General features: G+C 69.4%; 48 protein-coding genes and 6 pseudogenes (2 of these 54 cut by a window edge). 27 read left to right on the forward strand and 27 right to left on the reverse strand.

Features of this window, described 5'->3' with window-relative positions; translation table 11 throughout:
- From tesB to ABTX18_RS04820, 3 genes are all read right to left on the reverse strand, one after another.
- Positions 1–19 carry the start of an acyl-CoA thioesterase II gene (gene tesB, locus ABTX18_RS04810; protein ID WP_352121314.1) on the reverse strand. The gene continues 872 nt to the left of window position 1, outside the view, so 19 of the gene's 891 nt are visible here — the first part of the coding sequence; its start codon is at positions 17–19; its stop codon lies beyond the left edge, outside the window.
- 33 nt (positions 20–52) lie between these two features.
- Positions 53–1,210, reverse strand: a complete 1,158-nt coding sequence (locus tag ABTX18_RS04815; protein ID WP_352121315.1) for an acyl-CoA dehydrogenase family protein — start codon at positions 1,208–1,210, stop codon at positions 53–55.
- Between the two features lie 160 nt (positions 1,211–1,370).
- Positions 1,371–2,132, reverse strand: a complete 762-nt coding sequence (locus ABTX18_RS04820; RefSeq protein ID WP_352121316.1) for a TetR/AcrR family transcriptional regulator — start codon at positions 2,130–2,132, stop codon at positions 1,371–1,373.
- Positions 2,133–2,266: 134 nt separating this feature from the next.
- Between ABTX18_RS04820 and ABTX18_RS35820 the strand changes: the two are divergent.
- From ABTX18_RS35820 to ABTX18_RS04830, 3 genes and pseudogenes are all read left to right on the forward strand, one after another.
- Positions 2,267–2,374, forward strand: a pseudogene (locus ABTX18_RS35820) (NADPH-dependent FMN reductase); the annotation flags it as partial.
- Positions 2,350–2,862 carry an NADPH-dependent FMN reductase gene (locus ABTX18_RS04825; RefSeq protein ID WP_503061093.1) on the forward strand — a complete coding sequence of 171 codons (513 nt, stop codon included), beginning with the start codon at positions 2,350–2,352 and terminating at the stop codon, positions 2,860–2,862. The pseudogene ABTX18_RS35820 and the gene ABTX18_RS04825, both read left to right, overlap by 25 nt.
- Positions 2,863–2,877: 15 nt before the next feature.
- Positions 2,878–4,398 (forward strand): MDR family MFS transporter, encoded by a 1,521-nt coding sequence (locus ABTX18_RS04830; protein WP_352121317.1) that lies wholly within the window; start codon positions 2,878–2,880, stop codon positions 4,396–4,398.
- Positions 4,399–4,443: 45 nt separating this feature from the next.
- Here the strand turns inward: ABTX18_RS04830 and ABTX18_RS04835 are convergent, their stop codons facing one another.
- The 5 genes and pseudogenes from ABTX18_RS04835 to ABTX18_RS04855 form a co-directional block, all read right to left on the reverse strand.
- Positions 4,444–5,403 (reverse strand): SDR family NAD(P)-dependent oxidoreductase, encoded by a 960-nt coding sequence (locus ABTX18_RS04835; protein WP_352121318.1) that lies wholly within the window; start codon positions 5,401–5,403, stop codon positions 4,444–4,446.
- Between the two features lie 29 nt (positions 5,404–5,432).
- Positions 5,433–5,885, reverse strand: coding sequence for a hypothetical protein (locus ABTX18_RS04840; RefSeq protein WP_352121319.1), 453 nt, complete (start codon positions 5,883–5,885; stop codon positions 5,433–5,435).
- A 33-nt stretch (positions 5,886–5,918) separates the two neighbouring features.
- A pseudogene (locus ABTX18_RS04845) lies at positions 5,919–6,580 on the reverse strand (immunity 49 family protein).
- Positions 6,581–6,951: 371 nt separating this feature from the next.
- Positions 6,952–7,098: pseudogene (locus ABTX18_RS04850) on the reverse strand (EsaB/YukD family protein); the annotation flags it as partial.
- Positions 7,099–7,236: 138 nt separating this feature from the next.
- Positions 7,237–7,551: a hypothetical protein gene (locus tag ABTX18_RS04855; RefSeq protein ID WP_352121320.1), complete on the reverse strand. Its 315-nt coding sequence runs from the start codon at positions 7,549–7,551 to the stop codon at positions 7,237–7,239.
- Positions 7,552–7,729: 178 nt separating this feature from the next.
- Between ABTX18_RS04855 and ABTX18_RS04860 the strand changes: the two genes are divergently transcribed.
- On the forward strand, positions 7,730–9,418 hold the full coding sequence (locus ABTX18_RS04860; RefSeq protein ID WP_352121321.1) for a thiamine pyrophosphate-binding protein: 1,689 nt from the start codon (positions 7,730–7,732) through the stop codon (positions 9,416–9,418).
- A 42-nt stretch (positions 9,419–9,460) separates the two neighbouring features.
- Here ABTX18_RS04860 and ABTX18_RS04865 read toward each other — a convergent pair whose 3' ends face one another.
- Positions 9,461–9,820: a hypothetical protein gene (locus ABTX18_RS04865; protein WP_352121322.1), complete on the reverse strand. Its 360-nt coding sequence runs from the start codon at positions 9,818–9,820 to the stop codon at positions 9,461–9,463.
- Positions 9,821–10,028: 208 nt separating this feature from the next.
- Between ABTX18_RS04865 and ABTX18_RS04870 the strand changes: the two genes are divergently transcribed.
- The 4 genes from ABTX18_RS04870 (at position 10,029) to ABTX18_RS04885 (ending at position 17,085) form a co-directional block, all read left to right on the forward strand.
- Positions 10,029–11,030, forward strand: coding sequence for a serine hydrolase (locus tag ABTX18_RS04870; protein WP_352121323.1), 1,002 nt, complete (start codon positions 10,029–10,031; stop codon positions 11,028–11,030).
- Positions 11,031–11,200: 170 nt separating this feature from the next.
- The gene (locus ABTX18_RS04875) at positions 11,201–14,941 is read left to right on the forward strand and encodes an ABC transporter ATP-binding protein (protein WP_352121324.1); all 3,741 of its coding nucleotides are present in this window, start codon (positions 11,201–11,203) and stop codon (positions 14,939–14,941) included.
- 139 nt (positions 14,942–15,080) lie between these two features.
- On the forward strand, positions 15,081–15,497 hold the full coding sequence (locus ABTX18_RS04880) for a hypothetical protein (protein WP_352121325.1): 417 nt from the start codon (positions 15,081–15,083) through the stop codon (positions 15,495–15,497).
- Between the two features lie 100 nt (positions 15,498–15,597).
- Positions 15,598–17,085, forward strand: coding sequence for a S28 family serine protease (locus tag ABTX18_RS04885; protein WP_352121326.1), 1,488 nt, complete (start codon positions 15,598–15,600; stop codon positions 17,083–17,085).
- Between the two features lie 52 nt (positions 17,086–17,137).
- On the opposite strand, the gene ABTX18_RS04890 is transcribed toward ABTX18_RS04885, so the two are convergent.
- Both ABTX18_RS04890 and ABTX18_RS04895 read right to left on the reverse strand, forming a co-directional pair.
- Positions 17,138–18,988 carry a glycoside hydrolase family 3 protein gene (locus ABTX18_RS04890; RefSeq protein ID WP_352121327.1) on the reverse strand — a complete coding sequence of 617 codons (1,851 nt, stop codon included), beginning with the start codon at positions 18,986–18,988 and terminating at the stop codon, positions 17,138–17,140.
- A 160-nt stretch (positions 18,989–19,148) separates the two neighbouring features.
- A complete protein-coding gene (locus tag ABTX18_RS04895) occupies positions 19,149–20,057 on the reverse strand; it encodes a LysR family transcriptional regulator (protein ID WP_352121328.1) in 909 nt (302 codons plus the stop codon).
- 111 nt (positions 20,058–20,168) lie between these two features.
- Between ABTX18_RS04895 and ABTX18_RS04900 the strand changes: the two genes are divergently transcribed.
- A complete protein-coding gene (locus ABTX18_RS04900) occupies positions 20,169–21,068 on the forward strand; it encodes an EamA family transporter (RefSeq protein ID WP_352121329.1) in 900 nt (299 codons plus the stop codon).
- On the opposite strand, the gene ABTX18_RS04905 is transcribed toward ABTX18_RS04900, so the two are convergent.
- The 3 genes from ABTX18_RS04905 to ABTX18_RS04915 form a co-directional block, all read right to left on the reverse strand.
- On the reverse strand, positions 21,065–21,853 hold the full coding sequence (locus tag ABTX18_RS04905) for a sugar phosphate isomerase/epimerase family protein (protein ID WP_352121330.1): 789 nt from the start codon (positions 21,851–21,853) through the stop codon (positions 21,065–21,067). The genes ABTX18_RS04900 and ABTX18_RS04905 overlap by 4 nt on opposite strands.
- A 115-nt stretch (positions 21,854–21,968) precedes the next feature.
- On the reverse strand, positions 21,969–22,541 hold the full coding sequence (locus tag ABTX18_RS04910; protein WP_352121331.1) for a Uma2 family endonuclease: 573 nt from the start codon (positions 22,539–22,541) through the stop codon (positions 21,969–21,971).
- 82 nt (positions 22,542–22,623) lie between these two features.
- A complete protein-coding gene (locus tag ABTX18_RS04915; RefSeq protein ID WP_352121332.1) occupies positions 22,624–23,688 on the reverse strand; it encodes a LacI family DNA-binding transcriptional regulator in 1,065 nt (354 codons plus the stop codon).
- A 384-nt stretch (positions 23,689–24,072) separates the two neighbouring features.
- Here ABTX18_RS04915 and ABTX18_RS04920 point away from each other — a divergent pair, with 384 nt between their 5' ends.
- From ABTX18_RS04920 to ABTX18_RS04935, 4 genes are all read left to right on the forward strand, one after another.
- On the forward strand, positions 24,073–25,224 hold the full coding sequence (locus ABTX18_RS04920; protein WP_352121333.1) for a Gfo/Idh/MocA family protein: 1,152 nt from the start codon (positions 24,073–24,075) through the stop codon (positions 25,222–25,224).
- A 78-nt stretch (positions 25,225–25,302) separates the two neighbouring features.
- Positions 25,303–26,448, forward strand: a complete 1,146-nt coding sequence (locus tag ABTX18_RS04925; RefSeq protein WP_352121334.1) for a dihydrodipicolinate synthase family protein — start codon at positions 25,303–25,305, stop codon at positions 26,446–26,448.
- Positions 26,445–27,272: a sugar phosphate isomerase/epimerase family protein gene (locus ABTX18_RS04930; protein ID WP_352121335.1), complete on the forward strand. Its 828-nt coding sequence runs from the start codon at positions 26,445–26,447 to the stop codon at positions 27,270–27,272. Before ABTX18_RS04925 ends, ABTX18_RS04930 begins: the two co-directional genes overlap by 4 nt.
- Positions 27,273–27,618: 346 nt before the next feature.
- Positions 27,619–27,984 carry a cupin domain-containing protein gene (locus ABTX18_RS04935; RefSeq protein ID WP_352121336.1) on the forward strand — a complete coding sequence of 122 codons (366 nt, stop codon included), beginning with the start codon at positions 27,619–27,621 and terminating at the stop codon, positions 27,982–27,984.
- Positions 27,985–28,249: 265 nt separating this feature from the next.
- On the opposite strand, the gene ABTX18_RS04940 is transcribed toward ABTX18_RS04935, so the two are convergent.
- Entirely contained in the window at positions 28,250–28,567 is a 318-nt protein-coding gene (locus tag ABTX18_RS04940) for a putative quinol monooxygenase (protein WP_352121337.1), read from the reverse strand.
- A gap of 231 nt (positions 28,568–28,798) precedes the next feature.
- On the opposite strand from ABTX18_RS04940, the gene recD2 reads away from it, so the two are divergent.
- Positions 28,799–31,129 carry an SF1B family DNA helicase RecD2 gene (recD2, locus tag ABTX18_RS04945; protein WP_352121338.1) on the forward strand — a complete coding sequence of 777 codons (2,331 nt, stop codon included), beginning with the start codon at positions 28,799–28,801 and terminating at the stop codon, positions 31,127–31,129.
- A gap of 129 nt (positions 31,130–31,258) precedes the next feature.
- Positions 31,259–32,557: a citrate synthase gene (locus tag ABTX18_RS04950; RefSeq protein ID WP_136325360.1), complete on the forward strand. Its 1,299-nt coding sequence runs from the start codon at positions 31,259–31,261 to the stop codon at positions 32,555–32,557.
- Between the two features lie 591 nt (positions 32,558–33,148).
- Here the strand turns inward: ABTX18_RS04950 and ABTX18_RS04955 are convergent.
- The 4 genes from ABTX18_RS04955 to ABTX18_RS04970 all read right to left on the reverse strand — a co-directional run bounded on the left by ABTX18_RS04955 (position 33,149) and on the right by ABTX18_RS04970 (position 36,913).
- Entirely contained in the window at positions 33,149–35,485 is a 2,337-nt protein-coding gene (locus ABTX18_RS04955; RefSeq protein ID WP_352121339.1) for a heavy metal translocating P-type ATPase, read from the reverse strand.
- A 104-nt stretch (positions 35,486–35,589) separates the two neighbouring features.
- A complete protein-coding gene (locus tag ABTX18_RS04960; protein ID WP_352121340.1) occupies positions 35,590–35,898 on the reverse strand; it encodes a heavy-metal-associated domain-containing protein in 309 nt (102 codons plus the stop codon).
- 156 nt (positions 35,899–36,054) lie between these two features.
- Positions 36,055–36,252 (reverse strand): helix-turn-helix transcriptional regulator, encoded by a 198-nt coding sequence (locus ABTX18_RS04965; RefSeq protein ID WP_136325357.1) that lies wholly within the window; start codon positions 36,250–36,252, stop codon positions 36,055–36,057.
- 301 nt (positions 36,253–36,553) lie between these two features.
- A complete protein-coding gene (locus tag ABTX18_RS04970; RefSeq protein WP_352121341.1) occupies positions 36,554–36,913 on the reverse strand; it encodes a peptidoglycan-binding domain-containing protein in 360 nt (119 codons plus the stop codon).
- Between the two features lie 26 nt (positions 36,914–36,939).
- Here ABTX18_RS04970 and ABTX18_RS04975 point away from each other — a divergent pair.
- Positions 36,940–37,304: pseudogene (locus ABTX18_RS04975) on the forward strand (5-deoxy-glucuronate isomerase); the annotation flags it as partial.
- Between the two features lie 217 nt (positions 37,305–37,521).
- On the forward strand, positions 37,522–39,021 hold the full coding sequence (locus tag ABTX18_RS04980) for a CoA-acylating methylmalonate-semialdehyde dehydrogenase (protein WP_352121342.1): 1,500 nt from the start codon (positions 37,522–37,524) through the stop codon (positions 39,019–39,021).
- A 70-nt stretch (positions 39,022–39,091) separates the two neighbouring features.
- Here the strand turns inward: ABTX18_RS04980 and ABTX18_RS04985 are convergent, their stop codons facing one another.
- A complete protein-coding gene (locus ABTX18_RS04985; protein ID WP_352121343.1) occupies positions 39,092–39,808 on the reverse strand; it encodes a VC0807 family protein in 717 nt (238 codons plus the stop codon).
- Between the two features lie 182 nt (positions 39,809–39,990).
- Here ABTX18_RS04985 and ABTX18_RS04990 point away from each other — a divergent pair.
- Positions 39,991–40,573, forward strand: a pseudogene (locus tag ABTX18_RS04990) (DUF4291 domain-containing protein).
- 51 nt (positions 40,574–40,624) lie between these two features.
- On the opposite strand, the gene ABTX18_RS04995 reads toward ABTX18_RS04990, so the two are convergent.
- Positions 40,625–41,077, reverse strand: a complete 453-nt coding sequence (locus ABTX18_RS04995; RefSeq protein ID WP_352121344.1) for a MarR family winged helix-turn-helix transcriptional regulator — start codon at positions 41,075–41,077, stop codon at positions 40,625–40,627.
- Between the two features lie 79 nt (positions 41,078–41,156).
- Here ABTX18_RS04995 and ABTX18_RS05000 point away from each other — a divergent pair, with 79 nt between their 5' ends.
- The gene (locus ABTX18_RS05000) at positions 41,157–42,056 is read left to right on the forward strand and encodes an alpha/beta hydrolase (protein WP_352121345.1); all 900 of its coding nucleotides are present in this window, start codon (positions 41,157–41,159) and stop codon (positions 42,054–42,056) included.
- Between the two features lie 300 nt (positions 42,057–42,356).
- Here ABTX18_RS05000 and ABTX18_RS05005 read toward each other — a convergent pair whose 3' ends face one another.
- The gene (locus tag ABTX18_RS05005) at positions 42,357–42,824 is read right to left on the reverse strand and encodes a hypothetical protein (RefSeq protein ID WP_352121346.1); all 468 of its coding nucleotides are present in this window, start codon (positions 42,822–42,824) and stop codon (positions 42,357–42,359) included.
- A 919-nt stretch (positions 42,825–43,743) separates the two neighbouring features.
- Entirely contained in the window at positions 43,744–44,175 is a 432-nt protein-coding gene (locus tag ABTX18_RS05010) for a GNAT family N-acetyltransferase (protein ID WP_352121347.1), read from the reverse strand.
- A gap of 147 nt (positions 44,176–44,322) precedes the next feature.
- On the opposite strand from ABTX18_RS05010, the gene ABTX18_RS05015 reads away from it, so the two are divergent.
- From ABTX18_RS05015 to ABTX18_RS05030, 4 genes are all read left to right on the forward strand, one after another.
- Positions 44,323–46,983: an alpha/beta fold hydrolase gene (locus ABTX18_RS05015; RefSeq protein WP_352121348.1), complete on the forward strand. Its 2,661-nt coding sequence runs from the start codon at positions 44,323–44,325 to the stop codon at positions 46,981–46,983.
- On the forward strand, positions 46,980–47,861 hold the full coding sequence (locus ABTX18_RS05020) for an ABC transporter permease (protein ID WP_352121349.1): 882 nt from the start codon (positions 46,980–46,982) through the stop codon (positions 47,859–47,861). Before ABTX18_RS05015 ends, ABTX18_RS05020 begins: the two co-directional genes overlap by 4 nt.
- Before the next feature lie 132 nt (positions 47,862–47,993).
- Entirely contained in the window at positions 47,994–49,586 is a 1,593-nt protein-coding gene (locus ABTX18_RS05025; RefSeq protein ID WP_352121350.1) for a vWA domain-containing protein, read from the forward strand.
- Positions 49,587–49,672: 86 nt separating this feature from the next.
- Complete coding sequence (locus tag ABTX18_RS05030) at positions 49,673–50,119, forward strand: anthrone oxygenase family protein (protein ID WP_352121351.1); 447 nt, start codon at positions 49,673–49,675, stop codon at positions 50,117–50,119.
- Positions 50,120–50,138: 19 nt separating this feature from the next.
- On the opposite strand, the gene ABTX18_RS05035 is transcribed toward ABTX18_RS05030, so the two are convergent.
- The gene (locus ABTX18_RS05035; protein ID WP_352121352.1) at positions 50,139–50,453 is read right to left on the reverse strand and encodes an L-rhamnose mutarotase; all 315 of its coding nucleotides are present in this window, start codon (positions 50,451–50,453) and stop codon (positions 50,139–50,141) included.
- A 138-nt stretch (positions 50,454–50,591) separates the two neighbouring features.
- Complete coding sequence (locus tag ABTX18_RS05040; RefSeq protein WP_352121353.1) at positions 50,592–50,720, reverse strand: hypothetical protein; 129 nt, start codon at positions 50,718–50,720, stop codon at positions 50,592–50,594.
- Between the two features lie 742 nt (positions 50,721–51,462).
- Here ABTX18_RS05040 and ABTX18_RS05045 point away from each other — a divergent pair.
- The 3 genes from ABTX18_RS05045 to ABTX18_RS05055 all read left to right on the forward strand — a co-directional run bounded on the left by ABTX18_RS05045 (position 51,463) and on the right by ABTX18_RS05055 (position 56,480).
- Entirely contained in the window at positions 51,463–55,299 is a 3,837-nt protein-coding gene (locus ABTX18_RS05045) for an NACHT domain-containing protein (RefSeq protein ID WP_352121354.1), read from the forward strand.
- A 154-nt stretch (positions 55,300–55,453) separates the two neighbouring features.
- Positions 55,454–55,924 (forward strand): GntR family transcriptional regulator, encoded by a 471-nt coding sequence (locus tag ABTX18_RS05050; protein WP_503061094.1) that lies wholly within the window; start codon positions 55,454–55,456, stop codon positions 55,922–55,924.
- Positions 55,911–56,480 carry an HD domain-containing protein gene (locus ABTX18_RS05055; protein ID WP_352121355.1) on the forward strand — a complete coding sequence of 190 codons (570 nt, stop codon included), beginning with the start codon at positions 55,911–55,913 and terminating at the stop codon, positions 56,478–56,480. Before ABTX18_RS05050 ends, ABTX18_RS05055 begins: the two co-directional genes overlap by 14 nt.
- Here the strand turns inward: ABTX18_RS05055 and ABTX18_RS05060 are convergent.
- Both ABTX18_RS05060 and ABTX18_RS05065 read right to left on the reverse strand, forming a co-directional pair.
- Positions 56,468–56,941 carry an NUDIX hydrolase gene (locus tag ABTX18_RS05060; protein WP_352121356.1) on the reverse strand — a complete coding sequence of 158 codons (474 nt, stop codon included), beginning with the start codon at positions 56,939–56,941 and terminating at the stop codon, positions 56,468–56,470. The two genes, ABTX18_RS05055 and ABTX18_RS05060, sit on opposite strands and share 13 nt — an antisense overlap.
- Positions 56,938–57,048: pseudogene (locus tag ABTX18_RS05065) on the reverse strand (XRE family transcriptional regulator); the annotation flags it as partial. The pseudogene ABTX18_RS05065 and the gene ABTX18_RS05060, both read right to left, overlap by 4 nt.
- 271 nt (positions 57,049–57,319) lie before the next feature.
- Here ABTX18_RS05065 and ABTX18_RS05070 point away from each other — a divergent pair.
- Positions 57,320–57,423 carry the 5' portion of a hypothetical protein gene (locus ABTX18_RS05070; RefSeq protein ID WP_352121357.1) on the forward strand. It continues 133 nt past the right edge of the window, so only the first 104 of its 237 coding nucleotides appear in the window; its start codon is at positions 57,320–57,322; its stop codon lies off the right edge, out of view.

Genomic DNA, 57,423 nt, shown 5'->3' on the forward strand with positions numbered 1-57,423 from the left:
CGTCCGGTACTGAGCTCATGGAAGGAAACGTAGTCGCTCTGGTGGGTCGCTCTTACAGACCCATGGACTTCGCGATGATCGACTTCATGACCTCGCTGGTGCCGCCGTAGATGCGGTTGACCCGGTTGTCCGCGTACAGGCGGGCGATCGGGTACTCGTTCATGAAGCCGTAGCCACCGTGCAGCTGGAGGCAGCGGTCGATCACGCGGTGCGCGACCTCGGTGCAGAACAGCTTCGCGGAGGCGGCCTCGGCGGCGGTCAGCTCACCGGCGTCCAGGGCGTCCAGCGCGCGGTCGGCGACGGCCTGGGCCGCGTCCACCTCGGCCTGGCAGGCGGCCAGCTCGAACTTGGTGTTCTGGAACGAGGCGACGGTTTTGCCGAAGACCGTGCGGTCCTGCACGTACTCCTTGGCGAACCGGACGGCGGCCGCGGCCTGCGCGTAGGCGCCGAAGGCGATGCCCCAGCGCTCGGAGGCCAGGTTGGTGCCGAGGTAGCCGAAGCCCTTGTTCTCCTCGCCGAGCAGGTCCTCGACGGGGACCTTCACGTCGACGAACGCCAGCTCGGCGGTGTCGGAGACGCGCAGGCCGAGCTTGTCGAGCTTGCGGCCGATGGAGTAGCCCGCGGACTTGGTGTCGACGGCGAACAGGGAGATGCCGAAGCGGCGGTCGTCCTCGCGCGGGGCGGAGGTGCGGGCGCAGACGATCACACGGTCGGCGTGCACGCCACCGGTGATGAAGGTCTTGGAGCCGTTGAGGACGTAGTGCGTGCCGTCCTCGGAGAGCTTGGCGGTGGTCTTCATGCCCGCGACGTCGGAACCGGTGCCCGGCTCGGTCATCGCGAGGGCCCACATCTCCTCGCCGGTGGTGAACTTCGGCAGCCAGCGCTTCTTCTGCTCGTCGGTGGCGAGCATCTTGATGTACGGCAGGCCGAGCAGCGTGTGCACGCCGGAGCCGCCGAAGGAGACGCCCGCGCGCGCGGTCTCCTCGTAGATGACCGCTTCGTACTTGTGCGAGTCGATGCCCGCGCCGTCGTACTCCTCGTCCACCGTGATGCCGAAGACGCCCAGCTCGCCGAGCTTCAGGTAGAAGTCGCGCGGAGCCTGACCGGCCGCGAACCAGTCGTCGTACACGGGCACGACCTCGGCCGCGATGAAGGCGCGGATGGTCTCCCGGAACGCCTCGTGGTCCTCGTTGAATACGGTACGGCGCACGGGGTGCCTCCCTGGTCGGCTGCGCTCGGCATGGCTAAGCGCTTGCTCAGCCTTGGTTAAAAGTTACCCGGCGGTCACCGGAGCTGTCCAGGGTGATGCTGAGCACGCCGGAGGCGGGGCGCGGGGCGTGGGTCGCTGTGACCGTGGGCCGCCGGCCGCCTCAGATGGCGAACCGGGCGGCGATCCCGTCGAGCACGCAGTCGAGACCCGTCTCGAACGCCCAGGTCGCGTCGTCCTTGCGGGTCGCCCGCAGCCCGTAGCGCTGGTACGTGGGATAGCGGCCGGTTTTCATCAGGTACATCATCTGCGGGGCCAGGCCCAGCCGTGTCTCGTCGCCGGACGACCAGCCGGCGGACTGCGTCCACTCCCGCACCGCCACCTCCGACTGCACCGAGCCGTGGGCGAAGGCGCTGACCGTGCGGAACGCGACCATCATCGAGTCCTCGTCGAGGCCCAGTCCGTCGAGCGCCGCCAGCTGCCGTTCGGCGATGGCCAGCCGGCCGGGCGTGAGGACGAAGAGATGGGTGGGCAACTGCCCCACCCACGGGTGCCGCAGCATCATGTCCCGCGTCAGCAGCCCGAAGGCGCGCAGCACCTCGCGCCATCCGGTCACCTCGTCGGGGATCCGCATCTCGGCGGTCACCCGCTCGGCCATCAGCGCCCACAGGTCGTCCTTGCCGGTGACATGGCGGTAGGCGGCCATGGGGGCGACGCCGAGCTCCGTCGCGAGCCTGCGCATGGTGACGGCGGCGAACCCCTCCGCGTCGGCGATCTCCACGGCGACGGTCCCGATCCGGTCCAGGGTCAGCGAGGTGCGGGGTGCGGCCGCCGGCTGTTCGAGGCGCTGCCAGAGGGACGGATCGGGCCCCGCGCCGGCGCCCTTGCCGCTGTCCTTCTTCGTGTCCTTCTTCTGGCCGGCCACGGGCGGCCTCCTCTCGGTGGGGCCGCCAGCGTACATCGTATGCGTCAGTAGACAACGTACACATGAATGGATACGTTGTACGCAGCGAAATACGTCGTACACCTCGACCGCTTCCAGGTTTCCAGGGGGAACCCATGCCCAGCACCCGCCCGCAGCTCCGCGTCGCCGTCCTCGTCGGCAGCACCCGCGAGGGCCGCTTCGCGCCCGTCGTCACCCAGTGGCTGAAGGGCCACCTCTCCCAGCGCGACGACATGGCGACGGACGTCGTCGACCTCGCCGAGACCCCGTTGCCCACCGTCTTCCCGCGTTCGGGCAGCCGCCGGCGCCGGGCACGGAGGAGGCCCTCGCCCTGGTCTCACCGCGCCTCGCCGCCGCCGACGCGTTCGTCTTCGTCACACCGGAGTACAACCACAGCTTTCCCGCGTCCCTGAAGAACGCCATCGACTGGCACAACGAGCAGTGGCACGCCAAGCCCGTCGCCTTCGTCTCCTACGGCGGCCTCTCCGGCGGGCTGCGCGCCGTGGAACAGCTCCGGGTCGTGATGGCCGAGCTGAACGCCACGACGATCCGCAACACGGTCAGTTTCCACAACGCCTACGGCCTGTTCGGTCCGAACGGCGCCGTGGACGACCCCCAGGTCGACACGGCCGCCAAGGCCCTGCTGGACCAGCTCGCCTGGTGGGCGCACGCACTGCGGGACGCCAGGGCCTCTGCCCCGTACGCCGCCTGAGGGGCGAGGGCAGCCATGAGCCAGTACACGAAGGACACGAACGACCGACCGGAGCCCGAGGCCGCCCCGCCGCCGCCACCCGTGGACAAGGACGGCGGCCCGTCGAAGCTCGTCCTGTTCGGCCTCCTGCTGGGCCTGATGCTCGGCCTGCTCGACGGCACGATCGTCGGCACCGCCCTGCCCACGATCGTCGGTGACCTGGGCGGCCTCGACCACCTGTCCTGGGTGGTGACCGCCTACCTGCTCACCGCCTCGCTCTCCACCCCCCTCTGGGGCAAGCTCGGCGACCTGTACGGACGCAAGGGCAGCTTCATCTGGTCGGTCTCGGTGTTCCTCGCCGGATCCGTACTCTCCGGACTCGCCCAGGACATGGGGCAGCTCATCGCCTTCCGCGCCGTCCAGGGCCTCGGCGCGGGCGGCCTCATGGTCGGCGCCATCTCCCTCATCGGCGTCATGCTGCCGCCCTCCCAGGCGGGCCGCTCCCAGGCGATGATCGGGGCCATGATGCCGGTCGCGCTGGTCGGCGGGCCGCTGCTCGGCGGCTTCCTCACCGACCAGCTGAACTGGCGCTGGGTCTTCTACGTCAACGTCCCCATCGGCGCGCTCGCCCTGCTCGTCGTCGGGCTGCGCCTGCGCCTGCGCACCGAACGGATCACGGCACGGATCGACTACGCGGGCGCCGGCCTGCTGTGCACCGCGATCCTGGCCCTCACCCTGCTGGGCAGCTGGGGCGGTACGCGGTACTCCTGGTCGTCGCCGCAGCTCATCGGCCTCGCGGCGACGGGCGCCCTCGCCCTGGTCTGGTTCGCCCGGGTCGAGCGGCGCGCCGCCGAACCGATCATCCCGCCCCGCCTGTTCGCCGACCGCAACTTCACGCTCGCCCAGATCCTCACGTTCCTGGTGGGCGCCGCGATGCTCGGGGCGTCGGCTTATCTGCCGCTGTACATGCAGTTCGTACGAGGCGCGTCCTCGACGGCCAGCGGCATGCTGCTGCTCCCGCTGATGGCGGGGATGTTCGGCGCCCAACTCCTGGTCGGCAAGCTCCTCGCGGGCGGCGGGCGCTACCGCCCGTACCCGATCATCGGCGGCGCGCTGACGGCCGCGGGCGCGCTCGTCCTGCTGACGGTGGAAACCGACACCCCCACGGCGGTGACCTCCGCCCTGACCCTCGTACTCGGCGTGGGCATGGGCCTGTTGATGCAGAGCACGCTGCTCGTGACGATCAACAGCGCGACGCCCCGCGACATGGGCGCCGCGACGGGAACCGCCACCCTGGTCCGTACGATCGGCAGCTCGCTCGGCATCGCGGTGCTCGGCGCCGTCTACACGAGCCGCCTCCACTCGGCCGGCATGCCGGAGGGCGGTACGGCCTGGACCCCGGAGGCGGTACGGGGGATGCCGGAGGGGGTCCGGGAGGCGGTACGGACAGCGGTCACCGAGGGCCTGCACGGGGTGCTGGCGGGGGCGGCGGTGTTGGGGGTGGTGATCTTCCTGGCGGCGTGGCTGATGCGGGAGGTGCCGTTGCGGAAGGAGTGAGGGGGGCGGGCGTCAGCAGACCGGGGCGGGGCCGGCGGGCCGGTCTCAGCGGGCCTTGGCGAAGGCGTCTACGCCCGTGAGGCCGGCTGACAGCTCCCACAGCCGGGCGGCCTGCTCCGGGTCGGTCGCGTGTGCGTGAACGCCACCTTCCGTGCCTTCGGCGGCCGGCTCGGCGATGTCGCAGTCCTCGCAGTACACCCCACCCATGCCCGCTAGTTGGGGGGATGCCGCAGCCCAGACCTGCGTCGCGGCGCCCTGGCCGGGGGTCTTGAAGGTGGGGTCGGTCGGGGTGCCGTTCTCGTCGATCCAGCCCGCGTCGACCATGTCCGCCTTCGCGAGGTGGCGTTGCAGCGGAGTGAGGATGCTGCCCGGGTGCACGGCGAACGCCCGGACTCCGGCGTCGCGGCCGAGTGCGTCGAGGTGCGCGGCGAACAGCACGTTCGCCGCCTTGGCCTGCCCGTACGCCGCCCATCGGTCGTAGCCACGCTCGAAGTGGATGTCGTCCCAGCGCATGCCCATGCCGTGCGCGCCGGAGGACACGGCGACGATTCGCGCGCCACCACGGGCGATGGCCGGCCAGAGATGGTTGATCAGCGCATAGTGGCCGAGGTGGTTGGTGGCGAACTGCGCCTCCCACCCCGGGCCGACCCGCGTCTCGGGGCAGGCCATGATCCCGGCGTTGTTGATCACGATGTCGATGTCGCGCCCCGAGGCCAGGAATCGCTCGGCGAACCCGCGGACGCTGCCGAGGTCGGACAGGTCCAGGTCGTCGACCTCTACGCCGGCGATCCCCTCGACGGCCTCCTGAGCGACCGCCCGCCGCCGGGCGGCCACGATGACCCGTGCCCCGGCGGCCCCCAGCGCCCGGGTCGCCTCCAGGCCGAGCCCCGAGTAGCCGCCGGTGACGATCGCGGTGCTGCCGGACAGGTCGATCCCGCTGAGGACGTCGTCCGCGGTGCTCCGGGCGCCGAAGCCCGAGCCGATCTTGTGCTGAGGTGTTGTCATGCGGGGCACGGTAGGCGTTGAACCGCGCTCTAACGCAAGACCGGTTGGCGGCGAACACCCGGGCCGGTTGGTGCCTCGGCACTGCCGGTCAAGCGGTGAGGGTTCCTGCCTTCACGGCTTCGACGAACGAGGACCAGTCGGCGAGGGGATGAGGAGGGCGGGGCCTCAGTGGCCTGGAGGGTGCGGTCCTTGTGTGCGATGCGGCACTGGACGTGGTCCTCGGCCGTGGTCGTGGAGGCGAACATGGCGGAGGCGATCTGCATCGAGTTCACCCAGGCGGCCCATGTGGGGAGGAACGATCCCTGCGGGTCCAGTAGACAGCGCCCCTTGGCCAGCAGGAGCGAGGTGTCGAATGCCTCGCCCAGCCCGGCGGAGTCTGCCTCCAGACTGTCGATCCACCCGTCGCCGCTCTCCTGGAGGACAGCGAGGTCCGCCTCCGCTTTCTCCGTAGGAAATGGGTGGCGGAAAACGTTGCTGATCACTGCCATATCCTCGGAAGATTGGGCAGGGACGGGTCAGACGGGAAATGCTCCGACCCAGCTGCGCTGGAGGAGGTGCTGGGGGAGATATTCGGTTTCGACGTCGATGGGGAAGTCGCCGTCGTAGGCGAGGCATGCGATGGTCAGGGGGCCGATGGCCCAGAGGCCCTCGATGCTTTCCTCGCGGTCTTCGTCTTTTGTCCAGTAGGTTTTGTGGAGTTCAAGTGCTTCTACGAGAGCGGTGTTGAAGCCGTCGTGGTCGTGTTTGACGAAGTGGTAGAAAAGGTTGATCGGCGGGTACGAGATGGCTGGCGCAACCAGTACGCCTGCAGTGTGGCTACCCACTGATAGAGGTATTCATCGTGCTGCGCACCGGAGGCACGAAGCACGTCCATCGGCACCTCGCACAGTTCCGTTATCCGCTCCTGGTCGCGGCAGATGACGGCGAAGCAGAACGCATCGATCCATGCTGGTGCGTTGATAAAGCCCTTGGGGCCGGTGGTGGGCAGTGTGCGCATCTCGTGATGGATGCGGCACTCGACGGTGCCCCCGGAATTACTCGCGGTCCGGAAGATCGCCGATCCGACCTGCATGGCGTTGACCACGGCTTCCCAGGTTTCGATGCCTGAGCTTGTCGGGTCGACTGTCGAGCGGGCCTCAACGCATGTCCGTACGGAGTTCCACAGCGCGTCGAGCATGTGCGGCGACTGTTCGAGAGAGTTGATTGCCTCAATCGTTTTCCGTGATCGGTTCCGTGCATACCTCTCGTCATCGGGCCCGGGCTCGCCATGGCGGGAGATGATCACAGTCACGAAATCTCCCTGATGTCGAACTTCTGTGTGGAATAGCCAGTATACGTACCCGCGTTGTCTTGCCCTCTGACGACGATGTAATCGACCCGGCCGTCATCCAGTGCCATCTTCAGGTCATCAGCGAAGAGTCACGTGGACACAAGGCTGGGGGAACGTATTGTCAATGGAGCGCGCTACTCCCAGGGGTCCCGAACATACTTCCTTGACATTCTCAGAAGCATGGAACGCAGAGGTCAGAATCCCCAGCGAAGAAACTTCAACGGCCGCGCCGCGGCCCGGTCGTCCAGCAACTGCAGGATGTCCGGCAGGAGTTGCCCGACAGGAGTGTCGGAGGGCAGCACGATGTCGGCCCGGCGCCGCTCGCCGACCAGGGTGACCCGGCTCATTTCCGCCCGGGAAGTCATTGATGTACTCACCACTTACGAAAACCTATCATCGCGATTTCCCGGAATTTCGGGCCAATTGGGCGAAGCGCACCGTGCGTTCCTGAGAAGGCCGCTCCGGTGAATCACGCCGAATCCCGGCGCACACGAAAGCGGTGCCTACGGCTGTGCCGGCTCCGTGGAACCGCCCGGAGCCGAGGTGGCCGGTGACGGAGTCGGCTGTCCGTACCGCTGCGCCTGCCGCTGCTGTTTGTCCTGCTCGGCCTTCTGCTTGTCCAGGGTGTGCTGGAGGAACGACCACCCCACGCACCCCGCGCACAGCACCGCCGTGATCGCGATCCCCGCGAACACCTTCCCGAGGCGTTCGTCCGCCGTCCGCCGCGCACGCTGGGCCCCGAACAGGAGCGCGTCCCGCATCCTGCGCCGGCGCACCCCCACCGATTCCAGTAGTTGACTGTCGTAATCCCGTGCCATGCGGCCCCCCTTTGCCACTGCAACATATGTCGTGTGCCGATGAGCGGGACACATCAGGGTGGGCGGACAGGACTCCGCACGGGCGGCGCCGCGCCCGGCCCGGGTGCCGGCGGGAGGCGGGGGATCCGGCACACTCGGAGCAGCAGAGCGACAGTGACGGAACCAGAAGAAGGCAGAAGTGAGCCACGACCACCACGACGAGCGGCCCGAGCTCACCCCCGCCCAGATCGCCGCCGCCCTGGACCCCCCGCCCGGACGCATCGGCGGCGACCTCGTCATCGAGACCCTCCAGGGCCTCGGCGCGACCACCGTCTTCGGGCTGCCCGGGCAGCACGCCCTGGGCATGTTCGACGCGCTCCGCCGCTCCTCCCTCAGCTACGTCGGCCTGCGCGTCGAGAACAACGCGGGCTTCGCCGCCGACGCCTACGGGCGCATCACCGGCGAGGTCGCCCCGCTGCTCCTGTCCACCGGGCCCGGCGCGCTCACCTCGCTCGCCGCGCTCCAGGAGTCGGCGGCCGCCTCCGCGCCCGTCCTGGCGATCTCCAGCCAGGTCCCGGCCGCCGGGCTGGGCGGCGGCAGGCACGGCTATCTGCACGAACTCCGCGACCAGCAGGCGTCGTTCCGCGACATCGTGAAGTCCGTGCACACCGTCCGTACCGCCTCACAGATCCCCTCCGCGATCGCCGCCGCCTGGGAGTCCGCGCTCACGGCCCCGCACGGCCCGGTCTGGATCGAGATCCCCGAGGACGTGCTCAGCGCCCCCACGACGCTGCCCGTCGTCACGGCGATGGACGCCACCCCGCGCGAGGTGCACGCCCGCCCCGAGCTGATCGCCGTCGCGGCCCGTCTGCTGTCCCACGCGGAGCGTCCGGCGGTCATCGCGGGCGGCGGAGTCGTACGGTCCGACGCGTCCGGCAAGCTGCGCGCCCTCGCCGAGAAGCTCGCCGCCCCGGTCGTCACCACGTACGGCGGCAAGGGTGCCTTCCCGTGGGAGCACCCGCTCTCGCTCCAGTCCTGGATGGAGGACCGGCACACGACGGACTTCCTGGAGGACGCCGACGTCCTGCTCGTCGTCGGCTCCGGCCTCGGTGAACTCTCCTCGAACTACTACACGTTCGCGCCCCGGGGCCGCATCGTGCAGATCGACGCCGACGCCGGGAAGCTGGAGGCCAACCACCCGGCCCTCGGCATCCACGCCGATGCCCGCGACGCCCTGTCCGACCTGCTGGAAGCGGTCACCCCGCGCCAGGACCCGGCCGCCGCCGAACGCGTCACCGCGGTGCTCGGCCGGGTACGGGAGCGGATCGCCGCCCAGGAACTCACCCTGGAACAGGACGCCTTGGCCGCGATCAGGACGGCCCTGCCCGACACCGCACCCAGCTTCTGGGACATGACGATCCTCGCCTACTGGGCCTGGGCCGCCTTCGACGCCCGCCGCCCCAACACCATGCATTCGGCCCAGGGGGCCGGCGGCCTCGGCTACGCTTTCCCGGCGGCCATCGGGGCGGCCGCCGCCGACCCGACGAAACCGGTCCTCGCGGTCTCCGGCGACGGCGGCGCGATGTACTCCCTCGCGGAACTCGCCACCGCCCGCCAGTACAACCTCCCGGTCACCTGGCTGATCGTCGACGACGGCGGCTACGGCATCCTGCGCACGTACATGAACGACGCCTTCGGCGAGAGCGGCGACGCCACGGAACTGTCCCGCCCCGACTTCGTCGCCCTCGCCGAGTCCTTCGGCGTCCCAGCGGTCCGTACGAGCCCCACGGCGCTCGCCGACGACCTGGCCCGGTCCCTCGCGCGGCCCGGCCCCTGTGTCGTCGTACTCCCGGCAGTCCTGCGGATGTTCGAGCCGACGCACCTGTAAAGCCCCGCCCGCGGCGGCGAAGGCCCCGGGCACTGCCGTGCCTCAGTGCGCCGCGGCCTCCAGCGCCTTCACCTGCGCATGCCACCCCTGCGAGAAGTCGTCCTGCTGCGCGAAGCCCAGGCTTCCGGGCAACTCCTTGGACTCCGGGAGCAGTTCGGGTATCGACCGAAAGATGGCCGCTGCCTCCGTCCCTTTGCGCCGGCTCCGTGCGTGCATGAGGTAGGTCACCGCCCGGTCCAGATGGCCCTTCAACGTGCCCCGGGGATTCTGTGACGCCTTCGACCGCTCGCCCGGCCTGTCCAGCGAGGCCTTCGCACTCGGGGACCCGAGCCGCTCCAGCGCCGCCAACGCCGCGTACAACTGCCCACAACGGTAGGCATCCGTGGGCTGACCGTCCGACATGGACCCTCCTCATTCAACCGGCGAAGGCCATCCCTACCCGGCCCGGCCGGGCGGTGAACGCCGGACAACCGGCGCGCGGACGCGTGCCCCTGCGGCTGCCGGACTCCCGGACGCCTGCCCCGTACAACTTTCCGCCCCGTCACGAGTCAACTCTGTGGGCACGCCGGGGGGCGTGCCCACAGAACCCAGGGGACGGAAACCCATACACATGAAGACACCCCACATATCCCGGCGCGTCCGCGGCGCACTCTGTGCCGCGCTCGCCGTCGGCGTGCTCGCACCCGTGACGCTCGCGGCGACACCCGCCGCGGCCGCCACACCGACGGCGAGCTGCACCTCCGGCAGGGCCGGACTCGCCGCCAAGCTGGCGAAGGACATCACCGCCGCGCTCAAGGGGCGCAAGTCGACCACCGCGGTGGCGCTGTACGACCGGACCACGAAGACCACGTGCACGCTCCGGGCCACATCGAAGTACGACTCCGCCAGCGTCGTGAAGGCGACCGTGCTGGCCACGCTGCTCTGGGACAACGCCAAGCGGGGCCGCAACCTCACCCAGCGCGAGATCGACCTCAGCACCGCGATGATCACCAAGTCCGACAACGACGCGACCAGCGCCCTGTGGAAGCAGCTCGGCGTCACCAAGGTCAACGGCTTCCTCAAGGCGGCCGGGATGACGCACACCGTGCCCGGCTCCGGCGGCTACTGGGGGCTGACGCAGATCACCGCCCAGGACGAGCAGCGGCTGCTGACGCTGCTCACCGCGAAGAACTCCGTACTCACCGACAGCGCCCGCTCCTACGAGCTCGGGCTGATGCGCAAGGTCGTCTCCGGACAGCGCTGGGGCACGCCCGCCGGGGCTCCGGCGGGCGTCACCGTGCAGGTCAAGAACGGCTGGCTGCAGCGCGCCACCCACGGCTGGCGGGTCCACAGCATCGGCGCCTTCACGGGCAAGGGCCGCAACTACGTGCTCACCGTGCTCACCCAGGACAACAACACGATGACGGACGGCGTCAACACCATCCAGGCCGTCGCCCGGGTCGTGCACCAGGACCTGAACCTGCCCCCGGAGAAGCCGCGCGTCCTGCACGGGTGGCCCATCCGCGTCCTGCACCGGGCCGAGGTCCCCACCCCGGCCACCCTCCTCCAGGAGGCCATCCCGCCGGTCCCGGAGGCTCCGTCCGGCCGGATGCTCACCGTGACCCCGAAGTAGCGGGACAGCCCTTAGGGCCTTTCGTTTGGATCATGCCGGGCTCGCGGGGTCCGGCCTGATCCAAACGAAAGGCCCTACGACAAAGGTCCCGTATTTGTTGCAGCGGGATGAAATCCGCAGCCCACCGCGTTGGTTCCTTCCGGTAGAGCAGGACGATCGGGAGGCACCGCGTGTCGGACGCAGGGGAGCAGAAGAGCGGCGCCGAGCCGCGCGGCTGGGCGCGGAGGCTGTGCGGTTACGCCTGGCGCTACCGGCGCAACGTGCTGCTGGCGCTCGGTTCGTCGCTCGCCGGAATGGCGGTGATGGCCCTCGTCCCGCTGATCACCAAGGTGATCATCGACGACGTGGTCGTCGGCCACACCCGGTCCCTCGCCGTCTGGACGAGCCTGATGATCCTCGCGGCCGTCCTCGTGTACGTCTCCACCTACATCCGCCGCTACTACGGCGGCCGGCTCGCCCTCGATGTCCAGCACGACCTGCGCACCGAGATGTACGGGACGATCACCCGGCTCGACGGCAGACGCCAGGACGAACTCTCCACCGGACAGGTCGTCGGCCGCGCCACCAGCGACCTCCAGCTGATCCAGGGCCTGCTCTTCATGCTCCCGATGACCATCGGGAACATCCTGCTCTTCCTCATCTCCCTCGTGATCATGGCGTGGCTCTCGCCGCTGCTGACCCTCGTGGCCGTCGCAGTCGCCCCCGCCCTCTGGTTCATCGCCCGCCGCTCCCGCACCCGCCTCTTCCCGGCCACCTGGTACGCCCAGTCGCAGGCCGCGGCCGTCGCCGGAGTCGTCGACGGGGCCGTCTCCGGCGTCCGTGTCGTCAAGGGCTTCGGACAGGAGGACCAGGAGACCGGCAAGCTGCGCGAGGTCGGGCGCAGGCTCTTCGCCGGCCGGCTGCGCACCATCCGGCTGAACTCCCGCTACACCCCCGCGCTCCAGGCCGTCCCCGCCCTCGGCCAGGTCGCGATGCTCGCCCTCGGCGGCTGGCTCGCCACCCGCGGCGAGATCACGCTCGGTACCTTCGTCGCGTTCTCCACCTACCTCGCCCAGCTCGTCGGCCCGGTCCGGATGCTCGCCATGGTCCTCACCGTCGGCCAGCAGGCCCGCGCCGGTGTGGAGCGCGTACTGGAGCTGATCGACACCGAACCGTCCCTCCAGGACGGCACCAAGGAGCTTCCCGCCGACGCCCCCGCCAGCGTCGAGTTCGAGGACGTGCGCTTCGGCTATGACGAGTCGCGCCCCGTCCTCGACGGCTTCTCGCTGACCATCGAACCCGGCGAGACCGTCGCCGTCGTCGGCGCGTCCGGCAGCGGGAAGTCCACCGTCTCGCTGCTGCTGCCCCGGTTCTACGACGTGTCGCACGGCGCCGTCCTCGTCGGCGGACACGACGTGCGCGAACTGACCCTCGACTCGCTGCGGGCCGCCATCGGACTCGTACCGGAGGACAGCTTCCTGTTCTCCGACACCATCCGCGCCAACATCGCCTACGGCCTCCCCGACGCCACCGACGAACAGATCCGACAGGCCGCCCGCTCCGCCCAGGCCGACCGCTTCATCGCCGAGCTGCCCGACGGCTACGACACCACGGTCGGCGAGCACGGCCTCACCCTCTCCGGCGGCCAGCGCCAGCGCGTCGCCCTCGCCCGCGCCATCCTCACCGACCCCCGGCTGCTCCTCCTCGACGACGCCACCTCCGCCGTCGACGCCCGCGTCGAGCACGAGATCCACGACGCCCTGCGCCACGTGATGGCCGGCCGCACGACCCTGCTCATCGCCCACCGCCGCTCGACCCTGAACCTCGCCGACCGGATCGCCGTCCTGGAACACGGCCGGCTCGCCGACATCGGCACCCACGAGGAGCTGGAGCGCCGCTCCGCGCTCTACCGCCGGCTGCTCACCGACCCGGACGAGCTGGGCGGCACCTCGCCCGGCCACCTGGCCAAGGCGGCCGCTGCCGACCCCGTCGACGACCGCGCGCTCCAGGAGGAGATCGACGCCGAGTTCGACGCCGAGCGTGGCATCACGCCCGAGCTGTGGGTCCGCAAGGAGGAGGCGCGCGAGACCGACGCGGCCGGCACCCCCGCCACCCCCGAGCTCCTCGCCCAGGTCGAGGCCCTGCCCCCGGCGACCGACACCCCGGACATCGACGAGGCCCGCGCCGTGCGCGCCGAGGAGTCCTACGGGCTCCGCCGGCTGCTGCGCGGCTTCGGGCTTCCGCTGCTGGTCAGCCTGGCGCTGGTGGCCGTGGACGCGGGGGCGGGCCTCCTTCTGCCCGTGCTGATCAGGAACGGCATCGACGACGGTGTCACCCAGCTGGCCCTCGGCGCCGTCTGGGCGGCCTCCGCCTTCGGCCTCGTCGTCGTCCTCGTGCAGTGGGCGGCCCAGATCGGCGAGACCCGGATGACGGGCCGCACAGGCGAGCGGGTCCTCTACTCACTGCGGCTGAAGATCTTCGCCCAGCTCCAGCGCCTCGGCCTGGACTACTACGAGCGCGAACTGACCGGCCGGATCATGACCCGGATGACGACCGACGTGGACGCCCTGTCCACGTTCCTCCAGACCGGCCTGGTCACGGCCTTCGTCTCCGTCGTCACCTTCCTCGGCATCATGGTCGCGCTGCTGGTCCTCGACGTGGAGCTGGCCCTGGTCGTCTTCGCGACGCTGCCGGTGCTCGTCGTGGGGACGTTCTTCTTCCGCCGCAAGAGCGTCAAGGCGTACGAACTGGCCCGTGAGCGCATCAGCGTCGTCAACGCCGACCTCCAGGAGTCCGTCTCCGGCCTCCGCATCGTGCAGGCCTTCCGCCGCGAGCGGGACGGCGCCGACCGGTTCGCCGCACGCAGCGACCACTACCGCGAGGCCCGGGTCCGCGGCCAGTGGCTGATCTCGGTGTACTTCCCGTTCGTGCAGCTGCTGTCGTCGGTGGCCGTGGCGGCCGTGCTGATCGTCGGCGCGGGCCGCGTCGACAACGGCACGCTCACCACGGGCGCGCTGGTCGCCTACCTGCTCTACATCGACCTGTTCTTCGCCCCCGTGCAGCAGCTCTCGCAGGTCTTCGACGGCTACCAGCAGGCCACCGTCTCCCTCGGCCGCATCCAGGAACTTCTCCAGGAACCGACGTCCACCGCCGACCGGGAGCGACCACTGGACGTGCCGTCGCTGCGCGGCGACATCGCGTTCGAGGACGTGTCCTTCGCGTACGGGGACGAGGAGGCGGCCCTCACCGGCATCGACCTGCGCATCCCGGCCGGGCAGACCGTCGCGTTCGTCGGCGAGACCGGCGCGGGCAAGTCCACCCTCGTCAAGCTCGTCGCCCGCTTCTACGACCCGACGGGCGGCCGGGTCACGGCGGACGGCACCGATCTGCGCGCGCTGGACATGACCGCGTACCGGCACCGGCTCGGAGTCGTACCGCAGGAGGCGTACCTCTTCGCGGGCACCGTGCGGGACGCCATCGCGTACGGGCGGCCGGAGGCCACCGACGCCGAGGTGGAGGCCGCGGCCCGGGCGGTCGGCGCGCACGACATGATCGCCACCCTGGAAGGCGGCTACCTCCACGAGGTCGCCGAACGCGGCCGCAACCTCTCGGGCGGCCAGCGCCAGCTGATCGCGCTCGCCCGCGCCGAGCTCGTCGACCCCGACATCCTGCTGCTCGACGAGGCCACCGCGTCCCTGGACCTCGCCAGCGAGGCCCTGGTCAACCAGGCGACCGATCGCCTCGCGGGCCGCCGCACCACCCTCGTCGTCGCCCACCGCCTCACCACCGCCGCCCGCGCGGACCGGGTGGTGGTGATGGACCACGGCCGGGTCGTCGAGGACGGCACCCATGACGAACTCCTCGCCCGGGACGGGCACTACGCCGTGCTGTGGCGCACCTTCATAGGGGAGGACGAGCCGGCGGGGGTGTGAGCCGGTTTCGCTACTCACTCGCGGATGCCGCGCCGGGTGCAACCTCCGGACGGCTTCCGCGCGTCGTACGCAGATACGCGTGTACGCGTACAGGTGTCGGATAGAGGCACGTGCGTTCGATGAGGCGATGGGGCTGCCGGTGACCAGAGGGACCGATAGAGACGGTTGGCGTACGCGGCGCGGGATCGCGTCCCGCCTGCTCGCCCTTGCTCTGACGACCGCCCTCGGGCTCGTCGTAGGCGGCATCGAGGCGAGCAGTGCCGACGCCGCCTCGGTGTGCGCCGGACGTCCCGCGAAGACGGTCCCGTTCTCGGGCGGGGAGCTGCGCGTCTACCGCACCCGCGACTACGCGTGTGCCACCGTTGTCGCGGCCAAGCCCGGCAAGCGGCGCCGGATGTCCGTACAGATACAGCCCCGCGGCGGCCGGCCCGTCGTCGACAGCGGCTCCTTCACCCGGCAGGCCGGACCGGTGACCGTCCACGCGCTGAACCGCTGCGTGCGGGCCTCGGGCACGATCGCCGGGAAGACCGTCACCACCGGCTGGATCCTGTGCTGACCGGGTGACGCGAGCGCACGCCCGGGCAACAGGGGCTGGTGGTACGGGTATCGCCCCGCTAGGTTCACGACGTCTGCAGTGAATCAAGGGGAGGGTGTGTATGCGTAAGGCGCTCAGAGGTTTCCTGTCGCTCGCGGTGCTCATCGGCACAGTCAGTGCGACGGGTGCTTCGGCCGGGGCGGCCACCGCCGCAGAACCGGCCGCGTTCCGTTCCGCCGTCAGTGACAGCGTCAGTGACAGCGGCACCAGTACGGACATCAAGGACCGCATCCTGGCCATCCCGGGAATGAGTCTCATCCAGGAGAAGCCGTACGCGGGATACCGCTACTTCATCCTCAACTACACCCAGCCGGTCGACCACCGGCACCCGTCCAAGGGGACCTTCCAGCAGCGCATCACCCTGCTGCACAAGGACACGTCCCGCCCGACGGTCTTCTTCACCAGCGGCTACAACGTCTCCACCAACCCCAGCCGCTCCGAGCCGACCCGGATCATCGACGGCAACCAGGTCTCGCTGGAGTACCGGTTCTTCACCCCGTCGCGCCCGTCGCCCGAGGACTGGTCCAAGCTCGATATCTGGCAGGCCGCCAGTGACCAGCACCGGGTCTTCACCGCGCTGAAGCGGATCTACTCCAAGAACTGGCTGACCACCGGCGGTTCCAAGGGCGGCATGACCGCCACGTACTTCGAGCGCTTCTACCCGAAGGACATGGACGGCGTCGTCGCCTACGTCGCGCCCAACGACGTGGTCAACAAGGAGGACTCGGCCTACGACCGGTTCTTCGCCAACGTGGGCACCAAGGAGTGCCGCGACCGGCTGGAGGGCGTGCAGCGCGAGGCGTTGGTCCGCCGGGAGCCGCTGGAGAAGAAGTACGAGCAGTACGCCGCCGACAACGGCTACACCTTCACCACCGTCGGCACCCTGGACAAGGCCTACGAGGCCGTGGTCATGGACTACGTCTGGGCGTACTGGCAGTACAGCCTGCTCGCCGACTGCGACTCCATCCCGGCCGACGCGAAGACCGCCCCCGACCAGGCGATCTGGGACTCGATCGACTCGATCTCCGGCTTCTCCGCCTACGCCGACCAGGGCCTGGCGAACTACACGCCGTACTACTACCAGGCAGGCACCCAGCTCGGCTCGCCCGACATCAAGCAGCCCTGGCTCGGCGGGCTCAGCCGCTACGGCTACCAGCCGCCGCGCAACTTCGTCCCCAGCTCCATCCCGATGACGTTCCAGCCCTCGGCGATGCGTGACGTCGACACCTGGGTGAAGCACCACGCCCGTCACATGCTGTACGTGTACGGGGAGAACGACCCGTGGGGCGCCGAGCGCTTCCGCCTCGGCGCGGGCGCCCGTGACAGCTACGTCTTCACGGTGGCCGGCGGCAACCACGGCTCCAACGTGGCCGGCCTGGCCCCGGCGGAGAACGCCACCGCCACCGCCGCCATCCTGCGCTGGGCGGGCGTCGCCCCGGCCGCCGTCCAGGCGGACCCGTCGAAGGCCAAGCCCCTCGCCAAGTTCGACGCACGGCTCGACAAGAAGGACCTGACGACCGAGCACCGCCTCGGCACCAGGCGCCCGTAACGCGTGACTGACCCGCGCCGGCGGAAGCCGGCGCGGGTCACCGTGTCACCGTCTAGTAACTCAGCCCGTAACCGACCGGGTACAGCTCCTGCGTGGGGTCGTCCGCGCGCTGCACCGGCACCGGGAGCCTGCCCTCCGGCGCGGCCTGGCCCGCGATCACCCGGGCGGCCGCCCGCAGTTCGACGTCGGTCCACGAGTACGAGGCCAGGCTCGCCGCGTAACCGGTCCCGGCCAGCCGGGCGATGTCGTACGGGTTGCGGATCGCGATCGTGATCACCGGGACGCCCGTCGCCGCCAGTTCGCTCACCAGCGTCCGTTGCGCACTGGTCGCCGAGACGTTGTACGTCCCCACGATCACCGCGTCCTTGCCCTGCGCGGCCGCCACCGCCGCGTCGATGCCCGCCCGGGTCGGAGCCGTACCGGTGGACAGGGCCGTGGCCGTGTACCCCAGCTCGTTGAACGCCTGGGCCAGCGTGGTCGTCGGCGGCCCCGTCGTACCGGACGGAGAGGCCGGGTCGGCCCCCACCACCAGCAGGTTCTTGTGCGAACGGCGTGACAGCGGCAGCAGCGCGCCGGTGTTGGCCAGCAGCGTGGTGGTGTGCTCGGCGATCCGGTCGGCGGCGGCGAGGTGCGAGCGGGTGCCGACGGTACGGTCCACACCCCGGTGACTGACGAACGGGTCGTCGAACAGCCCCAGCTTGGTCTTCAGCCGCAGAATGCGCAGGATCGATTCATCGAGGCGGGCCTCACTGACCTCGCCGCTCTTGACGGCCGCCAGCAGCGCGTTCCAGGACACCTCCAGGCTCGGCGGGTTGAGCAGCTGGTCGACGCCCGCCTGCAGCGCCAGCACCGGCACCCGCTCGTCGCCGTACTTCGTCCGCACGCCCTCCATGCCGAGCGAGTCGGTGACCACGACGCCGTCGTAGCCGAGCTCCTCGCGCAGGATGCCGGTGAGGATCGGCCTGGACAGGGTCGCCGGGTCCTCGGCCGGGTCGAGCGCGGGCACCACGATGTGCGCCGTCATGATCGAGTCGATGCCCGCGGCGATGGCGGCCTTGAACGGCGGGGCGTCCAGCTCGGCCCACTGCTCGCGGGTGTGGCCGATGACCGGCAGACCGGTGTGGCTGTCGGTGCTGGTGTCGCCGTGGCCGGGGAAGTGCTTGGCCGTGGAGGCGATCCCGGCGCTCTGATACCCCTTCACCTGCGCCGCGACCATTCCGGCGACCGACTGCGGGTCGGAGCCGAAGGAGCGGACGCCGATCACCGGGTTGGCCGGATTGACGTTGACGTCCGCGTCGGGCGCGTAGTTCTGCCGGATGCCGATCGCGGCCAGCTCGGCGCCCGCGATCTGCCCGGCCCGCCGCGCGTCGGACCGCGAACCCCCCGCGCCCAGCGCCATCGCACCCGGCATCAGCGTGGCGGGCTCGCCGACCCGGCAGACGATGCCGTGCTCCTGGTCGGTGGAGATGAGGAGCGGCACGGAGTTGGGCCCGGCGAGCCCGGCCCGCTGGATGCCGTTGGAGAGATCGGCGATCTGGTGCGGGTCACGGGTGTTGTGCGCCCACGCGAAGTAGATGATGCCGCCCACGTGGTACTTGGCGATCATCTCGGCGGCGGTGCGCACCCCGATCTCGGCGAGGTTGGCGTCGATGTCCGCCTGGTCGGGCTCGGTCGCGGAGTGCCCGTACACCCGCATGACGAAGAGCTGGCCGACCTTCTCCTCCAGGCTCATCCGGGAGATGAGCCGCTTCAGCCGCTGGGTGGCGGCGGCGGAGGTGTGGCTGCTGGGCGCGGACTTCTGGGCGGCGACGGCGCCGGGGGCGCCTGCCATGCCCGCAGCCGCCGCGACAGCGGTGGCCGCGGTGACGGTGAGGAGGGTGCGTCTGGAGGTGCGGTCGTGCACGTGAGCTCCTTCGGCCGTACTCGGTGACGAGGGGGTGGTGAAAGAAACTTCCAAGGATCACGGATATCCAGAAAATAACTTCCGGTCAAGGGTGCGGACCGTTTTCAGCGCGTCCCGGGGTGTTGGGGGACGTCCGCTCCCGGCCCGGGCCGGCCCACGCCTACCGCAGTCCCACGCCCACCCCATGCGCCTGGAGCGCCGAGACGGCCGCCGTGATCGCCGGTCGGCGGGTCGCCTCCGTACGCCACAGTGCGTACAGCCGCCGCACCGGTACGGGATCGATCCGCACCGCCACCACGCCGTCCGGCAGCGGCCCGCGCCCCAGCCGGGGAATCATCGCCACCCCGAGTCCGGCGGCGAGCAGGGCGAGTTGGGTGTGGTTCTCCTCGGCCTGGTGGCGGATGTCGGGCTCGTACCCCGCCGTGCGCAGCGTCCGTACGAGCCAGTCGTGGCAGACCGTCCCCGGCGGCTGGCAGATCCACCGCTCCCTCGCCAGCTCCTCGCGCCGCACCCCGTCCCGGCCCGCCAGCCGGTGGCCCGTAGGTACCAGCAGATCGCACCGGTCGTCCCCGATCACCGCCTGCGCCACGCCCTCCGGGGCGGGCAGCGGGGCGATGTCCCAGTCGTGCGCGACGGCCAGGTCGATCACGCCCTTGGCCACCAGGTCCACCGAGAGGTGCGGGTCGACCTCGGTCAGCCGGACGTCCAGCGCGGGGTGCTCGCGGTCCAGTTCCGCCAGCACCCCGGGCAGCAGCCCGCGCGCCGCCGAGGCGAACGCACCGATCGACAGCCGCCCCGTCGGCAGCCCCCGGCGCTCCTCCAGCGAGGTCTCGGCGCGCTCGACGATCGCGAGCAACTCCTGTGCGGTGGCCGCCAGATGGACGGCCTCCTCCGTCAGGGCGATACCGCGGCCACGACGCTCCAGCAGCGTCGTCCGCGTCTCCCGCTCCAGCTTGGTGATCTGCTGCGAGACCGCCGACGGGGTGTAGCCGAGCGCGGCCGCAGCCCCCGCGACGGAACCGTGGACGGAGATGGCGTGCAGGGCGCGCAGCCGGGCGAGATCAAGCACCGGGGCCTCCGAGGGCACATTGATTCACGAGCGATTCGTTAGCGACGCTCAATTCCACCATGAAGGAATCCGCGCTGGTGCTACACGGTCCGCGCGCGCGATCCTCGGTGCATGCGTCCCCTCCACATCGCCCTGGCGGTCCTCGTGGCCGCCCTCTGGGGTGTCAATTTCGTCGTCATCGAAGTCGGGCTCGACCACTTCCCGCCGCTCCTCTTCTCGGCCCTGCGCTTCCTGGTCGCGGCGCTGCCCGCGGTGTTCTTCGTCGGCAGGCCGAAGGTCGCGTGGAAGTGGATCCTGGGCGTGGGGCTGGCCCTGGGTGTGGCCAAGTTCGGCCTGCTCTTCATCGGGATGGACCGGGGGATGGGCGCCGGGCTCTCCTCCCTGGTTCTTCAGGTACAGGCGGTGTTCACTGCCCTCTTCGCCGCGCTCGTGTTGGGTGAACGGCCGGGAAAGGCCAAGCTGTTGGGGATGGCGGTGGCGCTCGCCGGCATCGGGGTGGCCGCCGTCGACGAGGGGGCGAGCGGGCCCGTGCTCGCCTTCGTGCTGGTGATCGCGGCGGCGGCCTGCTGGGGCGTGTCGAACGTCCTGACCCGCAGGGCCGCCCCTCCCGACTCCCTCAACTTCATGGTGTGGGTCTCCACTGTGCCCGTGCTGCCACTCTTCGGGCTCTCCCTGCTCTTCGAGGGCTGGGACGGCGACCGGGACGCGCTCGCCGCGCTGGACTGGAGCGCCGCCGGAATCATCGTCTACGTCGCCTGGGTCGTCACGGTCTTCGGCTTCGGGGCCTGGGGCTTCCTGCTCAGCCGCTACCAGGCCTCGTCCGTGGCCCCGTTCACCCTGCTCGTGCCGGTGTTCGGGATGTCGTCGGCCGCGCTGCTGCTCGGCGAGTCGGTGAGCCCGTTGCGGTGGTGCGCGGCGGCGCTGCTGGTGGGCGGGGTGGCGCTGACCTCGCTCGCGGGGGCGCGGCGGCCCCGGGCGGCAGCCCCGGAGCCCGCCCCCGTCCCCGTCTAGCCCTTCGGCGCGCCCAGCCGCAACAGATGCTCGCGCCCCGCGGCGAGCATCCCCGGCAGCTCCGCCGCCTGCGGGTACCACCGCTTCTCGTACTCCCAGCAGACCCAGGTGTCCGGGTCCAGCGTGTCCAGGCACGCCCGCAGCGGCAGCACCCCCGCGCCCAGGGCCACCGGGGTGGTGTCCTCGGTCGAGGCGATGTCCTTCACCTGTACGTATCCCAGGTGCGGGGCCAGCACCGCATGGCTCGCCACCGGCTCCTCGCCCGCCAGCCACGTGTGCATGACGTCCCACAGCGCGCCGATGCTCCCGTGCCCCACCGTGCCGGCGACCCGGGCCACGTCGGCCCCCGCGCGGTGCGAGTCGTGGGTCTCCAGCAGGACGCGTACGCCCAGGTCGGCGGCGTACGGAGCGACGGCCGCCAGGCGGCGCGCGGCGGTCGCGTCCGCGGTGGCGGGGTCCTGGTCGCCGCCGCCGGGGAACACCCGGACGTGGGGCGCGCCCAGGCCCCGGGCCAGCTCGATCAGGACGGCGAGCTCGTCCAGCACGGGCTGGTCGTCCCCCTCGGCGGCCACCCGTGCGTAACCGGCCACGGTGAGGATCTCAACCCCGCCCCGCTTGAACTCATCGGCCACGGCGTCCCGTTCGGGCTTCGACAGCCCGGGGTGCACCGGCTCCTCGGGGTGGGCGCGCAGTTCCACCCCCTGATAGCCGTGCTCGGCGGCCAGCCGGATGACCTCGGCCATCGGCAGCCCCGGAACCCCGAGGGTGGAGAAAGCGAGCTTCACGTGCGTGTCCCTTCCGTCGGTACGTCCCTGCCTCTGCACCGTACGGACCGGGGTGTGGCCGGTACATCGTCGGCTCAGGGCACCCGTCACTCGTACCCGGGCTCCAGGAAGGGAATCAGCGAGGGGATCCGGTGACCGGGAACCCGTCTGTCGTGACGACGATGTCGCGGCCTTCGAGGGGCAGGACGAGGTCCTGGCCGAAAGGCACCTCGTCGTCGTCGCGGTAGGTGCCGGTGCGGGTCGGGTGCCGGTACACGGTGCAGGTGCCGGCCGACGGATCGATGATCACATATACGGGGATGCCGCACTCGGCGTACATACGGAACTTCTTGCTGAAGTCGTTGTCCTGGGTGCTCTTGGACACGACCTCCAGCACCGCCTCGAGGCTGTGCCACTCGAACCGGCCGCGACTGTTGCGCTCGGAGCCCGGAGCGATGATGGCGAGATCGGGTGCGTAGCCGTACAGGCTGGAGGGGAAATCGATCATCACGTCCGACAGGATGTCGCCGTGCTCGGCGAGCTGCCGCTCGATCTGGGGGGCCGCCTTGAGGATGACCTTCCACCGGCTCTCACCCTGCGGCGTCATGATGATCTTCCCGTCCGTGATCTCGACGCGATAGCCGCGGGGCAGGTGGACGCCGTCCAGCGCATCCCAAGCGCTCGCCGTGTCCATCAGTGTGCTCGTCATGCGGTCCTCCCGAATGCCGGTATTGACACGATATCGCGCGCGCCCACGCCGGGGCCGCTTACTCCCGTCCGTACGGCCCGACTCACCCCCGGGGCGCGGCCGTGGATCCCCGCACCATCAGCTCCGCCGCGATCGTCGCGATGCCGCCCGGCGGCGGGGCCTCCTTGCCCGTCGCCAGCCGGCCCGCCCGGGCGCCCGCCGCGACGAGCGGCAGCCGTACGGTCGTCAGGGCCGGGACCACGTCCACGGAGAACGGCAGGTCATCGAAGCCCGCCACCGAGACGTCCTCGGGGATGCGCAGACCGCGGTCGCGGATCGCCGCCGCCGCGCCCAGGGCCACCGTGTCGTTCGCCGCGACGACGGCGGTGATCTCCGGGTCGCGGCGCAGGAGTTCGACCGTGGCGTCGTAGCCGGAACGCCGGTCGTACGAGCCGTGCACCGTCAGCCGCTCCTCGTCGCCCACGAGCCCCACGGCCTTCATCGCGTCGCGGTGCCCCTCCAGCCGGTGGCGGGTCGTGGTCCGCTCCACCGGACCCGCGACATAGCCGATGGTGCGGTGGCCCAGCGAGAGCAGGTGCTCGGTGAGGCGCCGGCCGCCGCCGCGGTTGTCGAAGGCCAGCGCGGCCAGCACGGAGGCGTTGTCGGGCAGCGGGGGCCGCCCGCACAGCACCACCCTGGTTCCCGCGTCCGCGAGCTTCGCCAGCTTCGCGGACATGGCGGCCTGGTGGGCCGGGTCCTCGATCGCGCCGCCGGTGAGGACGACGGCGGCGGCGCGCTGGCGCTGGAGCAGGGTGAGGTAGGTGAGCTCGCGCTCCGGGGTGCCGCCGGTGTTGCAGACGATCGCGAGCTTCTCGCCGCCCGCCCGGCCCGAACCGTCGCCCGGGCCGCCGATCTCCGTCTGGGCCGCGCCCGCCATGATCCCGAAGAACGGGTCGGCGATGTCGTTGACGAGGATCCCGATCAGATCGGACGTGGCCGCCGCGAGGGAGCTCGCCGGCCCGTTGAGTACGTAGTCCAGGTCGTCCACCGCCCGCAGGACCCGCTCCCGAGTGGAGGCCGCCACCGGGTAGTTGCCGTTCAGTACGCGGGAGACGGTGGCCGGGGACACCCGGGCGCGAGCCGCCACGTCCGCCAGGGTGACTGTCATCGCATTCCTCCGAGAGTGATGAGGGGGATGGACCCGGGCCGACCGGGCTGGGACGGGGCAGACCGGGCTCGGACCGGAAGTGGCTTGAGCCCGAGCGTCGCTTGGGGGGCGGCGTCGCGGGGCCGGGCACGCACATCTGCCGCGTTGTCGTCAATCACCAGGTTCCCCGAGCTCTCGGCTGCGCTCGAGCAGGGGAGGCCCCAATCGCCCTGGCTCAATCCTCCGCCTTGCAGCTGCACGCACCCGGCCCCGCTCCTTCTTCCGCCCCCCAAGCGACGCTCGGGCTAAACCGATCAGCGCGCCCCCTCTTGTCCAGGTCGCTGTCGGCAGGCTAGCTTCTTACCGCATAGAAAGCGCTTGCTACGGCTGTATGGAGGAACTTTCGTGACACGCAGGACAGTGCGCATCGCCATGAACGGCGTCACGGGTCGCATGGGATACCGGCAGCACCTGGTGCGCTCGGTCCTCGCGATCCGCGAGCAGGGCGGCCTCGATCTCGGCAACGGCGACGTGCTGTGGCCCGAACCGGTCCTCGTCGGCCGCCGCGCCCACGCGCTGGAGGCCCTCGCCGAGCAGCACGGCCTGACCGAGTGGTCGACCGACCTGGACGCGGTCCTCGCCGACGACACCATCGACATCTACTTCGACGCGCAGGTCACCTCGGCCCGCGTCGAGGCGATCAAGAAGGCCATCGCGGCGGGCAAGCACATCTACACCGAGAAGCCCACCGCCACCGACGTCGAGGGCGCCCTCGACCTCGCCCGCCTCGCCCGGGACGCCGGAATCAAGCATGGTGTCGTCCAGGACAAGATCTTCCTGCCGGGCCTGCTGAAGCTGAAGCGCCTCATCGACGGCGGCTTCTTCGGCGAGATCCTCTCCGTGCGCGGCGAGTTCGGCTACTGGGTCTTCGAGGGCGACTGGCAGGAGGCCCAGCGCCCCTCCTGGAACTACCGCGCGGAGGACGGCGGCGGCATCGTCGTCGACATGTTCCCGCACTGGGAGTACGTACTGCACGAGCTGTTCGGCCGGGTCACCACCGTCCAGGCCCACGTCCAGACGCACATCCCCGAGCGCTGGGACGAGCACGGCAAGCCGTACGCCGCGACCGCTGACGACGCCGCGTACGGCATCTTCCAGCTGGAGGGCGGCGCCGTCGCCCAGATCAACTCCTCCTGGACGGTCCGCGTCAACCGCGACGAGCTCGTCGAGTTCCAGGTCGACGGCACGCACGGCTCCGCCGTCGCCGGCCTGCGCAACTGCCGTGTCCAGCACCGCTCCGCCACCCCCAAGCCGGTCTGGAACCCCGACCTCCCGGTCACCGAGTCCTTCCGCGACCAGTGGCAGGAGGTCCCCGACAACGCGGTCTTCGACAACGGCTTCAAGGCCCAGTGGGAGCTGTTCCTCCGCCACATCGTGCTCGACGAGCCCTACACCTGGGACCTGATGGCAGGCGCCCGCGGCGTGCAGCTCGCCGAACTCGGCCTCAAGTCGTCGTCGGAGGGCCGCCGTTACGACGTCCCGGAGCTGACCCTGTGACCGGCCGCCTTCCGCAGCGAGCACCGGAGCCGACCCTGTGACCACCTACCTCCCGCAGGGACCAACGGAGTTGACGTCGTGACCATTCACCTCCCGCAGGGCCCGTACGAGCCCCGCACCACCCCGCTCGCCCTCGCACCCGGCGGCGCGCCCCTGACCTCCCGTACGGTCTTCTCGGCCGCCCATGTCGTCGCCGACCCGTACGCCGACGTCAGCCCCGACTCACCGGCCGTCGTCGACTGGGACGCCACCCTCGCCTTCCGCCGCCACCTCTGGTCGCACGGCCTGGGCGTCGCCGAGGCGATGGACACCGCCCAGCGCGGCATGGGCCTGGACTGGGCGGGCGCCGCCGAGCTGATCCGCCGCTCGGCCGCCGAGGCCAAGGCCGTCGGCGGTCGCATCGCCTGCGGCGTCGGCACGGACCAGCTCCCCGCAGGCCCGGCCACACTCGCCGAGGTGCGTTCCGCGTACGAGGAGCAGCTGGCCCTCGTCGAGGAGAGCGGCGCCCAGGCCATCCTGATGGCCTCCCGCGCGCTCGCCGCCGCGGCGAAGAGCCCGCAGGACTACCTGGAGACGTACGCGCACCTGCTGCGCCAGGCCACCGAGCCGGTCGTGCTGCACTGGCTCGGCCCGATGTTCGACCCGGCCCTGGACGGCTACTGGGGCTCCGCCGACCTCGACAAGGCCACCGACACCTTCCTCCAGGTCATCGCGGAGCACCCCGACAAGGTCGACGGCATCAAGATCTCCCTCCTCGACGCGGAGCGCGAGATCGATGTCCGCCGCCGTCTCCCGAGCGGGGTGCGCTGCTACACCGGGGACGACTTCAACTACCCCGAGCTGATCGCGGGCGACGACCGCGGCTTCAGCCACGCCCTGCTCGGCATCTTCGACCCGCTGGGCCCGCTGGCCGCGCACGCGGTGCGTGTCCTGGACACGGGCGACACCAAGGGGTTCCGCGAACTCCTCGACCCGACCGTCGAGTTGTCCCGCCACCTGTTCCAGGCGCCGACCCGTTACTACAAGACGGGCGTGGTCTTCCTCGCGTGGCTGGCGGGCCACCAGGACCACTTCACGATGGTGGGCGGCCTCCAGTCGGCCCGCTCCCTGCCGCACCTGGCGAAGGCGTACGAACTGGCCGACCGCCTCGGCCTGTTCCCCGACCCCGAGTTCGCCGAGTCCCGGATGCGCGCGCTCCTCACGGTCAACGGAGGCACCCGATGAGCGACGGCCGGCTCTCCGTCAACCAGGAGACCATCAAGCAGTGGTCGCTGCCCGAGCTCACCGAGGGCTGCGTGAAGGCGGGCATCGACAAGGTGGGCCTGTGGCGGGCCCCGGTCCAGGAGTACGGCGTCGAGGCCACGGCCCGGCTCCTCTCCGACGCGGGCCTGTCCGTCACCAGCCTCTGCCGGGGCGGCTTCTTCACCGCGCTCGACCCGGCCGAGCGGGCCCGCGCCCTGGACGACAACCGCAAGGCGCTCGACGAGGCGGCGGGCCTGTCCACGGACACCCTGGTCCTGGTCTCGGGCGGCCTCCCGGAGGGCAGCAAGGACCTGTACGGCGCCCGCGAGCGCATCGCGGACGCGCTCGCCGAACTGGCCCCGTACGCGGCCGAGCGAGGCGTGCGCCTGGCCATCGAACCGCTGCACCCGATGTTCGCGTCGGACCGCTGCGTGGTCTCCACCCTCTCCCAGGCCCTGGACATCGCGGAACGCTTCCCGGCCGACCAGGTGGGCGTGGTCGTCGACACCTACCACCTCTGGTGGGACGACCAGGCCCCCGCCCAGATCGCGCGGGCGGGAGCGGCGGGCCGCATCCACTCCTTCCAGCTCGCCGACTGGATCACCCCGCTCCCGGCGGGCGTTCTGCTGGGCCGGGGCCAACTCGGTGACGGCAGCGTGGACTTCCGAGCCTTCCGCACGGCGGTCGAGGCCACCGGCTTCGACGGCCCGATCGAGGTGGAGATCTTCAACGAGGCCCTGTGGGCCCGCGACGGCGCGGAGGCCTTGGCGGAGGTCGCGGCGCGGTACGCGGAGCACGCCTGCTGATCCCCTGACCAGGGGCCTTCCGCCCCCGCCGACTCCAGAGGCAAAAAGATTGCCCCGGCGTGCAACCCTTCCGTGCCCTGCCGTGTCGTATGTGTAGTCAGGAGCTTCCGGGGGGGTCCGGGGGGATCGGGAGGCCCTGACAGGGGGAGAGCGAGAGGGGCCCGGTCGGAAGACCGGGCCCCGTTTCGCTGTGCCTGAGCGGGGCCGGCAGCCCGGCACAGGGGCGGGTGGTCCGGTGGTTGAGGCCCGGGGAGTACCGGGTCCACGTGTCGCGCGGCGCACCCATCGCGCCCATGCTGGAGGGGGCGGGCTTCGCAGGCCCGCTGGGGCCGGAGACGGAGGAGCGATGCCGGCAACGACGCGGAACGACACGCCGGTCGCCATCGAAGGCGGCGGTGTGGAGATGCGCAAGCAGGAGATCGGCGGCGACATGGACGTCGCGTTCGCGAAGTTCCCCAAGGGCACGGACATGGCGCCGCCCCTCAAGGGACTGCCCGACGACATGTGCCAGTGTCCCCACTGGGGATACCTGCTCAAGGGCCGCCTGAAGATGCGGACGAAGCACGGCGACGACATCTACGAGGCGGGCCAGGCGTTCTACTGGGCGCCCGGTCATGCTCCGGAGGCACTCGAGGACTGTGAGTACGTGGACTTCTCGCCGACGAAGGAGTTCAACGAGGTCATCGACCACATCAAGGCCCAGATGGGGTGATCCGAACGCCGCGGGATCGGGTCACGCGGGCAGAGGACGCCGGGCGACGAAGACGGACTCCCTGCCCGGCCTGTCAGGCGCGTCGCGTACGTCGTCCGCGCAGACGTCCGGGCCGGCGTCCGCGATCGTCCCGGCCGGTGAGCCAGAGACGCGCAAGCGGCAGCGGGAGCGGCGCCGCCTGTGGTTCGTGCCCGTTCCGGTGGTCCTGCTGCGGGGGCGGCGCCAAGCCGAGTCCGAGCACGAAGCTCCGACTCAGCCTCCGCCCCTATCGTCCCGCGGGCGCGACCTCATGAGGCTGGTCATACATCCGCACGTCGCGTGCGGTCGCCAGCGGCATCAGCCGGGCGAGGCCGATCTCGCGGAAGTGGCCGGAATCGCGGTGGGCCGCGAATGCCGCAGAGTCGACGTACTTCTCGATGCTCACGTACCGCTCAGGTGTGTCCTCGGAGCGGAACACTTCGTAGGACAGACAACCCGGTTCCTCGCGGCACGCGGAAGCGAACTCGTGCAGGACCCGGCTGAACTCAGCGGCGTTCTCCGGACTGCATGTCACATCGGCAACGACAAGTACGTTCGATTCCATGGCGGACACCCTACGCATCGGCGTCGCGGTCCTCTCCGCGAACAGCACATACGGGCCAGAGCGGAAGACCGGCGTCGTGGGGGAGAGCAGTACACAGAGGCTCGAAGGCAACCGGCCATTCCTGGATGGCCGTCTCACCGGCGCCCCGGGAGCGCCTCCGCTGTGTCCTCCGGGGCCGTCGACCCTCGGGCGGCCTGCCCGATGTCAGCCCCGCCCGGTACCGTCACGACCATGTCCACCGTGTCTTCCCAGGCATCTGCAACGCCCAACATGGCTGTCCTTGAGGGCGTACTCGAGCGGATCACGTACGCCAACGAGGAGAACGGCTACACCGTCGCGCGCGTCGACACCGGGCGGGGGAGCAGCGATCTGCTCACCGTCGTCGGCTCGCTGCTCGGTGCGCAGCCGGGGGAGTCGCTGCGGATGGAGGGGCGGTGGAGCTCCCACTCGCAGTACGGCAAGCAGTTCACCGTCGAGAACTACACGACCGTCCTGCCCGCCACCATCCAGGGCATCCGCCGCTACCTCGGCTCCGGGCTGATCAAGGGCATCGGGCCGGTCATGGCCGACCGGATCACCACCCACTTCGGCGTGGACACCCTCGACATCATCGAGCAGCAGCCGAAGCGCCTGGTCGAGGTCCCCGGGCTCGGGCCGAAGCGGACGAAGATGATCGCCGCCGCGTGGGAGGAGCAGAAGGCGATCAAGGAGGTCATGATCTTCCTGCAGAGCGTCGGCGTCTCGACATCCATCGCCGTCCGCATCTACAAGAAGTACGAGGACGCCTCGATCTCCGTCGTGAAGAACCAGCCCTACCGGCTGGCCGCCGACGTCTGGGGCATCGGCTTCCTCACCGCGGACCGGATCGCCCAGGCCGTCGGCATTCCGCACGACAGCCCGGAGCGGGTCAAGGCCGGGCTGCAGTACGCGCTGTCGCAGTCCAGCGATCAGGGGCACTGCTTCCTGCCCGAGGAACGGCTCATCGCGGACGCGGTCAAGCTCCTCCAGGTGGACACCGGGCTCGTCATCGAGTGCCTGGCCGAACTCGCCGCGGAGCCCGAGGGCGTCGTACGGGAGAAGGTGCCGTCGCCCGAGGGCGGCGAGCCGATCACGGCCGTGTACCTGGTGCCCTTCCACCGGGCCGAGATCTCCCTCGCCGCGCAGGTGCGGCGGCTGCTGCGGACGCCGGAGGAGCGGATGCCGGCCTTCGGCGACGTGGACTGGGACGCGGCCCTGAAGTGGCTCGCGGGCCGGACCGGCGCGACGCTGGCGCCCGAGCAGGAGGCCGCCGTGCGGCTCGCGCTCACCCGGAAGGTGGCCGTGCTGACCGGCGGACCCGGCTGCGGCAAGTCGTTCACCGTCCGGTCCATCGTGGAGCTGGCCCGCGCCAAGAAGGCGAAAGTGGTGCTGGCCGCGCCCACCGGCCGGGCGGCGAAGCGGCTCTCCGAGCTGACCGGCGCGGAGGCCTCCACCGTGCACCGGCTGCTGGAGCTCAAACCCGGCGGCGACGCGGCGTACGACCGGGACCGCCCGCTGGACGCCGACCTCGTCGTCGTCGACGAGGCCTCCATGCTCGACCTGCTGCTCGCCAACAAGCTCGTCAAGGCCGTGGCGCCCGGCGCCCATCTGCTGCTCGTCGGCGATGTGGACCAACTGCCCTCGGTCGGCGCGGGCGAGGTGCTGCGCGATCTGCTCGCCGACGGCGGCCCCGTCCCGGCGGTCCGGCTGACCACCATCTTCCGCCAGGCCCAGCAGTCCGGCGTCGTCACCAACGCCCACCGGATCAACTCCGGCGTACCGCCCCTCACCCAGGGGCTCAGCGACTTCTTCCTCTTCGTGGAGGATGAGACGGAGGACGCGGGGGTGCTCGCCGTGGACGTCGCCGCCCGTCGCATCCCGGCCAAGTTCGGGCTGAATCCGCGCCGGGACGTCCAGGTGCTCGCTCCGATGCACCGGGGCCCTGCCGGGGCCGGCCATCTCAACGGGCTGCTTCAGCAGGCCATCACCCCCGGCCGCCCCGATCTGCCGGAGAAGCGGTTCGGTGGCCGGGTGTTCCGCGTCGGCGACAAGGTCACCCAGATCCGCAACAACTACGACAAGGGGGAGAACGGTGTCTTCAACGGGACCGTCGGCGTCGTCACCGCCCTTGACCTGGACGAACAGAAGCTGAGCGTCCTCACGGACGAGGACGAGGAGATCTCCTACGACTTCGACGAGCTCGACGAGCTGTCCCACGCGTACGCCATGACGATCCACCGCTCCCAGGGCAGCGAGTACCCGGCCGTCGTCATCCCCGTAACGAAGAGCGCCTGGATGATGCTCCAGCGGAACCTGCTGTACACGGCCGTGACGAGGGCCAAGAAGCTTGTCGTGCTGGTCGGCTCGCGGCAGGCGATCGGCCAGGCGGTCCGCACGGTTTCCGCAGGCAGACGCTGTACGGCGCTGGATCACCGGCTCCGCGGTGGGGCGGAAGGAGGATCCTCCGAAAAAATGATCGATCAAATCGGTGGGAAACATCACGGAGGTCTTCCGCAACCGCAGTCAAGGGGGCAGGATGAATAAGTTCGCGGCACTCAGTGCCGCGAGTAGGTCCAATGGACGACCCCGAGTGCACTCTCCTGAGCCAAATGGGGGAGGGTGGAGACAGTCAGGGAACCTCGAAGAAGAGGCACTACGTCGGTGAGGGATGACGTGAGCGAGCACACCAACAACGCTGTGGTACTGCGGTACGGCGATGGCGAGTACACCTACCCGGTGATCGACAGCACCGTCGGCGACAAGGGCTTCGACATCGGGAAGCTCCGGGCGAACACCGGTCTGGTGACGCTGGACAGCGGATACGGCAACACCGCTGCTTATAAATCGGCCATCACCTACCTCGACGGCGAGCAGGGCATCCTGCGATACCGCGGCTACCCGATCGAGCAGCTCGCCGAGCAGTCGACGTTCCTTGAGGTCGCGTACACGCTCATCAACGGTGAGCTTCCGAAGGTCGACGAGCTGTCGGCCTTCAAGAACGAGATCACCCAGCACACGCTGCTGCACGAGGACGTCAAGCGGTTCTTCGACGGCTTCCCGCGCGACGCCCACCCGATGGCGATGCTGTCCTCGGTCGTCAGCGCGCTGTCCACGTTCTACCAGGACAGCCACAACCCGTTCGACGAGGAGCAGCGTCACCTCTCGACGATCCGGCTGCTGGCCAAGCTGCCGACCATCGCGGCGTACGCGTACAAGAAGTCGATCGGTCACCCGTTCGTCTACCCGCGCAACGACCTCGGCTACGTCGAGAACTTCCTGCGCATGACCTTCTCGGTCCCCGCCCAGGAGTACGTGCCGGACCCGGTCGTCGTCTCGGCGCTGGAGAAGCTGCTCATCCTGCACGCGGACCACGAGCAGAACTGTTCGACCTCCACCGTGCGTCTGGTCGGCTCCTCGCAGGCGAACATGTTCGCCTCGATCTCCGCCGGCATCTCGGCGCTCTGGGGTCCCCTGCACGGCGGCGCCAACCAGTCGGTGCTGGAGATGCTCGAGGGCATCCAGGCCAACGGCGGCGACGTCGACAGCTTCATCCAGAAGGTGAAGAACAAGGAGGACGGCGTCCGCCTGATGGGCTTCGGCCACCGGGTGTACAAGTCCTTCGACCCGCGCGCCAAGATCATCAAGGCCGCGGCCCACGACGTCCTGTCCTCGCTCGGCAAGTCCGACGAGCTGCTCGACATCGCGCTCAAGCTGGAGGAGCACGCGCTCAACGACGAGTACTTCGTCTCGCGCAACCTCTACCCCAACGTGGACTTCTACACCGGTCTGATCTACCGGGCCATGGGCTTCCCGAGCGAGATGTTCACCGTGCTCTTCGCGATCGGCCGGCTTCCGGGCTGGATCGCCCAGTGGCACGAGATGATCAAGGAGCCGGGTTCCCGCATCGGCCGCCCGCGCCAGATCTACACCGGCGAGGTCCTGCGCGACTTCGTCCCGGTCGAGGGTCGCTGACCCGGCACCACCCCCCCGCATGACCCCGGCCCTGACAGCCGGTTGCCTTCGCCCCGACTACCGCGCTTTCGCACAGAGCGCGGTGTCCGGGGCGATTTGCTTTGTCCGGAGCCCTTGCCCGGACCTTCGCCCGGAGCCCTTGCCCGGACCTTCGCCCGGAGCCCTTGGGCCGCGCCGTCGCCGCGGGAGCGCTCCCGCCGGAAAGCGAGAAACGCCCCGTCATCGATCCCCCCACGGGCCGACAACGAGGCGCTTCCCATATCCCGGAGCGGATTCCCCCCACGGGATCCGGCCGGGCGTTCAGTGGGAGCCGAAGCTCCTGGGTTCCTCGGTACTGCTGGGTCCTGCTGGTGACGCGCTTTTCCTCGGACCGCCTGCGCGCGCCGCGTGCGGTCTGCCGGGGTACGTACGGACGGGAGGGCCGCTCAAAGCTCCCCGGTGCACGTGCCCCGGCCCACGCGTGCCCGGAGCGTCCCCCAAGACCCTCCGTCGGACGTCCCCCAAGACATCCTTTGGCATCGCACTCTTAGACTCGTGAACCCACCGAATGGTTACCCCTCAACCGGTGTGATCTAAGTCTCTTTGTGGAAATTACGTGAAGGACCGCAGGCGCAGGCTGTTCGTCACGACGAAGACCGAGGAGAAGGCCATCGCCGCTCCCGCAATCATAGGGCTGAGCAGGCCAAATGCCGCAAGGGGTAGAGCAGCAACGTTGTAGCCGAATGCCCAGAAAAGGTTGCCCCTGATGGTGGCCAGGGTGCGCCGGGAGAGCCGGATGGCATCCGCTGCCACCTTGAGATCTCCACGAACGAGCGTCAGATCGCTCGCCTCGATCGCGGCGTCCGTGCCCGTTCCCATCGCCAGACCGAGGTCCGCGGTAGCCAGCGCCGCCGCGTCGTTGACCCCGTCACCCACCATGGCGACGGCCCGCCCCTCGGCCTGCAGGCGCTCGATGACCTGCGCCTTCTCCTCGGGCAGCACCTCGGCGCGCACCTCGTCGATCCCGACCGCGCGGGCCACGGACTCGGCCACCGCCCGGTTGTCGCCGGTCAGCAGGATCGGCGTCAGGCCGAGTGCGCGGAGATCGGCGACGGCGGCCGCGCTGGTGTCCTTGACCGCGTCCGCGACTTCGAAGGCACCGCGTGCCTCGCCGTCCCAGGCGACCGCGATCACGGTACGACCGTGGGCGGCCGCCTCCGTCATCGCGGCGGACAGGGCGCCGGGGATGCCGATACCGGCGTCCGTGAGCAGCCGGGGACGGCCGACGAGGACGGCGTGTCCTTCGACGATGCCCTGGACGCCGAGTCCGGGGACGTTGGTGAAGTCCTCGGGGGTGGGGAGGGCGGTTCCGGTGCGGTGGGCGGCTCCGGTGGCGACGGCCTGGGCGATGGGGTGTTCGGAGGCGTGTTCCAGGGCTCCGGCGAGGCGCAGGACGTCGGTTTCGGTGGTGCCGGGGGTGGTGTGGACGGTCTGGAGGGTCATCTTGCCGGTGGTGACGGTGCCGGTCTTGTCGAGGACGATGGTGTCCACCCGGCGGGTGGTCTCCAGGACCTCGGGGCCCTTGATGAGGATGCCGAGCTGGGCGCCGCGTCCCGTACCGACCATGAGGGCTGTCGGGGTGGCGAGGCCGAGGGCGCAGGGGCAGGCGATGATCAGGACGGCGACGGCGGCCGTGAACGAGGCCGTCACGTCGTCCGTCACCAGCAGCCAGGCGACGAGCGTGACCAGGGCGATCACCAGGACCACGGGGACGAACACCGCGGAGATCCGGTCGGCGAGCCGCTGCACCTCGGCCTTGCCGTTCTGCGCGTCCTCGACGAGCCGGGCCATCCGGGCGAGCTGCGTGTCGGCGCCGACCCGGGTGGCCTCGACGACGAGCCGGCCGGAGACGTTCACGGTGGCGCCGGTGACGGACTCCCCGGCCCGCACGTCGACGGGAACGGACTCACCGGTGAGCATCGACGCGTCCACCGCCGAGGCGCCCTCGGTGACGGTGCCGTCGGTGGCGACCTTCTCGCCGGGGCGGACGACGAAGCGGTCACCGACGGCCAGCCGGCTCACCGGGACGCGTACCTCCGCACCATCCCGCAGGACCGCGACATCCTTGGCGCCCAGATGCATCAGCGCCCGGAGAGCGGAACCGGCCTTCCGCTTGGACCTGGCCTCCAGATACCGGCCCAGCAGGATGAAGGTGACGACCCCGGCCGCGACCTCCAGGTAGATGGTGGACGCACCATCGGCGCGGGAGACCGTGAAGTCGAAGCCGTGCCGCATGCCGGGCATTCCGGCGTCGCCGAGGAACAGCGCCCAGAGCGACCAGCCGAACGCGGCGAGGGTCCCGACCGAGACCAGGGTGTCCATGGTGGCCGCGCCGTGCCGGAGATTGGTCCAGGTGGCGCGGTGGAAGGGGAGCCCGCCCCAGATGACGACCGGGGCGGCGAGCGTGAGGGAGAGCCACTGCCAGTTGTCGAACTGGAGGGCCGGGATCATCGCCATCGCCACGACGGGGGCGGCGAGGACGGCGGAGACGATGAGCCGCTGCCGCAGGGAGTCGAGGGCGGGGGTGCGGGCGTCGCCGGTATCTGCGTCGGCGTCGGCGTCATCGGGGGCGGGGGCGGGGGCCGAGGTGTCCGGGGCCGCCGGTACCGGCGTCCGCACGGGCGGCTTCGGTGCAGGGCGTGACGGGACGGGCTTCGCGGTGTACCCGGTCTTCTCGACCGTGGCGATCAGGTCCGCGAGGCCGGTTCCGGGACCGAAGGCGACGCGCGCCTTCTCGGTCGCGTAATTGACGGTGGCGGTGACGCCATCCATTCGGTTCAGCTTCTTCTCGACGCGCGCCGCGCAGGACGCGCAGGTCATCCCGCCGATCGTGAGCTCGGCCTGAGAGCTCTCCGTTGCCGGGGCCTCGACATCTGTTGCGCTGTGCATGTCCGAACTCCTGAAACGCCGACCGGGCCGTGCCCCACCAGTATCTGCTGGTCGGACAGGCCCGGGGCAAAGGGGTGATGCGTGTGCTGTGGATCGCGGTGCGGTCAGGCCCGGCCGGCGAGCTCGTAACCCGCCTCGTCGACGGCGGCGCGCACGGCTTCCTCGTCCAGCGGGGCCTGGGAGACGACCGTCACCTGCCCGGTGGACGCCACCGCCTTCACGGAGGTGACACCCTCGAGGGCGGAGATCTCCTCGGAGACCGCGCCCTCGCAGTGTCCGCAGGTCATGCCGGTCACCTGGTAGACGGTGGTGACGCCACCCTGCCCGGCGTCCGCGCCCGCACTGTCGTGGCAGGAACCGCTGGGCGAGCAGCAGGAGCCGGTCGCCTGGGGAAGCTGGGTCTCGGCGGTCATCGTGTTCTCCTCTTCGACGAGCACAAATGGATGTGGCGGCAGGGGCCCGGGGACTCCGGGAAGGCCGGTGCGCCTCCACACTCACGACTCTATACCCCTAGGGGGTATGAACGCGAGTGCCTTCCGGCGGTGTGGCGCCAACTGGGTGAGGGGCGCTCACTCCCGGCGGCCCCGGTTGCCGGGACGGGCGGCGACCCAGGCGCGGATGGTGTCGGCGTACCAGTAGGGCTTCCCGCTCTCCACATGGTCCGGCGCAGGAAGAAGGCCGTGCTTCCGGTAGGAGCGGACGGTGTCCGGCTGCACCCGGATGTGTGCGGCGATGTCCTTGTAGGACCAGAGCCTTCTGTCCGTCATACGTGCCACCTCTCTGCTCCGCGCCGCAGCGGTGGCCCTGGGGGCCGTCGGGGGAGCTGTGGCGCGGACGCTGTCGATCACTCAGCCTCTGACCGGTGAACGAGGGCGCCGGGAGGTGGGGTGGGCCTGTCGAGCGCCTGTGACGGAAAACCCGCGTAACGGAGACATGTGTGACGAGCAGGTCACCACTGAGACAGAAGGAACGCATGGGGCCACAGGTGGAACGTGGCGTCCCGCACCCCCGGACGACCCGGCGGCGGGTGCGCCCGAGCACCCGAAGGCCCCGGGCGCACCCAGGTCGTCAGGCGTGCCAGAGCGCCGACCAGGTGTGCGGGCCGACGATCCCGTCCGGGAGGAGCGGCGGGTGGTCGGCCTGGAAGCGCTGGACCGCGGCGAGGGTGCTGGGGCCGAACACGCCGTCCAGCGCGTCCCACGGCAGGTAACGCCGGTTGGCGAGCATGCACTGCACCTGCGAGACGCGCTCGCCCTGATCGCCGAAGGCGGTCGGCCCGTCGCCGTCGTAGAAGGCGCAGACGGGGCTGGAGTCGGGCGGGGGCGCGTTGTTCGCGTCGGCGGCGGCGCCGGGGGCGAGGGCCAGAGCGGCGGCCAGGGCGAGCGCGGCCAGGCCCGCGCGGCGGAAGGGCGGAGTCGTGCGGATCACGGTGGGGTACTCCTTGAAACGGTGCGGTGACGGCGGCAGCGAGCCCCGTCCTGTCATGGAGGACAACACCGCAGGCCGCCGACACGTCACTGGAACCGGCGGAGTCAGGAGCCGGTGCCGGGACGAGTCCGGGAGGAGTTCACGCACTTGTCACCGGGGAGAGGGAGTGGGGCGTACTGCCGTTGACCGGTGGCTGTACGGCGCACACCTCAGATGAGATCTTTGAACTGCTGGGCCGGATAAGCGTGTTCAGCGGGGGGTACCCGACTTCGCATACGTACCGCGTGACGCCCATGCACCAATCGCCTCCGGCGCAGGGGGCCGCTTCGCCCTGGCAGGAGCGAAGTGCGAGCGACGACTCCCCGCTCGCTACGGCCCCGCGCCGGAGGTATCCCGCTGACGAGCACCGCCCCGGCCGGCCGGGGCCTCCCCCTTGTGTCTACGCCAGTACCGAAACGGCAGACACAGTGTCGGGCCCCCCTCCGACGCCGGCGTGGTGGGATGTTGACGTAGCCGAAAAGGCCACTCGCCCGTAGGCGGTCACTGCACGGGGAGAGTACGGACGACGCCTCACCGCCCGACGCCGTCACCTCTGAAGGAGACACACGATGAAGACCGTCAACCACTGGATCGGTGGCAAGACCGTCGAGGGCGCGTCGGGCAACTACGGCCCGGTCACCGACCCGGCCACCGGAGCCGTCACCACCCAGGTCGCGCTGGCCTCCGTGGAAGAGGTCGACGCCGCGGTGGCCGCCGCGAAGGACGCGTACACGACCTGGGGAACCTCGTCGCTGTCCGCCCGCACCGCGATCCTCTTCCGCTACCGTGCTCTGCTGGACGCCCACCGCGACGAGATCGCCGCCCTGATCACCGCCGAGCACGGCAAGGTGCACTCGGACGCGCTCGGTGAGGTCGCCCGCGGCCTGGAGATCGTCGAGCTGGCGTGCGGCATCACCACGCAGCTCAAGGGTGAGCTGTCCACCCAGGTCTCCACCCGGGTCGACGTCTCCTCGATCCGGCAGTCCATCGGTGTCGTCGCCGGCATCACGCCGTTCAACTTCCCGGCCATGGTGCCGATGTGGATGTTCCCGCTCGCCATCGCCTGCGGCAACACGTTCGTGCTCAAGCCCAGCGAGAAGGACCCGTCTGCCGCCAACCTGCTGGCCGAGCTGGCCTCCGAGGCCGGTCTGCCGGACGGCGTCCTGAACGTCCTGCACGGTGACAAGGTCGCTGTCGACGGCCTGCTGAACCACCCGGACGTCGCCGTCGTCTCCTTCGTCGGCTCGACCCCGATCGCCCGCTACATCCACGCCACCGCGTCCGCCAACGGCAAGCGCGTCCAGGCGCTGGGCGGGGCGAAGAACCACATGCTGGTCCTGCCGGACGCGGACCTCGACGCCGCCGCGGACGCCGCCGTCTCCGCCGCGTACGGATCCGCCGGTGAGCGCTGCATGGCGATCTCCGCGGTCGTCGCGGTCGGCTCCGTCGCCGACGACCTCGTCGCCCGGATCAAGGACCGCGCCGAGAAGATCAAGATCGGCCCCGGCAACGACCCGACGTCCGAGATGGGCCCGCTCATCACCGCCGCCCACCGCGACAAGGTCGCCTCGTACGTCACCGGCGCCGCCGCCCAGGGCGCCGACGTCGTCCTCGACGGCACCGGCCACACGGTCGAGGGCTTCGAGGACGGCCACTGGATCGGCCTCTCCCTCCTCGACAACGTCTCCACCGACTCGGACGCGTACAAGGACGAGATCTTCGGCCCGGTCCTGTGCGTGCTGCGCGTCGACACGTACGAGGAGGGCGTGGCGCTGATGAACGCCTCGCCGTACGGCAACGGCACCGCCATCTTCACCCGCGACGGCGGCGCCGCCCGCCGCTTCCAGCTGGAGATCGAGGCCGGCATGGTCGGCATCAACGTCCCGATCCCGGTGCCGGTGGGCTACCACTCCTTCGGCGGCTGGAAGGACTCGCTCTTCGGCGACCACCACATCTACGGCAACGACGGCGTGCACTTCTACACCCGCGGCAAGGTCACCACCACCCGCTGGCCGGACCCGGCCGACGCCCCCTCCGGCGTCGACCTGGGCTTCCCGCGCAACCACTGACGCCTCACGCCACCAGCACAGCACCGCAGGGCCACTCCCCCGGGGCGGCCCTGCGGCGGTTCGTGGGAGGTCAGCGACCGGTACCGGCCGCCTCCTCGATCATCCGCTCCATCGGTACGACAGCGACCCGCCCCGAGACGACGAACGCCAGCACCATCGCCGCCCCCAGGACCACCGTGCCGGCCCACACCATCGTCTCGACCGGCACGGTGTACGCGCCCACGGCCCGCACCGCGCACTCGCCCAGCAGCGCCGCGCCCCACACCAGGGAGAGCCGCACCTCGGCCCGCCGGAACGCCTCCGACTCCGCCGAAAGCCGCAGCCAGGCGGCGGACTTGGCCACCCCGCCCCGGGTCAGCCACGGCCGCAGCGCCGCCGACATCATCGGCCGCCCGCGCAGCGCGGTCACCAGGACCACCAGACCGATCGTGCTGCTCACACCGCTGTCCTTGAGGAGCATCAGCCGCGGGTCACCGGCCACCAGGCTCAGCAGCAGCCCCACCACGTTCACCGCCACGATCAGCGCCGCGAGCCCGTTGAGCCGCCGCTCGCGCACCACACCCCACGCCGTCCGCACCGCCGGCACCACACTGCTCCAGGCCAGCGCGCCGAACGTCCCCATCCCCGCCGCCTTCAGCAGGTAGTACGAGACGAGCGGCACGGCCACATCCACGAGCAGCGGCGTCAGGCTGTCCAGCAGGGCCCTGCGCGGAGAGAACGAAGCGGCGGCCGCCGGGGCACCGGCGTCGGTGACAGGAGCGGTGACGGTGGCGGCCGGGCTGCTCATGACGGGTTCCTCCCGTATCGGCGGCGCCCTCGCGGCTCCCGCTCTCGATACGTACAGACTGGCCGCCGGACCCCGGCCACCGGCAGAGCCGGGAGTAACCGTCTCCGTATGACGAATGTCAGTACCGAAGCAGGTACGAAACCCGTTCGCCGACGGGCCGCGCCAGATGCTGGGATGAGGCCATGACCGCTCCCACCCCGCCCCAGCACGAGATCCGCGCGCTCCACACCGACACGACGGTCACCGTCTACCAGGCGTACGCCCCGTCCCTCGGCCTCCCCGCCGCCCGCGACGGCCGCTTCCCGTCCGCCTGGAAGCGCGACCGCATGACGTGGATCAAGCCGAGCTTCCTGTGGACGATGTATCGATGCGGTTGGGCGACGAAGGAGGGCCAGGAGACCGTCCTGGCCGTCGACATCGCCCGCGAGGGCTTCGACTGGGCGCTGGCCAACGCCGAACTCTCGCACCACGAGCGAGGAGTGCATCCCGACCTCACCACCTGGAAGCGCAGCCTCCGCCATGCCCCGACCCGCGTCCAGTGGGACCCGGAGCGCGACCTGCACCTGAACCGGCTCCCGTACCGCTCTCTCCAGCTGGGCCTGGCGGGGGAGGCGGCGCGGCGGTACGTGGACGGTGGCGATCCGCGACGTCACCCCGCTGGCCCGGGAGATCCACGAACTGACCAGGGCGGGCCAGGCGGAGAAGGCGGCCCGGCTGCTGCCGGAGGAGCGGGTCTACCCGGCGCCGGCGGGGACCCCGGGGTGAGGGGAGCGCCCCGCCGACCGCTCAGTGAGCGATGACGTCGATCGAACGCCCCTAACCGGCAGGCATCCCCGCCGAGGCGTCCTCCAGCGTCCTGCGCAGCAGGGCGACGGTGGACGCGAACTGCTCCAGTGAGCCGGCCGTCAGCGGCTCGGCGAGCCAGGAGCGCAGCCCGTCCTCGAACGTGGGCGTGGCGGCGGCCAGCAGCTTGCCGCCCTCGGAGGTCAGTTCCAGCAGGGACGAGCGGCGGTTGCTGGGATTGGGGCGCCGGACCACCCAGCCGGCGGCCTCCAGGCGGTCCACCCCCTTGCTGGTCGCCCCGACGGTGATGGCGGCCTCCTCCGCCAGGTCGTTGACCCGGCAGTCGTCCCGGCTCTCGATGATGCGAAGGAACTCGAACTGGCCCATCGTCAGACCGTGCTCGGTGCGCAGCCGTTCGCCCAGCGCGTTGTAGAGCCTGGTCTCGTAGCGGACGACGTCCATGAACACCTGCGTGAGGTCGGTCACACTCTGCTCCAGATTCGTTGGAATGACATTCCTAGGAATATAGTTCCTAGTGAAGAACAGCACTCATCTGGAGGATCGCATGAGCAAGGCACAGCGCGCGACAGTCGACACCTTGATGCGGCAGGCCCCGTTCGACGGCGGCCTCCCGCCGGAGCAACTGCGCAAGGACTTCGAAGCCCAGATGGCCTCGGGCCCGGCCCCGGCCGGAGTGACTGTCACTCCCTCCGTTCTCGGCGGGCGTTCCGCCCTGACCGTCGAGCCCGAGGGCAGCCCCGCCACCGGGACGATCATCTACTTCCACGGCGGAGCCTGGGTCTTCGGCTCGCCCGCCACGGCCCTGCAACTCACCGCCGCGCTGGTGCGCCGCACCGGCGTCCGCGCCATCTCGGTCGACTACCGGCTCGCCCCCGAGCACCCCTTCCCCGCCGCTGTCGAGGACGGCCTCGCCGCCTACCGCGACCTGCTGGGCCAGGGCATTGCGGCCGAGCAGATCGTCCTGGCCGGGGAGTCGGCCGGCGGCGGCCTCGGCATCACCACCCTGCTCACCGCCCGCGACGCCGGACTGCCGATGCCGGCCGCCGCGGTCATCTTCTCCCCGGGCCTGGACGCCACCCTGTCGGGCGAGAGCATGACCACCAAGCACGACGCCGACCCGCTCTTCACCCGTGCGGACCTGGGCGCCGTCTTCGCTCACTACCTGGCCGGACAGGACCCCGACCAGCCGTTGCTGAGCCCGGCCGTCCACGCGGACCTGACTGGTCTGCCACCGCTCCTGGTACAGGCCGGCTCCAACGAGGTCCTGCTGGAGGACTCGACCCGGTTCGCAGTCCGGGCGGCCGCGGCCGGTGTCGACGTCCAACTCGACATCACCGACGACGTCCCCCACGTCTTCCAGGCATTCGAGGGCCTGCTGGACGAGGCCGACGCGGCCCTGGACCGCGCCGCCCGCTTCATCACCACCGCGCTGCCCCGCACCTGAACCGTCAACCGTCCCTCGGTGCGAGCGGTTCGCCGAGTGGTACGGCTGTAACGGGCAAGCGACTGGTGTCGCGCAGGCCCGTCTTCGGACGAACGGTCAGTGGTCGTCGGTGATGCGGGTGGCGATGCCGCCGCTGATCTTCACCTCGGCGGAGACGCCCTTCCGCGCGGAGGCTTCCAGCTCCTGCTCGGTGCACTTGGTGGCGGACTGGCCGTTTGCGTCACCGCAGATGTCACCCGCGCCCCAGATCTCCGTGGAGTCGGACGTGAAGAACGCCTACTCCTCGCGCAGGGCCGCGGATCACGACGGCCCGGGCTGGGCGTCCTCGCCGTCGTACGCCGCGAGCGCGGCCTGGCGGCATTCCAGCAGGCCGTCAAGGGCCTCATGGGTGACGTGCTCCTGGGCCAGTGCCACCATGGCCCTGGCCTCGACGGAGGCCCACGCGCTCCGGGCGCGCTTGTTGGCGCGGCGTCTGGTGTCGCTGCGCAGGAAGCCGGCTCCCGCCGCGAACCCGGCAGAGGCGAGGGCGGCCAGGGCGGCGGGAACGCGCACATCCGCCGAGGCCAGCCCTGCCGCTCCCGCCGTGCCCGCGAGCAGCGCCGCGGGGAAGCCGAGAACAATGTCCGTCCTGGCCCAGAACTCGGCTCGGCGGTGGGCGAGTTTCCTCTGGCGTGTCGCCTCATCTCTCATCCGCTCGATCTCGGCACGGAGGCGTTGCGGGAGACCGTCCGGATTCAGGCGCGTCGTGCTGTCAATGGAATTGACCATAAGGTATTCCAACACGCCTGCAACAAGGCGCACTTGGGGAGCTTGAACAGCCTTCGCGCGTGTGGGACGTGAGCTTCCCACAAGGGTGGGCCGTAGTGAATCATGATGCTGCGGTATGGGGTGTGACGCGCGACCGAGGGGGCGGGATGATTTCCGAGCCGGAGATGGCGGGGGAGTTCGGCACCTCCGCCGTACGTGAAGTGCTGGGCCATTCCGGTCCGCAGCGGGAAGAAGGAGACCGCCCGCCGCGAGTCCCGAGGCCGAGGGCACGGTGGCTGTGGGCACTCGGCGGGGCTGTCGTGGCGTCGGCCGTGTGGGGGGCGGTGCTGTTCGCGGGCGGGGTGCGGGACGGGGCGCCCGACCTGCACGGGTACCGGCTGGGCAAGGATCCCTGTGCGGCCGTGCGGCTGAAGTCGCTCGGTGCCGCGATTGCGCCGAGAGACACCGAGAGCCGTTTGGACACGGGCGTGCTGAGGCACGCCGTCCTCGACCGGGCCGTGTGCTACATACCTCTCCGGCCGGCGGGCGCTCAGCAGCGGCCGGACGACAAGGGCTGGTCGGTCGACTACTCGGTCACGGTCCGGGTCGCCCTGCACAAGGAGACCGATCCCCGCGCCGAGTTCGAGGCAGGCAAGAACGCGACCGAGTTGGGGATCGAACCGGAGACCAAGACGGAAGCAGTCCCGGAGTTGGGCGACAAGGCCTACATGCTCTCCTTGGAGAACGGGGAGCAGGAGCTGCGGGTGCTGGAAGGCGGAGCCGTCCTCTCGCTGAGCATCTACGCTTCCACGAACTGGGAGGGCGAGCAGGGGCAACTGCCCGACAACGCCGCGAAGCAGCCGGACCTAGCCCCCCACAAGGCCGCGATGATCAGCGACATGCGCGACCTGATGTCCGACCTCAAGAGCCGAAGCCCCGCTCACTCCGACGCGTCGAACCCCCACGTCAGCGTGGTGAAGCGCCCGTCGTCCGACGCACCCGCCGAGCGGTACGTCGCCTGCGCGGCCTCGTTGTCGAGGTCCACGCCGACCCACATGTCGTAGCAGCCCCGCTCCCGGGCGACCGACGCCAGCGCCTGCGTCAGTGCGCGGCCGATGCCGCGGCGGCGGTAGGGGCCGTCGACCGCGAGCTCGTACAGACACATCTCCGCGCCCTTGTCCGGGTGCAGCATCTCGATGCCCGATACGAAACCGGCCGGGACGCCGGCCACGTACGCGATCACCATCAGATGGCCGTCCGCCGCGAGGAAGCGGGCCGCCCACTGGGTGCGTGCCGGGCCGTCGTAGAGATGCTGGGCCGCCTCGAGCTCGGCGACGGTCGTGGCGCGCCGGATTTCTACCGGGTTGTCCATGGAGGGCCTTCCGGGGGGCGGGACGGGCCGCACGGTGGGCATACCGCGAGCGGAGTACGTCGGGGCGGCATCGTACGCCTTGAGGAGGCCGGGGACCTCCGCCTGGCGGCAGCGCAGGCGGGGCGGTGGCCCGCTTAGGCTCGACACATGGAGACCCCTATTGCGCGTACGTCCCGGTGGCGGCGCCTGCTGCCCCGCTCCCGCGGCCGGTGGGCGGCGGGCATCGCCGCGCTCGTCGTGCTGGCCGGGGCGGGCACGTGGACCGCGGTGGCCGACGACGGCGCGCCGGCCGTGCACCGGCAGGACCGGATGATGCGCGTCGACGGGGTGTCCGTCGACACCTCGTACTTCACCACCGGCGGCACCGCGCGCCGGCCCGCCGTGCTCATCGGCCACGGCTTCGGCGGCAGCAAGGCCGAGACCCGGAAGCAGGCCGAGCAACTGGCCGCCGACGGGTACGCCGTCATGACCTGGTCCGCGCGCGGCTTCGGCAAGTCCGGTGGCAAGATCTCGCTCAACGCCCCCGACCGCGAGGTCAAGGACGTCTCCCGGCTGATCGACTGGCTCGCCGGCCGCCCCGAGGTGCAGCTCGACGGTGCGGGCGACCCGCGCGTCGGCATCACCGGCGCCTCCTACGGCGGAGCCGTCTCGCTCCTCGCCGCCGGGTACGACAAGCGCGTGGACGCCATCGCCCCGGAGATCACGTACTGGAACCTCGCCGAAGCCCTCTTCCCCGACGGGGTGTTCAAGAAGCTCTGGGCCGGCATCTTCGTCACCACCGGCGGCGGCTGCGAGAACTTCGACAAGCAGCTCTGCGCCATGTACGAGCGCGTCGCCGTCAGCGGGAAGCCGGACGCCGCCGCGCGCGCCCTGCTCACCGAACGCTCCCCGAGCGCCGTCGCCGACCGCATCAAGGTGCCGGCGCTGATCGTGCAGGGGCAGACCGACTCCCTCTTCCCGCTCGGCCAGGCCGACGCCATGGCCCAGGCCGTCAAGGCCAACGGCGCGCCCGTCTCCGTCGACTGGATCGCCGGCGGACACGACGGCGGCGACCCGGAGACCGACCGGGTGCGCAAGCGGGTCGGGGACTGGTTCGACCGCTATCTGAAGGAGGACAAGGGCGCCGACACCGGGCCCGCCTTCCGCGTCACCCGTACCGGCGGCATCGACTCCACCGACGGGGCCGCTCTCACCCGCGGCGCGAGCGGCGCCACCTACCCCGGGCTGAGCAGCGGCCCGCAGCGCATCAAGCTCCAGGGCGGGCAGCAGGAGTTCAGCAACCCCGCCGGGGCCAGCCCGCCCGCCATCTCCGCCGTCCCCGGTGTCGGCGGCGGTCTCGCCCAGTTGTCCACGTTCGGCGTCGGGCTCTCCCTCGACTTCCCCGGGCAGTACGCCCGCTTCGACTCCGCCCCGCTGACGGAATCCCGGCGCATCACCGGCTCACCGGCCGTCCGCGTGAACGTGAAGGCGGGACAGGGCGACGCGGTGCTGTTCGGCAAGGTGTACGACGTGTCCCCGGACGGCAAGCAGCAGGTGCTGCCCTCCCAGCTCGTCGCCCCCTACCGGATCACCCCCGAACAGCAGGGCAGGCCGCTGGAGCTGACGCTGCCCGCTGTCGACCACGAGATCGACTCGGGACACCGGCTCCGGCTCGTGCTGGCCGCCACCGACCTCGGCTACGCGTCCCCGGCCGCGCCGACCACGTACACCGTCTCCCTCGACGGCCCGCTGACCCTGCCCACCGCACCCGGTCTGAAGACCGCGGCGGCCGCCCTGCCCTGGTGGACCTGGGGGCTCCCGGCCGCCGCCGCGGTGATCGCGGCCTTGCTGCTGCTCACCGCCCGGCGCCGTACCGCCACACCCGCCCCGGACCCCGCCCTCACCGACGTACCGCTGCAGATCACCGGCCTGTCGAAGAAGTACGCCAAATCCGCCGACCGGTACGCGGTCAAGGAGCTGTCGTTCCGCGTCGAGAAGGGGCAGGTGCTCGGGCTCCTCGGGCCGAACGGGGCAGGCAAGACCACCACGCTGCGCATGCTCATGGGGCTCATCACGCCCGACGCCGGCGAGATCCGCGTCTTCGGACGGGCCATCCGGCCCGGCGCGCCCGTGCTGTCCCGGGTCGGGTCCTTCGTCGAAGGCGCCGGCTTCCTGCCGCACCTGTCCGGGCGCGCCAACCTGGATCTGTACTGGCAGGCCACCGGGCGGCCCGCCGAGGACGCGCACATCGAGGAGGCCCTGGAGATCGCCGGGCTCGGCGACGCACTGGCCAGAGCGGTGCGTACGTACTCGCAGGGCATGCGGCAACGCCTCGCCATCGCTCAGGCCATGCTCGGGATGCCGGACCTCCTCATCCTGGACGAGCCGACCAACGGGCTCGACCCGCCCCAGATCCGCGAGATGCGGGACGTGATGATCCGGTACGCGGCCGGCGGCCGTACCGTCATCGTCTCCAGCCACCTCCTGTCCGAGGTCGAGCAGTCCTGCACCCACCTGGTGGTCATGGACCGCGGCCGGCTCGTCCAGGCCGGACCCGTCGCCGAGATCACCGGCTCCGGCGACATGGTGCTGGTGACCTCCGCCGAGGAGATCACCGAACCGCTCGTCGAGAAGATCGCCTCGCTCGCGGGGATCGGCTCCGCCGTCCGTACCGACGACGCGCACGGGCTGCTCGTCCGGCTCGACGGCGCCACCTCGCCACAGCTCATCACCGAACTGGTGCGCCTGGACGTGCCGTTGACCGGCGTCGGGCCGCACCGCCGCCTGGAGGACGCGTTCCTCACCCTGATCTCCGGAGCGTCCGCATGATCGCCACAGCAGCAGAAGCGGCAGAAGCCCCCGAGGCGCCCGGATACCGTGCGCGGCGCACGTTGCCGCTGCGGGTGGAGGCGGTACGCCAGTTGCGCAGGCGGCGCACCCTGCTCATGGGCGGGGTGCTGGGCGCGCTGCCGTTCATCCTGATCATCGCGTTCGCGATCGGCGGCACCCCGGACGGCGGACCCGGAGGAGGGGACCGCATCACCCTGATGGACACCGCGACCGCCTCCGCCGCGAACTTCGCGGCGACGTGTCTCTTCGTCTCGGCCGGATTCCTGCTGGTGGTCCCGGTCGCGCTGTTCTGCGGCGACACCGTGGCCTCCGAGGCCAGTTGGTCCTCGCTGCGCTACCTGCTGGCGGCGCCCGTGCCCCGGGCCAGGCTGCTGTGGAGCAAGCTCGTCGTGGCGCTCGGCTTCAGCCTCGCCGCGATGGTGCTGCTGCCGCTCGTCGCGCTGGCCGCGGGAGCCGCCGCGTACGGCTGGGGGCCGCTCGAACTGCCCACCGGCGGTGCGCTCGCGACCGGGGACACCGTGCCGAGGCTCGCGCTCGTCGTCGCCTTCATCTTCGTGTCGCAACTCGTCACCGCGGGGCTGGCGTTCTGGCTGTCGACCAAGACGGACGCCCCGCTCGGCGCGGTCGGCGGCGCGGTCGGGCTGACGATCGTCGGCAACGTCCTGGACGCGGTCACCGCGCTCGGCTCCTGGCGCGACTTCCTGCCCGCCCACTGGCAGTTCGCGTGGGCCGACGCGCTCCAGCCCGACCTGGAGTGGGCCGGGATGGCGAAGGGCGCGGCCATCTCGGTGACGTATGCCCTGATCCTGTTCGCTTTCGCCTTCCGGGGATTCAGCCGTAAGGACATCGTGTCCTGACCTTGACATTCCGCCGGATCACCGTCCGTCGTTGCCGCATCGAGATCGTTCCGCAACGTCTTCGACGGCTCCGGCGCCCCCGCTCGCACGTCACATTCACAAGTGGTGACACGACGACACAGGGGGTACGGGATGGGACACCGGACACGGATGTACCGAGGGGCAGTAGGGCTGATGCTCGCCGGGGGCGTCCTGCTCACCGGCTGCTCGGGCGATTCGTCCGACGGTACGAGCTCTGCCGACAGCGGCAAACGGGCGCAGGCGCCGACCGCCTCCAGGGGCGGGCCACAGGCGGCCAAGCCCGCGGACGGGGCGGAGAAGGCGGACGGGGCGGAGAAGGCGGACGGGCTGAAGAAACCCATCGCACCCGACTACCTGTCCACCTTCGCGCTGGACGTGGACACCGCCTCGTACGGATACGCGCGCCGCACCCTCGCCGACGGCAGGCTGCCGGGCCCGGAGACCGTACGGCCGGAGGAGTTCGTCAACAGCTTCCGCCAGGGCTACCACCGCCCGGACGGCAACGGCTTCACGGTCTCCGTCGACGGGGCGCGGGCCGGCGCGGAGGGCGGTGACTGGTCGCTGCTGCGGGTCGGCCTGGCCACCAAGGCGGCGCCCAGCAGCGCCGAACGCCCGCCCGCCGCCCTCACCTTCGTGGTCGACATCTCCGGCTCGATGGCCTCGCCCGACCGCCTCGGGCTGGCGAAGACCTCGCTCGGCATCCTCACGGACGAGCTGCGCGACGACGACTCGGTCTCCCTGGTCACGTTCAGCGACGAGGCGAAGACCGTGCTGCCGATGACCCGGCTGCGCGACCACCGCGGAAAGATCCACGACGCCGTCGAGTCCATGGAACCCGCCGCCTCCACCAACGTGGGCGCAGGCATCCGGCGCGGTTACGAGGAGGCCGTCGACGGCCACCGCAAGGGCGCCAACAACCGCGTCGTGCTGCTCTCCGACGCGCTCGCCAACACGGGCGAGACCGACGCGAAGTCCATCCTCGAACGGATCGACTCGGCCCGCCGCGAGTACGGCATCACCCTCTTCGGGGTCGGTGTGGGCAGCGACTACGGCGACGCGTTCATGGAGCAGCTCACCAACAAGGGCGATGGCCACACCACGTACATCGCCGACGAGGAACAGGCCCGCAAGGTCTTCGTCGACCAGCTGCCCGCCCACATCGAACTCACGGCGCGCGACGCGAAGGCACAGGTCGCCTTCGACCCGAAGACGGTGGAGAAGTTCAAACTGATCGGGTACGAGGACCGCAAGGTCGCCGATGACGACTTCCGCGACGACAGCGTGGACGGCGGTGAGATCGGTCCCGGCCACACGGTGACGGCGCTCTACGCCGTACGCCTGCGGGACGGCGCCTCGGGCCATGTCGCCACCGCGACGGTGCGCTGGCTGGACCCGAAGACCCGGGCGGCGCACGAGGAGACGGGTTCCGTGGAGACCGGCGCGATCGACGGCAAGCTCTGGGGCGGCGCCGGCCTCCGCCTGCAAGTAGCCGCCGTCGCGGCCTACTTCGCCGACAACCTGCGCGGCGGGAAGCTCCCCGGTGCGCCCGGGCTCGGCGAACTCGCCACCCGGGCCCATGCACTGGCCCGGGAGACCGAGGACGACTCGGTGGCGAAACTGGCCACCGCGATCGGGCAGGCGGACCGCCTGAAGGGCGGGCACTCCGACACCGGAACGGGCGCGGAGGAAGGCGAGATGGACTGACCGGCGGTCCGGGTGTCGCTGGGGTCGGTCGAACAGACCTGCGCATTCAGGCTGTTCGACCGACCCCGCCGCGCCATGATGGGCGCATGGATTCCGCGTTCCTGACTGTCGCCGTGATCACGACCGGCCTCTACGCCGGCTTCATGCTGACGTTCCTCGTCGCGATCATGCCCGGCCTCGCCGCACTGCCCGATGAAGGCTTCACCGCGGCGATGCGCCGGTTCAACGAGAAGGTTCCCGGACCCGCCTTCCTCGTCCTCTTCCTCGGCGTGATCGCCTTCCCGGCCGTCGCCGCGTTCACCGAGCACGGCGAGGACGGCTGGCCGCTGATCACCGTGGCGCTGGCGTGCGCCGTCGTCTCCCACCTGGTGACGATCGCCGGCAACATCCCGCTGAACACGGCGCTGGCCGAGTCCGAGGGCGGCGACGACAAGGCGGCCCGCACCGCGTTCGAGACCCGCTGGAACGCCCTCCACCGCTTCCGCACCGCGCTCTCGCTCGCCGCCTTCGTCCTGCTGGCAGCGGCGGGCTGACGCGCGGCCCCGTGGCACGTCACGCCAGGTGGAAGACCTCGGCGAGCGGCACCATCGCCTCGTCGGCCGCCTCCGTCTGCTCGAAGAAGTCCGCCATGTCCCGCTGCCACCGCTCGTTCACCTCGGTCGCGGCCATCGCCTCACGGGCCGCGTCGAAGTCCTCCGTCTCCAGATAGCCGACGAGCAGCCCGTCCTCGCGCAGAAAGAGCGAGTAGTTGCGCCAGCCCGCGCCGGAGAGCGCGGCGAGCATGTCCGGCCAGACGGCGGCATGGCGCGCGCGGTACTCGTCGATGCGGTCCTTGCGTACGTTCAGCAGAAAGCAGACGCGCTGCATGATCGGGACTCCCGGGCGAGGGGCATGCCGGTGCGGGACCGCAGCGGCACACGTACTGAAGGTGTACTGAAAGGTTTCAATCGCGCTCGTGGAAAGCTAGACGGGCGGCGGGTGCGCAGTCAATGGGGCCGATGCCAGTCATGAAGTACGCCGGTACGGGTCCGCGTACGGCTCCATGGACTGCCGGACCTCGTCCCGGACCGGGTCCACGAGGGGGCCCGATGCGTAGTAGCGGGCCCGGGCCTGAGCGGCGCAAGTCGCAGTCATCCGGTACCCGAGCAAGGCTCTACGTAAGTTTCCCTCTGCGTAAGGCCTGTTCCACGTAAGACGCGGACTGTCTTTCCCGGGGCGTCGGCTCACGGGATGTCTCGGCGCTTGGCCGGGTGGCCGACAGCTCGGGGCGGGGGCGGGCGGGGCCGGTCCGCGCTTACAGTCCCGCTACGCACCGCTCGATAAGGTGCCGCTGACCAGCGAAAAGGCCCTCCGGGGTGGAGGGCCTCATAGTGGTGCGGTCTGTGCGCCCCCGGCAGGACTCGAACCTGCGGCCAAGCGCTTAGAAGAGAGTGGTTCTCTCCGCCCACCTCAGGGCTGTGACCTGGAAGGTAGCGGGAGGTGGTAGTTCATTAACTGGGCTCGTCCCCGCGTATTCACCGGAGGGGTTCGTTCCGTCTGTTGTCACCCGGGCATGCAGGCGGCTTGCGCTCTGCACGCGCCTGCCCGTTGCCACTGTCGGGATGAGCTCACGATAGTGAGCCGGGAGGCTGACGCCTTTCCTGGAGCAGGTCGCATGGCTCGCACCTCGGACCTCGCCAAGGTGAACGTTGTTGCCGGCAGGCCCTGCCCCCCGAGCTGAGCCTAAACGTGCGGCCCACTCCTTCCCCTGTGCCGACCCCAGAAGGTGGCGACGACCGGTCGGTCGGAGCGCGTCTCGCTGGTGTGCCCGCTTCAGATCCCCGCAACTTTGGCGGAATCACCGCGGGGAGAACACTGACAGTTGCATAATGCGTCCATGAGATTTGACTTGTACCGCCTTGGCTCTCGCGAGTTCGAAAATCTTGCGCAGTCCATCACTGTCGCAGAGCTGGGCCCAACTGTCACGGTATTCGGTGCCGGGTCAGATGGTGGCCGTGAAGCCACTCAAACAATGCCGACAACGGGCCAATACACCGTTTTGCAGGCGAAATACAAGGAAGTCCCTGCCGCCGCCCGCGCGGAGGCCACTTGGCTTATCAGTGAACTCAGGAAGGAATTCAAAGAATGGCGCGAGTCGCCGAAGCGTAAGAAGAGGCCCGATCACTTCATTGTCGCCTCGAACGTTTCACTCTCGGCCACCCCCACGACAGGCGGAATCGACCGTGTGGCCAAGGTTATGAATGATGAGTGCGAAAGACTCGGGATTTCGCAATGGACTGTTTGGCATGCGGAGAATATTTCAAGATTTCTCGAAAAGCACAGCGGGATCCGTACTGCATATGCTGCATGGGTTCTCCCGGGAGACATCTTGGCGGCCATTCATACAGGAGTCATGCAGCGTAGCGTCGACGCCTCGCAAGCTATCAAATCTTGCCTAGCAAAGGAACTGCTTAAAGACAGGTTTGCCAATCTCGACCAAGCCGGATCCGCCGACGATCGAACGATTCCTCTTGCTGACGTATTCTTTGATGTCCCAATTGGTTTGAGTAATGAACATCAATCCGGCAACGTGCGATGTCTGGAGACTTTGATTGCGGCTTGCAACGTGAAGCATTCCCCAGAGGAGGGGAATATGTCCAGCCAGCCGCATATCCCCTACGCATCGAATAGATACGTTCTGGTGGGCGGGCCAGGCCAAGGGAAGAGCACCGTAAGCCAATTCTTGTGCCAACTTTACCGCGCCCAATTGGTGAAAGACACAACCGCTATGCGCAATCCAGAGCTACGAGCGGCTGTAAGCCAAATCAACGCACAAGCAGAAGCTGCGTTCCTTACACCAATGGCTAGGCGCTGGCCGGTCAACATTCCGCTTACCCGTTTGGCAGATGAACTCGCCCAAGGAAAGTGCAAGAGTCTGCTTGATTACATCGCACAGAGAGTCTCGGAGGTGTCGAGTACCGAAGTCCTTGCCAAGGACATGAAGCAATGGCTTGCAGATTTTCCGTGGCTGCTTGTACTCGATGGTCTCGATGAAGTTCCAGGGTCTAGCAACAGAGCAGAAGTGCTTTCCCAGATTAGCGCCTTTCAGTTGGAGGCTGATGAGCTTAACGCCGATTTGGTGGTCGTTGCCACGACCCGACCGCAGGGATACACGGACGATTTCTCACCCAAAAACTTCCAGCATTTTGTATTGACGCCCCTGGATAGAAGTACGGCCTTGGGCTACGGCAGAAAGCTTGCTGTGGCGCGGTACGGAGACAGCTCAGATAGAGTTCAGCGCTTGGTGATGCGCCTTGAGCGCGCTGCCGACGAGCCGTCTACGGCTCACCTCATGGCCACTCCGCTGCAAGTAACTATCATGGCTGTACTGCTCGATCGTGTCGGAAAAGCTCCCAAAGACAGGTTTACCCTGTTCGCAGACTACTATCGCGTTATCTATGAGCGGGAGCTGGAGAAGGAGGGTGCGGCGAGCAACCTTCTCCGTGATCACAAAACTGATATTGACTCGATTCATGCTGATGTCGGGCTCCTGCTGCAAAACCGTAGCGAACGTTCAGGGGAGACAGGTTCAAGGCTCACGCTGCAGGAGCTGCATTCAATCATCGGAGATAGGCTGCGCAGCGAAGGACATGATGGGCGCCGCCTAGACGAGCTAGCCTCTGCAATCAGTCGGGCTGCCACTGACAGGCTCGTCTTTTTGGTCCCGTCTCGGGAAGACGAAGTGAGCTTTGAAATTCGATCTCTGCAAGAATTTTGGGCTGCGGATGCCTTGATGAACTGCAGTGAAGACGAAATTGGTCGCCGACTACGAATCATGTCGGTCAGCTCGCACTGGCGGAACGTACTGCTGTTTGCCCTCGGCAACATTTTTGCAACGCGGCGTAATAATCTTCGCGACTCAGTTATTGCCCTCGTTTCTGAACTCAACGCACATTCCGACATTTTCGGAAACATTCAGCGTCGCGTTCTGACAGGTTCACGCCTTGCTGTGGAGATTCTGAGTGATGGGATGGTGCGGGCACCACGATATGAGTCAACCCTACTTGAGCAAGGGCTGAAACTACTGGCTCTTCCCCCCAGTGAGCACGTATCGATGTTGGCCGCTTGCATCACCGACCGAGGAATGGAGATTGCGCAGGACTATTTCAATACAAGTATTCTGAACCAAGAAGTTCCTGCGCAGGCGGCTCTAGTCTTCCTCGGAGTGCGGACCGCGCATGAAGACGAGTGGTCAAAAAACGTACTTGTAGAGGTAATTGAAAGCCTTTCGGATGCTCAGAAGTTTGCGGTATGGTCCCTGGGGCTAACCGAGGAAGTGCCGGCGTTGCTTCACGTAAGTGCTAGCGCAATGATGTCCCCGCAAATCACCATCCCGATGGCCTTGCATGGTCGAATCGTAATTTCGCACTCCCATAATTCTCTCTTGAGCCCCGCGGGTGGGCTTTCTGCTCCTGCGTGGCTCCTGTCCATCATTAAACTCTTCAGCGTCAACAACTCGGGGCGTAACAGGATTCTGATCGGTCCTCTAGCGCTAACCTACCTGAGCGTCCAAAACTGCCCCGCTGAACTCTCAGATGCTCTTTCTGCCGATTTCCCGGAGGGGCATTGGCTGCAGTCGATTGAGGCTTTTATCAGCGCCCCAAGTAAAGAAAGTCTTGCTCGGATCATTGAAAAGGCTGGACCGTCCGTTGGTGCTGAGTATGCAAAGGTCTCCAACGCTTTCCCTTGGATCATTCACTATGCCTTTGACCTATACGCCAAGGAGGGAGGCGGCGCCGCCGACCTGATTAGGTCAGGGCGCTTGGGGGATACAAGTGACTGGTTGGCGGTCGAGAGAGAATGGGAAACTGCCTCCGTTGAGTACCTGAGCGGTGAACTCACTGGCTGGTTGACATCTCGAGCTCCCTTTATTGCTCTGCCCGCATGTCAGGTTCACTCATTGAACCGGCGCCGTTCTGCGGGACCCAGGTCAATTCTGAATGCTGACGAGGCGCTGAAGGTTTGCCTAGAAGTAAGAGATGAAGACCAGCAGGCCCGTGTGGCGAGTGCTCTTCTGTCAGCTGTTAGCGCAAATGGAAGGACTACGGTAAGCCCTGCTCTGCGTCAACTTCACACCATGACACTGAGGCAGCCTCACTCATTCACGAACTTTGGCTGGGTATCCGAAGTTGACGTTGATGACGAGTTGCTTGACTTGTTGGACCAAATGGGGCGCCAAGCTATGCCTGGATTCGTTTGGATTCCGCAATCCAACCATTTGAACCTCGCAACCGCCTGGGCGGCGGACTTCAGGCGGGAGGGATTGGGGTGGCTGCTCGTGTCTCAGGGTTACGAAATGGCAGGTGGTGGCGAGGTGCACCCAGAAATCCTGGCAGAGTGGTATAGAATTAGGGACATTGAGCCCGATGCATCTACCCTAAAGCAAGTCTTCTGTGCCGTGGTAAGTATGTTGTGCGTGCCCGTAAATGAAAGGGATGCCCAACTGCGACTTGCTTGCCTTGTTGAGGCAATGCGATCCGGCAGGGTGAATATTGCCCTTATGATGGGTTTGCTGAACCTTGATCACTCTGCGCCCAGCAGGGCGCTAGTAATGGGCCTACTCGACTCCGGGATTTTGGAGCCGTATGATCTTCAGCATGTGTATGCGAGCTTGGTGCGAATGCAATCTGATGCGCCAACCGACATTGACTTCTCAACAATGAAGCCGAGTTAAGCTGGGCCATCGCAAAGACTGCCGCTGGCAACGACCGGTGGTGAAGGTCCGAGGGGGCCCGAAAGCGGCCCTCTCGGCTCCGTCGTTCACCGCCCGGCCTTGCGCGGTCCCGTGTGATCCTTGCAGCAACCCGAAGCTCGTGGAAGGAGGTGCCGTGCCGGAGGTCAGTCCGCGCGGAACCTATCTGCTTATTGCTGATGCGCTGCGGAAGGAGATCGAGCAGGGACAGCTCAAGGGCGGCACCCTGCCGTCGGAGGCTTCCCTGATGAAGGCTCACGATGTCTCCCGCAACACCATCCGTCGCGCTCTCAAGACGCTGGAGTCCGAGAAGCTGATCACGTCCGTGCCGGGGGCCGGCTGGCGGGTGTCCCGGGCACCCATCCCGCCTCTTGTTGAGCGCTTGATCGCCGTCATCACGGAGGACTCGCTCGCCGTCGGCGACAGGTACCCGTCGGAGGCGAACCTCTGCGAGCGCTTCGGGGTGTCACGGACGGCCGTACGTCACGCTCTTGCGCAGATGGGGGCATCGGCCTGCTCGTCACTGTTCATGGCAAGGGGCGGACCGTGCGCGCCCTTCCAGAGACCCGAGAGGAGTCATAGCGTTGCCTTCCATGGGGCTTACTGAGTGGGCATACTCGCTCTCCGAATCGATGCTGGCCGAACCGCTGCCGCGCCGCTGGGTGCACTCCCTCGGGGTCGCCAAGCGGGCACGTTCCCTCAGCCCGATCCTCGGTCGCGATGCCGCGTTGCTGGAGGCCGCCGCCGTTCTGCACGACGTCGGCTATTCCCCGTCCATCGCCACCACCAGCTTCCACCCGCTCGACGGGGCCCGGTTTCTCCGAGACCAGGAGGGCGCCGACGAGCGGGTCGTCCGGCTCGTGGCGCATCACTCCTGTGCGCTCTTGGAAGCCGAGGAGCGGGGACTGCGGCAGGAGCTGGAGACCGAGTTCGAGCTCGAGCGGCCCGAGCTCGTTGACGCCCTCATCGTGTCGGACATGACCACCACCCCGGACGGCGGGCACACGACGCCGGCGGCCCGACTGGAAGAGATCGTGCAACGGTACGGGCCGGACACGATCGTTGGTCGCTTCATCCAGCGAGCGGCGCCGGAGATCTACGCTGCCACGGAGCGGGTGGAAGGCCGGATGGCCCTTGTCCCGGCCGACACTCAGCCGATGTAGGGCTCATTGCGTGACTCGTCCAGCGCGTGCTGGATCCGCAGGCGCATGGATGGGTGGATGTTGAGTTCAGCGAGGTCCGCCGGGTCTACCCAGCGGACCTCTTTGGACTCACTGCTCGTACGGAGGGTTCCGCCTACCGGGTGGGCCCGGAAGCAGATGGAGAACTGCTGCCGCACCTCGCCATCGGTGTACGCGAGGACGTGCGCCGGGTCGGTGTAGAGCCCGACAATGCCGTCCACCTCGACTTTGATCCCGGTCTCCTCGTCGACCTCGCGCACGGCCGAGTCAGCGATGCGCTCGCCGATGTCGTGGCCGCCTCCGGGCAAGGCCCACAGATTGTTGTCGGTCTTGTGGATGACCAGGAGCCTGCCCTCGTCATCGAGCACGGCGGCCGTGACTGAGGGCACCACTGAGTTGGCCGCAGGGGCGTTGGGGTCACGGAAGTAGTCGACTCGGCTCATGCGCCTGGAGCTCCTAGGTCAGTGGGCGAGGAGATGGGCCGCGCGGTCTCCCAGACCCGTTCAACGCTCTCGGCGTACGAGTCGAACAGCTCACCCCCGGGGACACGGCAGACCAGTGGTGCGAGCTGTTGTTCCACACAGCTCAGCCGGAGGTCGGTAAGAACTGGACCGACAACGGCGCCATCCACGAGGAGCGCGGATTGAAGGGGGAGGGCCGCGGACGACACGCGAGTTGTTCCGGGGCATCCCTCCCTCACGAGAATCCTGCGCGAGCACATCAAGGCCGAGGACCTGAAGCCGAGCGATCTGCTGTTCCAGGGGGAGAAGGGCGAGCTGCTCGCCGGCTCCGTCATTCGCCGGGCCTGGCGATCCGCTCGTGTGAAGGTCCTCACCCCTGATGAGTTCGCCTCACCCCTAGGCAAGCGGGTGTACGACCTTCGGCACACGCGGTTGACCAAGTGGCTCAACGACGGCATTCCGCC

The organism is Streptomyces sp. NPDC096323 (assembly GCF_040302845.1).
In the GTDB taxonomy this organism is placed as follows: domain Bacteria; phylum Actinomycetota; class Actinomycetes; order Streptomycetales; family Streptomycetaceae; genus Streptomyces.

Coding starts and splice junctions, on each gene's coding strand:
- ABTX18_RS04830 (WP_352121317.1), top strand. CDS start 2,878: ATGAGCCAGTACACGAAGGACACGAACGACCGACCGGAGCCCGAGGCC.
- ABTX18_RS04835 (WP_352121318.1), bottom strand. CDS start 5,403: ATGACAACACCTCAGCACAAGATCGGCTCGGGCTTCGGCGCCCGGAGC.
- ABTX18_RS04855 (WP_352121320.1), bottom strand. CDS start 7,551: ATGGCACGGGATTACGACAGTCAACTACTGGAATCGGTGGGGGTGCGC.
- ABTX18_RS04865 (WP_352121322.1), bottom strand. CDS start 9,820: ATGTCGGACGGTCAGCCCACGGATGCCTACCGTTGTGGGCAGTTGTAC.
- ABTX18_RS04870 (WP_352121323.1), top strand. CDS start 10,029: ATGAAGACACCCCACATATCCCGGCGCGTCCGCGGCGCACTCTGTGCC.
- ABTX18_RS04885 (WP_352121326.1), top strand. CDS start 15,598: ATGCGTAAGGCGCTCAGAGGTTTCCTGTCGCTCGCGGTGCTCATCGGC.
- ABTX18_RS04900 (WP_352121329.1), top strand. CDS start 20,169: ATGCGTCCCCTCCACATCGCCCTGGCGGTCCTCGTGGCCGCCCTCTGG.
- ABTX18_RS04910 (WP_352121331.1), bottom strand. CDS start 22,541: ATGACGAGCACACTGATGGACACGGCGAGCGCTTGGGATGCGCTGGAC.
- ABTX18_RS04915 (WP_352121332.1), bottom strand. CDS start 23,688: ATGACAGTCACCCTGGCGGACGTGGCGGCTCGCGCCCGGGTGTCCCCG.
- ABTX18_RS04930 (WP_352121335.1), top strand. CDS start 26,445: ATGAGCGACGGCCGGCTCTCCGTCAACCAGGAGACCATCAAGCAGTGG.
- ABTX18_RS04935 (WP_352121336.1), top strand. CDS start 27,619: ATGCCGGCAACGACGCGGAACGACACGCCGGTCGCCATCGAAGGCGGC.
- ABTX18_RS04940 (WP_352121337.1), bottom strand. CDS start 28,567: ATGGAATCGAACGTACTTGTCGTTGCCGATGTGACATGCAGTCCGGAG.
- recD2 (WP_352121338.1), top strand. CDS start 28,799: ATGTCCACCGTGTCTTCCCAGGCATCTGCAACGCCCAACATGGCTGTC.
- ABTX18_RS04955 (WP_352121339.1), bottom strand. CDS start 35,485: ATGCACAGCGCAACAGATGTCGAGGCCCCGGCAACGGAGAGCTCTCAG.
- ABTX18_RS04960 (WP_352121340.1), bottom strand. CDS start 35,898: ATGACCGCCGAGACCCAGCTTCCCCAGGCGACCGGCTCCTGCTGCTCG.
- ABTX18_RS04965 (WP_136325357.1), bottom strand. CDS start 36,252: ATGACGGACAGAAGGCTCTGGTCCTACAAGGACATCGCCGCACACATC.
- ABTX18_RS04980 (WP_352121342.1), top strand. CDS start 37,522: ATGAAGACCGTCAACCACTGGATCGGTGGCAAGACCGTCGAGGGCGCG.
- ABTX18_RS04985 (WP_352121343.1), bottom strand. CDS start 39,808: ATGAGCAGCCCGGCCGCCACCGTCACCGCTCCTGTCACCGACGCCGGT.
- ABTX18_RS05000 (WP_352121345.1), top strand. CDS start 41,157: ATGAGCAAGGCACAGCGCGCGACAGTCGACACCTTGATGCGGCAGGCC.
- ABTX18_RS05005 (WP_352121346.1), bottom strand. CDS start 42,824: ATGGTCAATTCCATTGACAGCACGACGCGCCTGAATCCGGACGGTCTC.
- ABTX18_RS05010 (WP_352121347.1), bottom strand. CDS start 44,175: ATGGACAACCCGGTAGAAATCCGGCGCGCCACGACCGTCGCCGAGCTC.
- ABTX18_RS05015 (WP_352121348.1), top strand. CDS start 44,323: ATGGAGACCCCTATTGCGCGTACGTCCCGGTGGCGGCGCCTGCTGCCC.
- ABTX18_RS05020 (WP_352121349.1), top strand. CDS start 46,980: ATGATCGCCACAGCAGCAGAAGCGGCAGAAGCCCCCGAGGCGCCCGGA.
- ABTX18_RS05025 (WP_352121350.1), top strand. CDS start 47,994: ATGGGACACCGGACACGGATGTACCGAGGGGCAGTAGGGCTGATGCTC.
- ABTX18_RS05030 (WP_352121351.1), top strand. CDS start 49,673: ATGGATTCCGCGTTCCTGACTGTCGCCGTGATCACGACCGGCCTCTAC.
- ABTX18_RS05035 (WP_352121352.1), bottom strand. CDS start 50,453: ATGCAGCGCGTCTGCTTTCTGCTGAACGTACGCAAGGACCGCATCGAC.
- ABTX18_RS05040 (WP_352121353.1), bottom strand. CDS start 50,720: ATGACTGCGACTTGCGCCGCTCAGGCCCGGGCCCGCTACTACGCATCG.
- ABTX18_RS05045 (WP_352121354.1), top strand. CDS start 51,463: ATGAGATTTGACTTGTACCGCCTTGGCTCTCGCGAGTTCGAAAATCTT.
- ABTX18_RS05055 (WP_352121355.1), top strand. CDS start 55,911: ATGGGGCTTACTGAGTGGGCATACTCGCTCTCCGAATCGATGCTGGCC.
- ABTX18_RS05060 (WP_352121356.1), bottom strand. CDS start 56,941: ATGAGCCGAGTCGACTACTTCCGTGACCCCAACGCCCCTGCGGCCAAC.